Source organism: Klebsiella sp. SWET4 (genome assembly GCF_024296565.1).
In the GTDB taxonomy this organism is placed as follows: Bacteria; Pseudomonadota; Gammaproteobacteria; order Enterobacterales; family Enterobacteriaceae; genus Klebsiella; species Klebsiella variicola.
The window spans coordinates 1-57,671 of record NZ_JANCOB010000005.1; the positions used below are offsets into that span (position 1 = coordinate 1).

At 57.5% G+C, this 57,671-nt stretch carries 51 protein-coding genes (1 of these 51 running past the window's edge); 17 read left to right on the forward strand and 34 right to left on the reverse strand.

The window, feature by feature from the left end:
- Positions 1-383: 383 nt before the first annotated feature.
- On the reverse strand, positions 384-950 hold the full coding sequence (gmhB, locus tag NKJ21_RS13225) for a D-glycero-beta-D-manno-heptose 1,7-bisphosphate 7-phosphatase (RefSeq protein ID WP_032731650.1): 567 nt from the start codon (positions 948-950) through the stop codon (positions 384-386).
- 188 nt (positions 951-1,138) lie between these two features.
- Between gmhB and metN the strand changes: the two genes are divergently transcribed.
- From metN to NKJ21_RS13260, 7 genes are all read left to right on the forward strand, one after another.
- Positions 1,139-2,170: a methionine ABC transporter ATP-binding protein MetN gene (metN, locus tag NKJ21_RS13230; protein ID WP_023297090.1), complete on the forward strand. Its 1,032-nt coding sequence runs from the start codon at positions 1,139-1,141 to the stop codon at positions 2,168-2,170.
- The gene (locus NKJ21_RS13235) at positions 2,163-2,816 is read left to right on the forward strand and encodes a methionine ABC transporter permease MetI (protein WP_004204478.1); all 654 of its coding nucleotides are present in this window, start codon (positions 2,163-2,165) and stop codon (positions 2,814-2,816) included. The genes metN and NKJ21_RS13235 overlap by 8 nt, the downstream gene beginning before the upstream one ends.
- A 43-nt stretch (positions 2,817-2,859) precedes the next feature.
- On the forward strand, positions 2,860-3,675 hold the full coding sequence (metQ, locus tag NKJ21_RS13240) for a methionine ABC transporter substrate-binding lipoprotein MetQ (protein ID WP_008807336.1): 816 nt from the start codon (positions 2,860-2,862) through the stop codon (positions 3,673-3,675).
- A gap of 107 nt (positions 3,676-3,782) precedes the next feature.
- Positions 3,783-4,190, forward strand: coding sequence for an Rcs stress response system protein RcsF (rcsF, locus tag NKJ21_RS13245; RefSeq protein WP_008807337.1), 408 nt, complete (start codon positions 3,783-3,785; stop codon positions 4,188-4,190).
- On the forward strand, positions 4,187-4,894 hold the full coding sequence (gene tsaA, locus NKJ21_RS13250) for a tRNA (N6-threonylcarbamoyladenosine(37)-N6)-methyltransferase TrmO (RefSeq protein WP_064180704.1): 708 nt from the start codon (positions 4,187-4,189) through the stop codon (positions 4,892-4,894). The genes rcsF and tsaA overlap by 4 nt, the downstream gene beginning before the upstream one ends.
- A gap of 113 nt (positions 4,895-5,007) precedes the next feature.
- Positions 5,008-6,726: a proline--tRNA ligase gene (proS, locus tag NKJ21_RS13255; RefSeq protein ID WP_012542803.1), complete on the forward strand. Its 1,719-nt coding sequence runs from the start codon at positions 5,008-5,010 to the stop codon at positions 6,724-6,726.
- A 59-nt stretch (positions 6,727-6,785) separates the two neighbouring features.
- Positions 6,786-7,628: a YaeF family permuted papain-like enzyme gene (locus NKJ21_RS13260; RefSeq protein ID WP_101139707.1), complete on the forward strand. Its 843-nt coding sequence runs from the start codon at positions 6,786-6,788 to the stop codon at positions 7,626-7,628.
- A 131-nt stretch (positions 7,629-7,759) separates the two neighbouring features.
- On the opposite strand, the gene nlpE is transcribed toward NKJ21_RS13260, so the two are convergent.
- From nlpE to NKJ21_RS13275, 3 genes are read right to left on the reverse strand one after another with little or no spacing between them, the layout of a single operon-like run.
- Positions 7,760-8,458 carry an envelope stress response activation lipoprotein NlpE gene (gene nlpE, locus NKJ21_RS13265; protein ID WP_012542804.1) on the reverse strand — a complete coding sequence of 233 codons (699 nt, stop codon included), beginning with the start codon at positions 8,456-8,458 and terminating at the stop codon, positions 7,760-7,762.
- Between the two features lie 42 nt (positions 8,459-8,500).
- On the reverse strand, positions 8,501-8,914 hold the full coding sequence (gene arfB / locus NKJ21_RS13270) for an alternative ribosome rescue aminoacyl-tRNA hydrolase ArfB (protein ID WP_008807342.1): 414 nt from the start codon (positions 8,912-8,914) through the stop codon (positions 8,501-8,503).
- On the reverse strand, positions 8,911-9,456 hold the full coding sequence (locus tag NKJ21_RS13275) for a YaeQ family protein (RefSeq protein WP_012968902.1): 546 nt from the start codon (positions 9,454-9,456) through the stop codon (positions 8,911-8,913). Before NKJ21_RS13275 ends, arfB begins: the two co-directional genes overlap by 4 nt.
- 196 nt (positions 9,457-9,652) lie before the next feature.
- On the opposite strand from NKJ21_RS13275, the gene NKJ21_RS13280 reads away from it, so the two are divergent.
- On the forward strand, positions 9,653-9,853 hold the full coding sequence (locus NKJ21_RS13280; protein WP_002889429.1) for a YaeP family protein: 201 nt from the start codon (positions 9,653-9,655) through the stop codon (positions 9,851-9,853).
- Complete coding sequence (gene rof, locus NKJ21_RS13285) at positions 9,840-10,100, forward strand: Rho-binding antiterminator (RefSeq protein ID WP_002889424.1); 261 nt, start codon at positions 9,840-9,842, stop codon at positions 10,098-10,100. The genes NKJ21_RS13280 and rof overlap by 14 nt, the downstream gene beginning before the upstream one ends.
- Before the next feature lie 12 nt (positions 10,101-10,112).
- On the opposite strand, the gene tilS is transcribed toward rof, so the two are convergent.
- From tilS to rpsB, 20 genes are all read right to left on the reverse strand, one after another.
- Positions 10,113-11,426 (reverse strand): tRNA lysidine(34) synthetase TilS, encoded by a 1,314-nt coding sequence (gene tilS / locus NKJ21_RS13290; RefSeq protein WP_032740443.1) that lies wholly within the window; start codon positions 11,424-11,426, stop codon positions 10,113-10,115.
- Positions 11,427-11,479: 53 nt separating this feature from the next.
- Positions 11,480-11,869, reverse strand: a complete 390-nt coding sequence (locus tag NKJ21_RS13295) for a VOC family protein (RefSeq protein ID WP_002889387.1) — start codon at positions 11,867-11,869, stop codon at positions 11,480-11,482.
- A gap of 46 nt (positions 11,870-11,915) precedes the next feature.
- Positions 11,916-14,069, reverse strand: coding sequence for a lysine decarboxylase LdcC (locus tag NKJ21_RS13300; RefSeq protein WP_004204462.1), 2,154 nt, complete (start codon positions 14,067-14,069; stop codon positions 11,916-11,918).
- A gap of 113 nt (positions 14,070-14,182) precedes the next feature.
- Positions 14,183-15,142, reverse strand: a complete 960-nt coding sequence (accA, locus tag NKJ21_RS13305; RefSeq protein WP_008807345.1) for an acetyl-CoA carboxylase carboxyl transferase subunit alpha — start codon at positions 15,140-15,142, stop codon at positions 14,183-14,185.
- Positions 15,143-15,154: 12 nt separating this feature from the next.
- Positions 15,155-18,637 (reverse strand): DNA polymerase III subunit alpha, encoded by a 3,483-nt coding sequence (gene dnaE / locus NKJ21_RS13310; RefSeq protein WP_008807346.1) that lies wholly within the window; start codon positions 18,635-18,637, stop codon positions 15,155-15,157.
- A 17-nt stretch (positions 18,638-18,654) separates the two neighbouring features.
- Positions 18,655-19,254 (reverse strand): ribonuclease HII, encoded by a 600-nt coding sequence (gene rnhB / locus NKJ21_RS13315; protein ID WP_012542806.1) that lies wholly within the window; start codon positions 19,252-19,254, stop codon positions 18,655-18,657.
- Positions 19,251-20,402, reverse strand: a complete 1,152-nt coding sequence (lpxB, locus tag NKJ21_RS13320) for a lipid-A-disaccharide synthase (RefSeq protein ID WP_110242608.1) — start codon at positions 20,400-20,402, stop codon at positions 19,251-19,253. Before lpxB ends, rnhB begins: the two co-directional genes overlap by 4 nt.
- On the reverse strand, positions 20,402-21,190 hold the full coding sequence (gene lpxA, locus NKJ21_RS13325) for an acyl-ACP--UDP-N-acetylglucosamine O-acyltransferase (protein ID WP_008807349.1): 789 nt from the start codon (positions 21,188-21,190) through the stop codon (positions 20,402-20,404). Before lpxA ends, lpxB begins: the two co-directional genes overlap by 1 nt.
- A gap of 3 nt (positions 21,191-21,193) precedes the next feature.
- A complete protein-coding gene (gene fabZ / locus NKJ21_RS13330; RefSeq protein WP_004145858.1) occupies positions 21,194-21,649 on the reverse strand; it encodes a 3-hydroxyacyl-ACP dehydratase FabZ in 456 nt (151 codons plus the stop codon).
- 105 nt (positions 21,650-21,754) lie between these two features.
- A complete protein-coding gene (gene lpxD / locus NKJ21_RS13335) occupies positions 21,755-22,780 on the reverse strand; it encodes a UDP-3-O-(3-hydroxymyristoyl)glucosamine N-acyltransferase (RefSeq protein WP_022065546.1) in 1,026 nt (341 codons plus the stop codon).
- Between the two features lie 3 nt (positions 22,781-22,783).
- Positions 22,784-23,269 carry a molecular chaperone Skp gene (skp, locus tag NKJ21_RS13340; RefSeq protein WP_002889325.1) on the reverse strand — a complete coding sequence of 162 codons (486 nt, stop codon included), beginning with the start codon at positions 23,267-23,269 and terminating at the stop codon, positions 22,784-22,786.
- 121 nt (positions 23,270-23,390) lie between these two features.
- Positions 23,391-25,820 (reverse strand): outer membrane protein assembly factor BamA, encoded by a 2,430-nt coding sequence (gene bamA / locus NKJ21_RS13345; protein ID WP_008807351.1) that lies wholly within the window; start codon positions 25,818-25,820, stop codon positions 23,391-23,393.
- 31 nt (positions 25,821-25,851) lie between these two features.
- Positions 25,852-27,204 carry a sigma E protease regulator RseP gene (gene rseP / locus NKJ21_RS13350; RefSeq protein WP_008807352.1) on the reverse strand — a complete coding sequence of 451 codons (1,353 nt, stop codon included), beginning with the start codon at positions 27,202-27,204 and terminating at the stop codon, positions 25,852-25,854.
- 11 nt (positions 27,205-27,215) lie between these two features.
- Positions 27,216-28,073, reverse strand: coding sequence for a phosphatidate cytidylyltransferase (cdsA, locus tag NKJ21_RS13355; RefSeq protein ID WP_008807353.1), 858 nt, complete (start codon positions 28,071-28,073; stop codon positions 27,216-27,218).
- Positions 28,074-28,085: 12 nt separating this feature from the next.
- On the reverse strand, positions 28,086-28,844 hold the full coding sequence (gene ispU / locus NKJ21_RS13360) for a (2E,6E)-farnesyl-diphosphate-specific ditrans,polycis-undecaprenyl-diphosphate synthase (protein ID WP_012968905.1): 759 nt from the start codon (positions 28,842-28,844) through the stop codon (positions 28,086-28,088).
- 237 nt (positions 28,845-29,081) lie between these two features.
- Positions 29,082-30,284: a 1-deoxy-D-xylulose-5-phosphate reductoisomerase gene (gene ispC / locus NKJ21_RS13365; protein WP_016160323.1), complete on the reverse strand. Its 1,203-nt coding sequence runs from the start codon at positions 30,282-30,284 to the stop codon at positions 29,082-29,084.
- 227 nt (positions 30,285-30,511) lie between these two features.
- Positions 30,512-31,069, reverse strand: a complete 558-nt coding sequence (gene frr / locus NKJ21_RS13370; RefSeq protein WP_002889308.1) for a ribosome recycling factor — start codon at positions 31,067-31,069, stop codon at positions 30,512-30,514.
- Positions 31,070-31,219: 150 nt separating this feature from the next.
- Entirely contained in the window at positions 31,220-31,945 is a 726-nt protein-coding gene (pyrH, locus tag NKJ21_RS13375) for a UMP kinase (RefSeq protein ID WP_004098747.1), read from the reverse strand.
- A gap of 147 nt (positions 31,946-32,092) precedes the next feature.
- Positions 32,093-32,944: a translation elongation factor Ts gene (tsf, locus tag NKJ21_RS13380; protein WP_004151930.1), complete on the reverse strand. Its 852-nt coding sequence runs from the start codon at positions 32,942-32,944 to the stop codon at positions 32,093-32,095.
- A 119-nt stretch (positions 32,945-33,063) separates the two neighbouring features.
- Positions 33,064-33,789 carry a 30S ribosomal protein S2 gene (gene rpsB, locus NKJ21_RS13385; RefSeq protein WP_008807356.1) on the reverse strand — a complete coding sequence of 242 codons (726 nt, stop codon included), beginning with the start codon at positions 33,787-33,789 and terminating at the stop codon, positions 33,064-33,066.
- A gap of 323 nt (positions 33,790-34,112) precedes the next feature.
- Here rpsB and map point away from each other — a divergent pair, with 323 nt between their 5' ends.
- The 4 genes from map (at position 34,113) to NKJ21_RS13405 (ending at position 38,977) form a co-directional block, all read left to right on the forward strand.
- The gene (gene map / locus NKJ21_RS13390) at positions 34,113-34,907 is read left to right on the forward strand and encodes a type I methionyl aminopeptidase (protein ID WP_117123533.1); all 795 of its coding nucleotides are present in this window, start codon (positions 34,113-34,115) and stop codon (positions 34,905-34,907) included.
- 57 nt (positions 34,908-34,964) lie between these two features.
- On the forward strand, positions 34,965-37,628 hold the full coding sequence (gene glnD, locus NKJ21_RS13395; RefSeq protein WP_012542810.1) for a bifunctional uridylyltransferase/uridylyl-removing protein GlnD: 2,664 nt from the start codon (positions 34,965-34,967) through the stop codon (positions 37,626-37,628).
- A 30-nt stretch (positions 37,629-37,658) separates the two neighbouring features.
- Positions 37,659-38,483, forward strand: coding sequence for a 2,3,4,5-tetrahydropyridine-2,6-dicarboxylate N-succinyltransferase (gene dapD / locus NKJ21_RS13400; RefSeq protein WP_002889295.1), 825 nt, complete (start codon positions 37,659-37,661; stop codon positions 38,481-38,483).
- A 107-nt stretch (positions 38,484-38,590) separates the two neighbouring features.
- Positions 38,591-38,977: a DUF3461 family protein gene (locus tag NKJ21_RS13405; protein ID WP_002889292.1), complete on the forward strand. Its 387-nt coding sequence runs from the start codon at positions 38,591-38,593 to the stop codon at positions 38,975-38,977.
- Positions 38,978-39,093: 116 nt separating this feature from the next.
- Here the strand turns inward: NKJ21_RS13405 and cdaR are convergent, their stop codons facing one another.
- The 3 genes from cdaR to dgt form a co-directional block, all read right to left on the reverse strand.
- The gene (cdaR, locus tag NKJ21_RS13410) at positions 39,094-40,251 is read right to left on the reverse strand and encodes a DNA-binding transcriptional regulator CdaR (protein ID WP_002889289.1); all 1,158 of its coding nucleotides are present in this window, start codon (positions 40,249-40,251) and stop codon (positions 39,094-39,096) included.
- A gap of 168 nt (positions 40,252-40,419) precedes the next feature.
- Positions 40,420-41,853: a serine endoprotease DegP gene (gene degP / locus NKJ21_RS13415; protein ID WP_008807359.1), complete on the reverse strand. Its 1,434-nt coding sequence runs from the start codon at positions 41,851-41,853 to the stop codon at positions 40,420-40,422.
- 134 nt (positions 41,854-41,987) lie between these two features.
- Positions 41,988-43,502, reverse strand: a complete 1,515-nt coding sequence (gene dgt, locus NKJ21_RS13420; protein WP_008807360.1) for a dGTPase — start codon at positions 43,500-43,502, stop codon at positions 41,988-41,990.
- An 83-nt stretch (positions 43,503-43,585) separates the two neighbouring features.
- On the opposite strand from dgt, the gene mtnN reads away from it, so the two are divergent.
- From mtnN to NKJ21_RS13435, 3 genes are read left to right on the forward strand one after another with little or no spacing between them, the layout of a single operon-like run.
- Entirely contained in the window at positions 43,586-44,284 is a 699-nt protein-coding gene (mtnN, locus tag NKJ21_RS13425) for a 5'-methylthioadenosine/S-adenosylhomocysteine nucleosidase (protein WP_008807361.1), read from the forward strand.
- Positions 44,277-45,077 carry a vitamin B12 ABC transporter substrate-binding protein BtuF gene (gene btuF, locus NKJ21_RS13430; protein WP_012542811.1) on the forward strand — a complete coding sequence of 267 codons (801 nt, stop codon included), beginning with the start codon at positions 44,277-44,279 and terminating at the stop codon, positions 45,075-45,077. The genes mtnN and btuF overlap by 8 nt, the downstream gene beginning before the upstream one ends.
- A 36-nt stretch (positions 45,078-45,113) precedes the next feature.
- A complete protein-coding gene (locus NKJ21_RS13435) occupies positions 45,114-45,737 on the forward strand; it encodes a TRIC cation channel family protein (RefSeq protein WP_002889277.1) in 624 nt (207 codons plus the stop codon).
- Between the two features lie 85 nt (positions 45,738-45,822).
- Here the strand turns inward: NKJ21_RS13435 and erpA are convergent, their stop codons facing one another.
- Together erpA and clcA are read right to left on the reverse strand one after the other, a co-directional pair.
- The gene (erpA, locus tag NKJ21_RS13440; RefSeq protein ID WP_008807363.1) at positions 45,823-46,167 is read right to left on the reverse strand and encodes an iron-sulfur cluster insertion protein ErpA; all 345 of its coding nucleotides are present in this window, start codon (positions 46,165-46,167) and stop codon (positions 45,823-45,825) included.
- A gap of 81 nt (positions 46,168-46,248) precedes the next feature.
- Complete coding sequence (gene clcA, locus NKJ21_RS13445) at positions 46,249-47,667, reverse strand: H(+)/Cl(-) exchange transporter ClcA (RefSeq protein ID WP_008807364.1); 1,419 nt, start codon at positions 47,665-47,667, stop codon at positions 46,249-46,251.
- Between the two features lie 180 nt (positions 47,668-47,847).
- Here clcA and hemL point away from each other — a divergent pair, with 180 nt between their 5' ends.
- The gene (gene hemL / locus NKJ21_RS13450) at positions 47,848-49,128 is read left to right on the forward strand and encodes a glutamate-1-semialdehyde 2,1-aminomutase (RefSeq protein WP_022065539.1); all 1,281 of its coding nucleotides are present in this window, start codon (positions 47,848-47,850) and stop codon (positions 49,126-49,128) included.
- A gap of 136 nt (positions 49,129-49,264) precedes the next feature.
- On the opposite strand, the gene fhuB is transcribed toward hemL, so the two are convergent.
- From fhuB to mrcB, 5 genes are all read right to left on the reverse strand, one after another.
- A complete protein-coding gene (gene fhuB, locus NKJ21_RS13455) occupies positions 49,265-51,247 on the reverse strand; it encodes a Fe(3+)-hydroxamate ABC transporter permease FhuB (protein WP_109909963.1) in 1,983 nt (660 codons plus the stop codon).
- On the reverse strand, positions 51,244-52,137 hold the full coding sequence (gene fhuD, locus NKJ21_RS13460) for a Fe(3+)-hydroxamate ABC transporter substrate-binding protein FhuD (RefSeq protein WP_012968911.1): 894 nt from the start codon (positions 52,135-52,137) through the stop codon (positions 51,244-51,246). The genes fhuB and fhuD overlap by 4 nt, the downstream gene beginning before the upstream one ends.
- Positions 52,137-52,934 (reverse strand): Fe3+-hydroxamate ABC transporter ATP-binding protein FhuC, encoded by a 798-nt coding sequence (fhuC, locus tag NKJ21_RS13465; RefSeq protein WP_023339603.1) that lies wholly within the window; start codon positions 52,932-52,934, stop codon positions 52,137-52,139. Before fhuC ends, fhuD begins: the two co-directional genes overlap by 1 nt.
- A 45-nt stretch (positions 52,935-52,979) precedes the next feature.
- Entirely contained in the window at positions 52,980-55,187 is a 2,208-nt protein-coding gene (gene fhuA, locus NKJ21_RS13470) for a ferrichrome porin FhuA (protein ID WP_022065534.1), read from the reverse strand.
- Between the two features lie 234 nt (positions 55,188-55,421).
- Positions 55,422-57,671 carry the 3' portion of a bifunctional glycosyl transferase/transpeptidase gene (gene mrcB / locus NKJ21_RS13475; protein ID WP_254732941.1) on the reverse strand. 300 nt of this gene lie beyond the right edge of the window, so the window shows 2,250 of its 2,550 coding nt (coding positions 301-2,550); the start codon falls outside the window, past its right edge; its stop codon occupies positions 55,422-55,424.

A 57,671-nucleotide genomic window follows, 5' to 3' on the forward strand; every position in this document is an offset into this window, starting at 1 on the left:
CAAACTCTTCAATTTAAGTTTGATGCTCGTGAATTAAACTTCGTAATGAATTACGCATGTTCACTCAGAGACTTGGTATTCATTTTTCGTCCGAGGACGTTAAGAATCCATGTCACTTTGAGTGCCCACACAGATTGTCTGATAAATTGTTAAAGAGCAGTTGCGACGCGCTTTAGCGCTCTGTCGCGAGGTGGCGTATATTACGCTTTCCTCTTTCAGAGTCAACCCGTTTTTCAGGATTTTTCTCTTCAACCGAACCGGCTGTTTGTGTGAAGTGATTCACATCCGCCGTGTCGATGGAGGCGCATTATAGGGAGCTCTCCGGGAATGACAAGCGGAAAAATACAATTTTATTTCAACCGCTCATCTTTTAAACGCAACGCTTATTTTTGCTGCTTTTTAATCGCCGCAGGCAGCTCTGTCAGGCTATTTAGCACCCAGTCAGCCGCTTTTTCCGCTTCTTCAGTCAGGGGCTTACCGGTACGCACCAGCACTTTAGTACCGACATCTGCCGCCGCAGCAGCCTGCATATCTTCCAGTTTGTCCCCTACCATATAGGAAGAAGCCATATCGATATGCAGATAATCGCGGGCGGAGATCAGCATCCCCGGATGCGGTTTACGACAATCACAGGTCTGACGGTACTCCTCCACCGCACCCTGCGGGTGATGCGGGCAATAGTAGATACCGTCCAGGTCGACGCCACGATCGGCCAGAGACCAGTCCATCCATTCGGTCAGCGTTTCAAACTGGGCTTCGGTAAATTTACCGCGAGCAATACCGGACTGGTTAGTGACCAGCACCAGCGCATAGCCCATCTCTTTTAGTTCGCGCATCGCGTCAATGACGCCATCGATAAATTCAAAATTGTCGATTTCGTGGACGTAGCCATGATCGACATTAATAGTGCCGTCACGGTCGAGAAAAATTGCGGGTACTGACTTTGCCACCGGTTTGCTCCTGAAAAAGGCTAGTGCCGTTAGTATCGCATGTTTCAGCATGCAAGAAAGTGCTCATTATAAAGAGTCAGATTGATTTAGACGTCTGGATGCCTTAACATCCATTTCATTGCCAGGCATCGCCTGGATACGGCAGAAGAAAATGCCACGGCAAACGGCTAAACGATAATAAATAACTGATGATTAAACTTTCCAATATCACCAAAGTGTTCCAGCAGGGGAATCGCAGCATTCAGGCGCTGAATAACGTCAGCCTGCATGTCCCTGCCGGACAAATTTATGGCGTCATCGGTGCCTCCGGCGCCGGTAAAAGTACGCTGATTCGCTGCGTCAACCTGCTGGAGCGCCCGACCGAGGGCAGCGTACAGGTTGACGGTCAGGAATTGACTGCACTGTCGGAAAAAGAGCTAACCCGCGCGCGCCGTCAGATTGGCATGATTTTCCAGCATTTTAACCTGCTGGCTTCCCGGACCGTTTTCGGCAACGTCGCGTTGCCCCTGGAACTGGATAACACCCCGCAGGCTGAAATCAAACGCCGTGTCACCGAGTTGCTGGATCTCGTCGGCTTGGGTGATAAGCACGACAGCTACCCGGCGAATCTATCCGGTGGCCAGAAACAGCGCGTCGCTATTGCCCGCGCGCTGGCCAGCAACCCGAAGGTATTGCTGTGCGATGAAGCCACCAGCGCCCTCGACCCGGCCACCACCCGTTCCATTCTCGAACTGCTGAAAGACATTAACCGGCGTCTGGGACTGACCATTCTGCTGATCACCCACGAAATGGATGTGGTGAAACGCATCTGCGACTGCGTGGCGGTCATTAGCAACGGTCAACTGATCGAGCAGGATACGGTGAGCGAAGTCTTCTCCCATCCGAAGACGCCGCTGGCCCAGCAGTTTATTCAGTCCACGCTGCACCTCGATATTCCGGATGACTACCAGGCGCGCCTGAAATCTACTGCCACAGCGGATAGCGTGCCGATGCTGCGTATGGAATTTACCGGCCACTCCGTCGATGCGCCGCTGCTCTCTGAAACCGCGCGTCGCTTCAATGTGAATAACAACATTATCAGCGCGCAGATGGATTATGCCGGCGGGGTGAAGTTCGGCATCATGCTCACCGAAATGCACGGTACACAGGAAGACACTCAGGCGGCCATCGCCTGGCTGCAGGAACATCATGTAAAAGTAGAGGTATTGGGTTATGTCTGAGGCAATGATGTGGCTGCTGTTGCGCGGCGTTTGGGAAACGCTGGCAATGACCTTTGTCTCCGGCTTCTTCGGTTTTGTCCTTGGTCTGCCGGTGGGCGTGCTGCTGTATGTGACCCGGCCGGGGCAAATCGTCGCCAATGCCAAACTGTACCGTACTCTGTCGGCGCTGGTGAACATTTTCCGTTCCATTCCGTTCATTATCCTTCTGGTCTGGATGATCCCGTTTACCCGCGTAATCGTCGGCACCTCGATCGGCCTGCAGGCGGCAATCGTTCCGCTGACGGTGGGCGCCGCGCCGTTTATCGCCCGCATGGTGGAGAACGCCCTGCTGGAGATCCCGACCGGGCTCATCGAAGCTTCCCGCGCGATGGGCGCCACACCGCTGCAGATCGTCCGCAAGGTTCTGCTGCCTGAAGCGCTGCCGGGGCTGGTCAACGCCGCCACCATCACGCTTATTACCCTGGTAGGCTACTCCGCCATGGGCGGCGCGGTGGGCGCCGGTGGTCTGGGGCAGATTGGTTATCAGTACGGTTATATCGGCTACAACGCAACGGTGATGAATACCGTACTGGTGTTACTGGTTATTCTGGTTTATTTAATTCAATTCTCTGGCGATCGTATCGTCCGGGCTGTGACTCATAAATAACGTTATTGGCAGACAACACTCATTCTTACAGGAAGGAAATAACATGGCCTTTAATTTCAAAACCTTTGCGGCAGTTGGCGCGTTAATCGGTTCTCTGGCGCTGGTGGGTTGCGGTCAGGATGAAAAAGATCCGAATCATATTAAAGTCGGCGTTATCGTCGGGGCGGAACAGCAGGTCGCTGAAGTTGCGCAGAAAGTGGCAAAAGAGAAGTATGGTCTCGATGTTGAGCTGGTGACCTTCAACGATTACGTGCTGCCAAACGAAGCGCTAAGCAAAGGCGATATCGACGTGAACGCCTTCCAGCATAAACCGTATCTCGACCAGCAGATTAAAGACCGTGGCTATAAGCTGGTCTCCGTTGGCAACACCTTCGTCTATCCGATCGCGGGTTACTCGAAGAAAATCAAATCGCTGGACGAACTGCAGCCGGGCTCGCAGATCGCCGTCCCGAACGATCCGACTAACCTCGGCCGTTCCCTGCTGCTGCTGCAGCAGGTGGGTCTGATCAAACTGAAAGACGGCGTGGGCCTGCTGCCGACCTCGCTGGATATCGTCGAGAACCCGAAAAACCTGAAAATTGTTGAACTGGAAGCGCCACAGCTGCCGCGTTCGCTGGACGACGCACAGATTGCGCTGGCCGTCATCAACACCACTTACGCCAGCCAGATTGGCCTGACCCCGGCGAAAGACGGTATCTTTGTTGAAGGCAAAGAGTCTCCTTACGTGAACCTGATTGTGGCGCGTGAAGACAATAAAGATGCTGAGAATGTGAAGAAATTCGTTCAGGCTTACCAGAGCGATGAAGTTTACGAAGCGGCGAACAAGATCTTTAACGGCGGCGCAGTGAAAGGCTGGTAATCTTTTCTCACCGTAATATCATTCAGGACGGGCTTCACGCCCGTCTTGTCATTTATGCAAGCACCTGATTCAATAACGCCCTGTTTTTTATTCATTGAGGAAATACTATGCGTGCTTTACCGGTCTGTTTGTTAGCACTCATGTTAAGCGGTTGTTCCATGCTAAGCAGATCCCCCGTTGAACCTGTTCAAAGCACTGCAACCCCCCCGGTTAAATCTGAGCCGAGCAAACCACGCGCAACCCGTCCGGCGCCGGTACGTATTTATACCGATGCGTCAGAGCTGGTGGGAAAACCGTTCCGCGATCTGGGTGAAGTGACTGGTGAGTCATGCCAGGCCTCAAATCAGGATTCTCCGCCGAACATCCCAACCGCCCGCAAGCGTCTGCAGGTGAATGCGGCACGCATGAAAGCCAATGCCGTCCTGCTTCACCGCTGCGAAGTGACCAGCGGCACGCCAGGCTGCTACCGTCAGGCGGTTTGTCTGGGCTCGGCGCTTAACGTTTCGGCACAATGAGTGCATTCCAGTTCGCGCAGATAGGCGTTATCCGCTCGCCGTATAAAGAGAAATTTGCCGTTCCTCGCCAGCCTGGTCTGGTGAAACACGGCGGCGGAGAATTGCATCTGGTTGCGCCCTACAACCAGGCCGACGCCGTGCGAGGCCTGGAAAACTTCAGCCATCTGTGGATCCTGTTTGTGTTTCATCAGACCATGGAAGGCGGTTGGCGTCCGACGGTGCGCCCTCCCCGACTGGGAGGCAATGCGCGGATGGGCGTCTTCGCCACCCGTTCGACGTTTCGCCCCAACCCCATCGGCATGTCGCTGGTTGAGCTGAAAGGCATTCGCTGTCAGAAGGATCAGGTGATCCTGGAACTCGGTAGCCTCGATCTCGTCGACGGGACGCCGGTGGTTGATATCAAACCGTATCTTCCTTTCGCCGAAGCCCTGCCGGATGCCTGCGCCAGCTATGCGCAACAGGCGCCGCTGGCGGGTATGAACGTCAGTTTTACACCGGAAACAGAAGCACAGTTACTGACCCTGGAAAAACGCTACCCGCATATCAAAGCGTTTATCCGCGAAGTATTGGCGCAGGATCCGCGCCCGGCCTACCGTAAAGAGGAAGAAGCAGGAAAAAATTATGCCGTCTGGTTGCTGGATTTCAACGTCCGCTGGCGGGTGATTGCCTCTGGTTTTGAAGTCTTTGCCCTCGAAGCGCGCTAATTTTATTTTTCCTCTCTTTTGGCATCTTTGCCACACTGGTAAACTAAACCACTTTTTTTGTTTCAGGCTGGGCAACCAGCCTGTTCCGCTCGTTTAACTGGAACCGTTACAACATGCGTACTAGCCAATATCTGCTCTCCACTCTGAAGGAGACACCTGCCGACGCCGAGGTAATCAGCCACCAGCTGATGCTGCGCGCCGGGATGATCCGCAAGCTGGCCTCCGGGTTATACACCTGGCTGCCGACCGGCGTGCGCGTCCTGAAAAAAGTCGAAAACATCGTGCGTGAAGAAATGAATAATGCCGGTGCGATCGAGGTGTTAATGCCGGTCGTTCAGCCCTCTGAACTGTGGCAGGAGAGCGGTCGCTGGGAGCAGTATGGCCCGGAGCTGCTGCGCATTGCCGATCGTGGCGATCGCCCGTTTGTCCTCGGTCCAACCCACGAAGAGGTCATTACCGATCTGATCCGCAACGAGCTGAACTCCTATAAGCAGTTGCCGCTGAACTTCTATCAGATCCAGACCAAATTCCGCGACGAAGTGCGCCCGCGTTTCGGCGTGATGCGCTCCCGTGAATTCCTGATGAAAGATGCTTACTCTTTCCATACCTCTCAGGAATCGCTGCAGGAAACCTACGACGCGATGTATACCGCTTACAGCAAAATCTTCAGTCGTATGGGGCTGGATTTCCGTGCGGTACAGGCTGACACCGGTTCTATCGGCGGCAGCGCCTCTCATGAATTCCAGGTGCTGGCGCAGAGCGGCGAAGACGATGTGATCTTCTCCGACAGCTCCGACTACGCGGCAAACATCGAGTTTGCGGAAGCCGTTGCGCCAAAAGAGCCGCGCGCAGCCGCCACCCAGGAGATGACCCTGGTTGATACGCCGAACGCCAAAACCATCGCCGAGCTGGTTGAGCAGTTCGATCTGCCGATCGAAAAAACCGTGAAGACCCTGCTGGTGAAAGCGGTTGAAGGTAGCGCCTCCCCGCTGATTGCCCTGCTGGTGCGCGGCGATCACGAGCTGAACGAAGTGAAAGCGGAAAAACTGCCGCAGGTCGCCAGCCCGCTGACCTTCGCCACCGAAGAAGAGATCCGCGCTCTGGTGAAAGCGGGTCCGGGCTCCCTGGGTCCGGTGAACCTGCCGATCCCGGTGGTTATCGACCGTACCGTCGCGGTGATGAGCGATTTCGCCGCTGGCGCTAACATCGATGGCAAACACTACTTCGGCATCAACTGGGATCGTGACGTTGCCACGCCCGAAGTCGCCGATATTCGTAACGTCGTTGCCGGCGATCCGAGCCCGGACGGCAAAGGTACTCTGCTTATCAAGCGCGGTATCGAAGTGGGTCATATCTTCCAGCTGGGTACAAAGTACTCTCAGGCGATGAATGCCGCAGTTCAGGGCGAAGATGGCCGTAACCAGATCCTGACCATGGGCTGCTACGGTATTGGGGTGACCCGCGTGGTGGCCGCCGCTATCGAGCAGAACTTCGACGATCGCGGGATTATCTGGCCAGACGCCATCGCGCCGTTCCAGGTGGCGATTCTGCCGATGAATATGCACAAGTCCTATCGCGTGCAGGAGCTGGCCGAGAAGCTGTACGCCGAGCTGCGTGCGCACGGCATCGATGTGCTGATGGACGACCGTAAAGAGCGTCCGGGCGTGATGTTCGCCGATATGGAGCTGATCGGTATTCCGCACACCATCGTGCTGGGCGATCGGAACCTCGATAACGATGATATCGAATACAAGTATCGTCGCAATGGTGAGAAGCAGCTGATTAAAACCGGTGATATCGTGGAATATCTGGTTAAAGCGATAAAAGGCTAAGCAACCACCTCAGGGCCCTGAACGGATGTCAGGGCCTTTTTTTTACAAGGAAAGTACCCATGACTGCACCTATCCTCAGCAGCGGACTGCTTACTTCCGCCCTGCTGCTGCTTACCGCCTGCACCATAGACGTCGGCCGCAGCGCCGCTTCCGCATCCGCTACCGAGGGCCGCTCCCCGCCATGGGCTGTCACTCTCCAGCGTCAAAGCTCGATTGCCGGCAGCGGGCTCCACGAAATTGACGAAAGCGATCTCCGTTCCGGCGACCTGCTCTTCTCGTCCAGCCTGGGTATCACTTCGCTTGGGATCCGCGCCTTCAGCGCCTCTTCCGTTAGCCACGTCGCACTGTATCTTGGCGAGGGTCAGATCGCGGAAGCCACCGGCGCTGGCGTACAGGTGATTTCTGTTCAGCAGGCGCTGGCGCATAGCGATAAACTCTTTGCCCTCAGGGTGCCCGACCTGACGCCGGACCAGGCAACGGCGATGAAAAATTTTGCCTGGCAGGTCAAAGACAGCGGGTATAACTATCGCGGCATTATTCAGTTTATCCCTTATATGGTCACCAAACCGCTCTGCTCGCTCAACCCTTTCTCGCGTAACTTTCGTCAGCAGTGCGTGAGCGGCCTGGCCAAAGCGCAACTGGGCGATGCGGCAAGCGCCGACAAGAAAGCGTGGTTTTGCTCGGAGTTTGTCAGCGAGGCCTTCGTCAGAGCCGGGCATCCGCTGACCCTGGCGCAGGCTGCGTGGATCAGTCCTTCCGATCTGCTGCACATGCGGGAAGGAGACGTCGCCACGTTTAAACCCGAAACGCAGCTACAGTATGTTGGGCATCTGAAACCAGGCGTTTATCTTCAGGCCGGCAAGCTGGTGGGGCTGAATAAACCGAAGGACGATGCGGAGTAAAGAACAGATTTGCGCTTTTCCGCCAGCCAGACCCACGCTCACTCTGTATATGACAGGGCGAATAGCAGGAGCAAGTAGGGGGTACTGTGTGGGATCATCCCCTGCCCGTTTCCCGGGCAGGGGCCTGACAATCAATGGCTACAGTCTTTACCGGGAATAAATTTGCCGGCCTGGTCCGTCATCAGCGTCTTCATCATTTCGCCGGTGTCCGGGTTCGCCTCGAGGGTAAAGTGCCCCTCCACCACCAGCAGCACCGGTCGTGAATCATTGCCGCGGGCAGCGGCATAATCCCGCTCAAGCTGGGCATTGTTCGCCACCGCGACGCGTTTACCGGTCGCGCAATCGGTAAAGGTTGCCGCATCGGCCATATAGAAATACATGCCGCGCATCGCCATCGGGGTGGTCGGCAGGCTGGCCTTCACCGGCTCCAGGGTATAATTGAGAGGAGACTGAACGGGGCTCCCGTTGCGGTCAAGCATCTCCAGCTTGTCGCCCTTCGCGCGAAAATATGATTTCTCGCCTTTGCTGTCGGTCAGCACCAGTTTATCCGCTGTGCGAGCCCAGGTGCCATAAGAGGCAAAAGATGACGGTTCACGACGAGCGCCCTGGTAGTGCTCGTTCATCACCCAGGTACCGTCTTTTTCCAGGAACAGCGAGGTGTCGATACCTTCACAATCCGCGCAAGGCAGCACCCCACGCCAGCTTTGCTGCATCGGTTTGAGCTCTTCCATCGCCGCTGGCTGTACGGTGTCAGTCTCGGCGCGATGGTTACAACCAAACAGCGCGAACAGCGAGCAGGCCGCTATCACGGAGAATACGATTTTCTTCACTTTGCTTTCCTTATCATCCATTTCACCCGTTCGCCGACGTCTTCACTGGCGAACTTTCCCACGCAGCGCCTTGACTGAGGACTTCTGTGCCTTGGAAGCAAGGCGTCGCTCTTTGGATGCCCGAGTCGGTCGCGTCTCCCGGCGACTTTTTTGCACTGCGGTTAATTCTTTTATGAGGGCCACCAGCCGGGCAATCGCCGCTTCGCGGTTCATCTCCTGGCTGCGGTATTCCTGAGCCTTAATGATAACCACACCGTCAGCAGAAATTAAGTGGTGCCTGGCGGCGAGCAGGCGCTCTTTGTAAAACTCCGGCAGGCTTGAAGCTTTAATATCAAAGCGCAGATGGATTGCCGTCGACGCTTTGTTCACATGCTGGCCCCCGGCCCCCTGGGCACGAATACCTTCCAGCGTGACCTCGTTATCGGCAAGGGTCACGCTGCGGCTAATGGTAATCATGCCGGTGCTTGCCAGGACGTCAAATGAATTTCCAGATTATTCCGAGCATCGGATAACCAGATACTACCGTCCTGCAGAGTGGCCTGCAGTGTCATGGTACGGTCGGCAAAGGCGCTAAGCTGCGCCAGTTGCGCGTCATCAAGATACCAGATGGTTAACTTCGGGTACGCCGCAAGCTTGTTCTGATTCTGCTGCCACCAGATTTCAGCGGCCCGGCTATTATAGGCAAACAGCGCCACCGCCTGCGCCCGTGAGCAGGCTTTCTTAATCCGCCGCTCATCCGGCAGACCCAGTTCGATCCACAGATCGACCCCGAGATGATCGTTAAGCAGCCACAGCTCCGGCTCGTCGTCCGACGACAGGCCGCGGGTAAACTGCAGCCGTTCATCGGCATATTTGATCCACGCCAGCAGGCGCAGCATCATGCGCTCCTGGGTTTCCGAGGGGTGCTGCGCCAGCGTCAGGTTAGCATCCAGAAACTGGTTGCGATCCAGATCGGCTACATTTACCGCAGCTTTATATATTGTCGCTTTCAGCGCCATGAATAAACTCCTGAAAAGAATGGCGGACATTGTAGCGAAACTGGCGGCAAAAGGCTGTCGTCAATCGCAGCAACCTGTTTCATCCTGCTGAAATTGCTTAAATGACTATGATATAGTTCCCTTGCTAAACAGAGTTTATCTTCGTAGGCTTAAACTTGCATCCCACGGTTGAGTCAGAACGCTGACAGGAGGGCATGTGGACCACTATTGTGAGTTAATACGCAAGCGGTATGCGGAAATAGCCAGCGGAGACTTAGGGTATATCCCGGATGCGCTGGGTTGCGTGTTGAAAGTATTGAATGAGATTGCGGCGGATGAGGCCCTTTCGGAGTCAGTCAGGGAAAAGGCCGCTTATGCGGCAGCAAACTTACTGGTGAGCGATTATGTCAATGAATGATACTTATCAACCCATTAACTGCGATGATTACGACAACCTGGAACTGGCTTGCCAGCATCACCTGGTGCTGACGCTGGCGCTGAAGGATGGCGAACAGCTGCAGGCAAAGGCCAGCGATCTAATCTCGCGTAAAAATATCGAGTATCTGGTGGTCGAACTCGCCGGCAACGTCCGCGAGCTGCGCCTGGATAAAATCGCCAGCTTCAGTCACCCGGAAATCGGCACCGTGGTGGTGAGCGAATCCTGAATCAAAACGGGCTTAACCGCCCGTTTTCCTCCATGACAGCCTGACCCCTTCCCCGTCCTTCACTTCACCTTCGGTGGTCACAAACAGATCGTCCGCTGCAGCGATCGGCGTTTCGCCGTAAAACAGCAGCGGCGTAGTGTCTCGTCGCCAGGGAGGAACGCCCAGCTCCTGCCAGATCTTCTTCAGCTTACGTCCGCCGTGGCGTCCGACGATATGCAGGTGGCCGCTGGCGCGAAAGCGGACAGTGACCGGCTCATCCGCAGACGGCGGGCGCAGCCTGCCGCCGGGCTGCAGCATCAGCTCGCCGAGACCGTCTGCCAGCCGCAGCGGCTGGCGCCAGTCGGGCCAGTGCTGGACACTTTCCGTCTGGCCGGGAAGATACTTCACCCAGTACAAACGCTGTTGAAAACGGCGGACGGTAAAATCCCCGAGCCGCAGACAAGGGCTGGCATCTTCCCGCGCCAGCGCCACCTCATGCCAGAGGCGCTCTGGCACCTCCCGGGCCGGCATCGGCGCCTGCTGCCCGGCGAGCCAGCGACGCAGCAGCGCCGCGCGACGGGGTGGGCTCATCGACGTCAGCGGCGTGATAGCCAGCGAGCCATCTTCGGCCACCAGCGACGCCAGCTCCGCCGCCAGCATTTCGTCCAGCAGTTGTTCCTGCTCGGCGCACAGGCTGGCGCTGCGGGCAACGGCCTCGCTAAAATGCGGCCAGCGCTCGCGCAGGACCGGGATCACCCGCAGGCGCAGAAAGTTGCGGTCATAGGTATCGTCCTGATTACTCTCATCTTCAATCCACGACAGCTGATGGGCGAGCGCCCACTGGCGTAGCGATTCGCGGGTTTCATTGAGGAGAGGACGCAGTAGTCGACTGTCGGCAAAGGCAGAGGATGGCGCCATCGCCGACAGACCAGTAGGACCGCTGCCGCGTTTTAACGCCAGCAGCAGCGTTTCGCACTGGTCATCCTGGTGCTGGGCGGTCACTAACACCTCGCCGGCATTGAGCGTATCCTGAAAGGCCTGATAGCGCGCCGCACGGGCATGGGCCTCCACGCCGAGACCGCCCCTGGCTAACGTCACATGATGCACCACCAGCGGCACCTGCCACTGCAGGCAAATCTGCCGACAATGCGCCACCCAGTCGTCTGCATGGGCGCTCAGGCCGTGGTGAACATGCACCGCCCGCAGCGTCAGCGAGGGATCCTGTTCCCGCAGCAGCACCAGCTGGTGCAGGAGAACCGTCGAATCCAGACCGCCGCTGAAGGCCACCAGCAGCTGGCGATGGGGATGAAGCGTATGCGCAATATCAGCCGTCATATCCACGAACATACCGAGAAGTGATGGCCCGGCACGTTACCGGGCCAGGGTCGCGCTGGCAAGGTTTACTGCTGATATATTTCCAGCGGCAGGTCGTCCGGATCGCTAAAGAAGGTAAAGCGTTTGCCGGTAAAGGGATCGACGCGAATCGCTTCGCACTCGACGCCATGCGCCGTCAGATGCGCTACCGCGGCGTCGATATCATCCACGCTAAAGGCCAGATGACGCAGCCCGCAGGCTTCGGGGCGACTGGGGCGGGCCGGGGGAAACGGGAACGAGAACAGCTCAATCACGTACTCGCCATTGAGCGCCAGATCGCCCTTCCAGGAGTCGCGCTCGGCGCGATAGAACTCACTTTGCAGCGTAAACCCCAGAATATCGCAATAGAACGCTTTACTGCGGGCGTAGTCAGTCGCAATGATGGCAATATGGTGAACCCGTTTCAAACCCAGCATGGTCAAACTCCTTCTGTTAAGCCAGCCACGTTACTCGTGCGCGCCGTTAACGCGCAAGCCTTTCGTCATTTTTTAAGACTCGTACCCGATACACGCCGTCCTCATCGCGCTTCGCCCCGTGAATATCGGTCTCAAACCCCGGGTAATGACGGCCGATGGAGCAGAGCATCAGCAGGAAATCGAGCACTGCCCGGCTCTCCTCCGTGATCATCTCTCCCGGCATCAGCAGCGGTACGCCCGGCGGATAAGGGAGGATCATGTTGGCCGAAATCCGGCCGACCAGGTTCTCCAGTTCAATGGTTTCCACCTCACCCTTAATCTGGCGCTGCCAGGCGTGATGCGGCGTCATTTTCATTTCCGGCAGGACGTCAAAGGCGCTGAGCATCAGCTGCGGCAGCTGGTGCTGACGGATCAAGCGGTGGATCCCCTGCGCCAGATCCTGGATCCGCATGTTGCGGTAGAAGTCGGGATCTTCCGCGTACAGATCCGGCAACATATTTTTCACCCGCAGATTGAGATCGTAGGCGCGTTTGAACTCGGTCAGGCCGCGCAGCAGCCCCATCGCCCGGGTTTTATCAATACCGATGCTGAACAGGAACAGCAGGTTATAGGGGCCCGTTTTCTCCACCACCACGCCCCGCTCGTCGAGGAACTTCGCCACCAGCGCCGCCGGGATCCCCTCTTCATCCATATTCCCCTGCTCGTCCATGCCCGGCGTCAGAATGGTGACCTTCACCGGATCGAGATACATATGATCCGCATCGGCATCTTTGAAACCGTGCCAGTCTTCGCCAGGCGCCACCGGCCAGCACTCGGCTTTATCCACCGCTTCCGGCTGCCAGATATCAAAGAACCAGCCGTCCGACTCCTCGCGCAGTCGCTGCACCTCTTTGCGGAAATCCAGCGCCCGCTCAATGGAGCGCTGGATCAGGCGCTTACCGGAGTTACCGCGCAGCATCGCCGCCGCGGTCTCAATCGACGCGACGATGGGATAGCTCGGCGACGTCGAGGTATGCATCATAAAGGCTTCATTAAAGGTCTCTTCATCATAGTTGCCCTTAATGTGGATCAGCGAGGCCTGCGACAGCGCGGCCAGCATCTTATGCGTGGACTGCGTCTCGAAGATGACTTTTCCGGGGATCCGCTCACCGCTCATGCCGCTTTTCCCCTGATATATCGGATGGAAATGGGTATAGGGCACCCAGGCGGAATCGAAATGGATCGACGGGACGTCGAGCGTCTCCTTAAGCCAGGTGGTGTTATAGAGCAGACCATCGTAGGTGGAGTTGGTGATCACCGCATGCACGGGCCACTGCGCCCCGCCCGTGTCGCGCACTTTCTGCTGAATGCTGTCGCGGGTAAATTCGCGTCGGGGGATACCGCCGAGGATCCCCAACGCGTTGCGGGTCGGCTTCAGCCACAGGGGAACCACATCGCTCATCATCAGCAGGTGGGCCAGTGATTTGTGACAGTTACGGTCAATCAGCAGCGTGCTGCCGGCGGGCGCCGAGTACATACCGACAATTTTGTTGGACGTCGAGGTGCCATTGGTCACCATGTAGCTCTGTTCAGCGCCAAAGGCGCGGGCAATATACTCCTCCGCCTCCAGATGCGGGCCGGTATGATCCAGCAGGGAGCCCAGCTCGGTGACCGAAATCGAGACATCCGCCTTCAGCGTATTTCCGCCAAAGAAATCATAGAACAGGCAGCCCACCGGGCTTTTCTGATAGGCGCTACCGCCCATATGGCCCGGTGTACAAAAGGTATACTTCCCCTCCTGCACATAGTTAAACAGCGCGCGGGTAAACGGCGGGGTGATATTGTCCAGGTACTCGCGGGTATACTGCCCAATGCGGGTGGCGATCTCTTCGGAGAGTCCCAGCGCATATTCGAAGAACCACAGCGTCATACGCAGATCCTGACTGCTGACGTCCATCGTGGAGTGGGCATTAATAAAGGCGTACAGGGGCAGATATTCATTGAGCTGATTGATATCGCTGCACAGATCGACGCTGTATTCATCCCAGTCGAAGATCACCCCGCAGATGCGCGGGTTGTGCTCAATAAACTGCAGCAGGTCGGCGCTGTTTTGCGGCCAGATGGTCTGGAAGCCCTGGCGCTGCAGCGCCGCTTCCAGTTCTTTGATCGGCTCGTCTTTGTGGTAGACGCCGTGAGGCCCCATGATGGCGATAATATTCACGCTTTCCTCCTGGTATTCACCTAAGTCAAGCATCATAGCAATCCCCTGGGCGCATCGCACACAAAAAAAGGGCCGGAAAATCCGGCCCTTAGTGTTTTTCGCTAGCGGAAAACTTAGGCGTAACCGTAGCTCATCAGACGCTGATAGCGGCGGTTCAGCAGCTCTTCTTCGCTGAGCAGATCGAGATCGGCCAGGTCTGCCAGCAGCTGCGCTTTCAGGCTCGCTGCCATTGCTTCCGGGTTGCGGTGCGCGCCGCCCAACGGTTCCTGAACGATAGAATCAATCAGCTTCAGCTCTTTCAGACGCGGTGCGACGATACCCATCGCTTCCGCGGCCAGCGGTGCTTTATCCGCGCTTTTCCACAGAATGGACGCGCAGCCTTCCGGCGAAATCACCGAATAGGTGCTGTACTGCAGCATATTGACCTTGTCGCCCACGCCAATCGCCAGCGCGCCGCCGGAGCCGCCTTCGCCGATCACGGTGCAGATAACCGGCACGCTCAGACGCGACATCTCACGCAGGTTGCGGGCAATCGCTTCCGACTGGCCGCGCTCTTCCGCGCCGACGCCCGGGTAGGCGCCAGGGGTGTCGATGAAGGTGATGATCGGCATTTTAAACCGCTCGGCCATTTCCATCAGGCGCAGCGCTTTGCGGTAGCCTTCCGGGGCCGGCATACCAAAGTTGCGACGGATCTTCTCTTTGGTTTCGCGACCTTTCTGGTGGCCGATGATCATCACCGGACGACCATCAAGACGCGCGATACCGCCGACAATCGCTTTATCGTCAGCGTAGGCGCGGTCACCGGCCAGTTCGTCAAATTCGTCGAACGCCAGGCGGACATAATCCAGGGTATAAGGACGGCGCGGGTGGCGCGCCAGTTGCGCAACCTGCCATGCACCGAGATCGGCGAAGATTTTGCGTGTCAGCTCTACGCTTTTCTCGCGCAGACGATGCACTTCTTCGTCGATGTTAATATCCAGTTTCTCATCCTGACGGCTTACCGCAGTCAGGGAATCGATTTTCGCTTCCAGCTCTGCAATCGGCTGTTCAAAATCTAGGAAATTCAGACTCATAGTATTCCTGTATTAGTCAAACTCCAGTTCCACCTGCTCCGAGCCGATAAGGCCACGCAGATCGTTAAGTAAACGATCGCTCGGAGAGACGCGCCATGTTGCGCCGAAACGCAACCGCGCGCGTGCATCCGCCCTCTGATAGTAGAGGTGCACTGGAATGGTTCCCGAACGGTGGGGTTCCAGAGACTGACGGAGTCGGTTTAAAAGCTGGTCATCAATTTGCCTGTCCGTCAGCGAGATAGCAAGCCCGCGAGCATATTTTTCCCGGGCTTCGTCAATGTCCATGACTTCGCGGGCGGTCATTTTAAGCCCCCCGCTAAAGTCATCAAAGCTGACCTGTCCGCTGACGATAAGTATGCGGTCTTTTTCCAGCAACTGCTGATATTTATCCAGCGCGTCGGTGAACAACATCACCTCCAGACGCCCGGAACGGTCATCCAGGGTACAGATGCCGATACGATTGCCGCGCTTGGTGACCATTACCCGCGCCGCAATCACCAGCCCCGCCGCCGTGGTCACTTTACCACGATCGGTCGGATGCATGTCTTTGAGCCGCACGCCGCCGACGTAGCGCTCAATCTCTTTCAGGTACTGGTTAATCGGGTGCCCGGTCAGGTATAGCCCCAGGGTTTCCCTTTCACCATCCAGCACCACCTGCTCAGGCCATGGCTGGCAGCTGGCGTAGGACTGTTCTATTTGTTCAGGCTCTTCCGCCAGTACGCCGAACATATCGGCCTGGCCAATAGCCTCCGCTTTCGCGTGCTGGTCGGCGGCTTTCAACGCATCGCCCAGCGAGTTCATCAGCGCCGCGCGATGCGGACCGAGACGATCGAACGCCCCGGACATAATCAGTTTTTCCAGCACCCGGCGGTTGAGCTTTTTAATATCGGTCCGCGCGCAGAGGTCGAACAGCTCGCGGAAATAACCGCCATTGTTGCGCGCCTCAATGATCGCTTCGATCGGCCCTTCGCCAACGCCTTTGATGGCGCCGATGCCGTAGACAATCTCGCCGTCGTCGTTAACGTGGAAATGGTACAGGCCGGAGTTAATATCCGGGGGCAAAATTTTCAGCCCCATGCGCCAGCACTCGTCCACCAGGCCAACGACCTTCTCGGTGTTGTCCATATCGGCGGTCATTACCGCCGCCATAAACTCAGCCGGATAGTGCGCCTTAAGCCACAGCGTCTGGTAGGAGACCAGCGCGTAGGCGGCGGAGTGCGACTTGTTAAATCCGTAACCGGCGAATTTCTCCACCAGGTCGAAGATTTTCATCGCCAGTTCGCCGTCAACGCCGTTTTTCTTCGCCCCATCTTCAAAGATAGAACGCTGCTTGGCCATCTCCTCCGGTTTTTTCTTACCCATCGCACGGCGCAGCATATCCGCGCCGCCGAGGGTATAACCGGAGAGCACCTGGGCAATCTGCATGACCTGTTCCTGATACAGGATAATGCCGTAGGTCGGCTCCAGCACCGGTTTCAGGCTCTCATGCTGCCACTGCACGTCCGGGTAGGAAATCTCTTCGCGGCCGTGCTTACGGTCGATAAAGTTATCTACCATCCCCGACTGCAGCGGACCCGGGCGGAACAGGGCCACCAGCGCGATCATATCTTCGAAGCAGTCAGGCTGCAGACGCTTAATCAGATCTTTCATGCCGCGCGATTCAAGCTGGAAGACCGCGGTGGTTTCCGAGCGCTGCAGCATGTCGAAGCTTTTCTTGTCATCCAACGGGATAGCGGCGATATCCAACGGCCCTTCGCCGTTTTTCGCCCGCCGCTTGTTGATCATCTCCAGCGCCCAGTTAATGATAGTGAGCGTACGCAGACCGAGGAAGTCGAATTTTACCAGCCCGGCGTATTCCACGTCGTTTTTGTCAAACTGGGTAACCGGATGCAGCCCCTGCTCATCGCAATACAGCGGCGCAAAGTCAGTAATTTTAGTGGGAGCGATAACCACCCCACCGGCGTGTTTACCGGCGTTTCGCGTCACCCCTTCCAGCTTACGCGCCATGTCGATCAGCGCTTTAACTTCTTCGTCCGCCTCATAGATTTCCGGCAGCTGCGGTTCGGCTTCAAACGCTTTCGCCAGCGTCATACCCGGATCGGGCGGCACCAGCTTGGAGATACGGTCGACAAAGCCGTACGGGTGACCCAGCACGCGGCCCACATCGCGGATGACCGCTTTCGCCGCCATGGTACCGAAGGTGATGATCTGCGATACCGCATCGCGGCCATACATGTCCGCCACGTGCTCAATAACCTGATCGCGTTTCTCCATGCAGAAATCGACGTCGAAGTCGGGCATCGAGACACGTTCCGGGTTAAGGAAACGTTCGAACAGCAGGTCGAATTCCAGCGGATCAAGATCGGTGATCTTCAGCGCGTAGGCCACCAGCGAGCCGGCGCCGGAACCGCGGCCCGGGCCAACCGGCACGCCGTTATCCTTCGACCACTGGATAAACTCCATAACGATCAGGAAGTAGCCCGGGAACCCCATCTGGTTGATCACCTGGAGTTCAATATCCAGACGCTGGTCATACTCCGGGCGCTTTTCAGCACGGACGGCAGGATCCGGGAAGAGAAATTCCAGCCGCTCTTCCAGACCCTCTTTCGATTTCATGACCAGGAAATCCTCCGTGGTCATATCGCCGGTCGGGAACTGCGGCAGGAAATATTCGCCAAGCCGCACGGTGACGTTGCAGCGTTTGGCGATCTCGACGCTGTTCTCCAGCGCTTCCGGGATATCGGCGAACAGCTCGCACATCTCCTCCTCACTGCGCATATATTGCTGCGGCGAGTAGTTGCGCGGCCGTTTCGGGTCGTCGAGCGTAAAGCCGTCGTGGATCGCGACGCGGATTTCATGGGCGTCGAAATCGCTGGTGTCGAGGAAGCGGACATCGTTGGTCGCCACCACCGGCAGGCCGCGTGCTTCCGCCAGCGCCACGGCGGCGTGGAGATAGGCCTCTTCATCCTGACGACCGGTGCGGATCAGCTCAAGAAAATAACGGTCCGGGAAATGCTCTTCATAGAACGCGACGCACTGTTCCACTAACGGCATATTGCCGCGGATCAGGCTAACGCCGACGTCGCCTTTACGGCCGCCGGAAAGCAGAATCAGCCCTTCCTGGTGTTCCACCAGCCAGTCGCGGTCAATCCACGGCCCCAGCGCGCCGTAGCCGCGCTGATAGGCGCGGGAAATGAGCAGCGTCAGGTTCTGGTAACCGGTGTTGTTCGCCGCCAGCACGGTCAGCTCGGTAAACTCATCGCCGAGCAGGTCGCACTGCACGTGAAAATCGGCGCCGACAATCGGCTTAATACCCGCGCCGTGTCCCGTCCCGTAGAACTTCACCAGCCCGCACAGGTTGGTGAAATCGGTGATCGCCAGCGCCGGCATGCCAAGCGAGGCCGCCTTCTTGACCAGCGGCCCGGTCTTTGCCAGCCCATCGATCATGGAATAGTCGCTGTGCACCCGCAGGTGTACGAAACGTGGTTCAGCCATCTTTAGATCCCGGTGACTTAGTTGGACGCCAGGCCCAGGGCACGCTTCACCGGGCCAAAACTGCGCCGGTGATGCTCTGTTGCGCCGTGTTCCTGCAGCTTCTGCAGGTGAACAGCGGTGGGATAGCCTTTATGCTGGGCAAATCCGTAGTGGGGAAATGCGAGGTCCAGCGTGGCCATTTCGGCGTCACGAGTGACTTTTGCCAGAATAGACGCTGCGCTGATTTCTGCCACCCGGCTGTCGCCTTTCACCACCGCCAGAGAGGGCATCGGCAGCGACGGACAGCGGTTGCCATCGATCAGGACAAACTCAGGAACAATGCTCAGGCCGGCGACGGCGCGCTGCATCGCCAGCATAGTGGCATGCAGAATATTCAGCTCGTCGATTTCGTGCGGCTCGGCACGCCCCAGGCTCCAGCACAGCGCTTTCTCTTTAATCTCATCGCACAGCGCCAGGCGACGCTTTTCGCTGAGTTTTTTGGAATCATTCAAACCCACAATCGGCTTCGCCGGATCGAGGATCACCGCCGCGGTCACGACCGCGCCAACTAGCGGCCCGCGGCCAACTTCATCAACGCCGGCAACCAGATGGGTATGCGGATAGACGAACTCCATCATTGTTTTGCTAACTCCAGTACGGCGTCCGCGGCCTGCTCATCGGCGTTGCAGCGGATCTGCTGATGCAGCGCGCGGAACGTCTCATGCATCTCGTGGCTGGTTTTGCCATCGGCCAGCAGCGGCTGCAGGGCGGCGGCCAGCGCCTGCGGCTCGCACTCATCCTGCAGTAGCTCTTTGACCAGCTCGCGACCGGCCAGCAGATTCGGCAAGGAGACGTAGTCGGTTTTCACCAGACGCTTTGCCAGCCAGAAGGTGAACGGCTTCATGCGGTAGCCAACCACCATCGGGCACTTCGCCAGCATGCACTCCAGCGCCGCCGTCCCGGAGGCCAGCAGCGCGGCGTCGCTGGCGATCATCGCATCGCGCGCCTGACCGTCCAGCATATGCACGATCATATCCGGCGCCGTCTCAGCTTTGATTCGCTCAAACTGCTCCCGCCGTTTGGCATTGACCAGCGGCACTACCACCTGCAAATCGGGATAGGTGACGCGTAACAACTGCGCGGTTTTCAGAAAGTCCGCGCTGAGCATTTCGACTTCCGCGCCGCGGCTGCCGGGCAGCAGCGCCAGACAGCGCACATTGTGCGGGATCCCTAACCGGTCGCGCGCAGCGCCTTTGTCAGGATCCAGCGGCATCGCATCCGCCATGGTATGGCCGATAAAGCGGCAGGGGACGTTAAATTTGTCATAAAACGCTTTTTCGAAAGGCAGAAAAGCCAGCACCAGGTCGGTCGCTCTGCCGATTTTGAAAACGCGTTTTTGTCGCCAGGCCCAGACCGACGGGCTGACGTAGTGAATCGTTTTGATGCCCTGCTTTTTCAGATTCTCTTCGAGGGTAATATTGAAGTCAGGGGCGTCGATGCCGACGAAGACATCGGGGCGCAGCTCGCCAAAGCGGCGGGTAAGATCGGCGCGAATATGCAGGAGACGGCGTAAGCGACCGAGCACCTCAACAATGCCCATCACCGCCAGCTCTTCCATTTCGTACCAGGCTTCGCACCCTTCCGCCTGCATCAGCGGCCCCGCCACGCCGACAAAGCGCGCGTCAGGGATGCGCGCTTTGAGAGCCCGGATGAGGCCTGCACCAAGAATATCGCCGGAGGTTTCTCCGGCGACCAGGGCAATCGTCAGGGGACGCGGTTCAGCCATTAACGAATCAAGCCGCGAGTGGAACGGGCAAAGAAATCAACAAACGGCTGAACTTCAGGATGCTGAGTCGCCAGTTCGGCGATTTCCGGTTTGGCTTCGTCCAGCGTTTTGCCGCTGCGGTACAGCAGTTTATACGCGTTACGAATCGCGGTAATCGCCTCACGGCTAAAGCCGCGGCGTTTCAGCCCTTCGATGTTGACGCCAAACGGCGTCGCGTGGTTACCCTGGGCAATCACGAACGGCGGAACATCCTGCGCCACGCCGGAGCATCCGCCTACCATGACGTGTGCGCCGATGATGCAGAACTGGTGTACTGCGGTCATGCCGCCGATGATGACGAAATCATCCAGAGATACGTGACCGGCCAAGGTTGCGTTATTGGCCAGAATGCAGCGATCGCCAAGCGTACAATCGTGCGCCACATGGGCGTTGATCATCAGCAGGTTATCGTTGCCCACCTTTGTTAATCCACCGCCCTGTACTGTGCCGCGATGAATGGTGACGCTTTCGCGGATGCGGTTGCGATCGCCAATTTCCACCCGGGTCGGTTCGCCAGCATATTTCAGATCCTGGTTAACTTCGCCGATGGAAGCGAACTGATAGATCTCATTGTCACGGCCGATTTTGGTATGGCCGTTAACGACGACATGAGACTTCAGTACGGTGCCTTCGCCAATTTCGACGTTAGCGCCAACAATACAAAACGGACCAATGTGAACGTTAGCACCAATGACGGCGCCTTCTTCTACAATGGCGGTAGGATGAACAAAAGCGGTTTTATCAATCACGTATCAGGCCTCCCGGCTACGCGCACACATCATCGTCGCTTCGCATACCACTTTACCGTCAACCAGCGCGACGCCTTTGAAACGGGTCAGGCCGCGGCGGGTTTTCTCGAAAGTGACTTCCATAATCATCTGATCGCCTGGTACTACCGGACGTTTGAAGCGCGCTTCGTCGATGCCTGCGAAATAATACAGCTCGCCTGGCTCCAGTTTTCCGACGCTTTTAAATGCCAGAATCCCGGTGGCCTGCGCCATCGCTTCCAGAATCAGCACGCCAGGCAAAATCGGCTTACCAGGGAAGTGCCCCTGGAAAAACGGCTCGTTTACAGAAACATTTTTTACTGCGCGCAGAAAACGACCTTCTTCAAAATCCAGCACGCGGTCTACCAGCAGGAACGGGTAACGGTGAGGCAGAAGTTCCAGAATCTCTTCAATGTGCAGAGTATGAGTGTCAGTAGTCAAAATACTCTTCCTGTCTAAATGTACTAAAAGGCAATAATAACACGGCCTGCGGCAATCTTTTAGCGAATGCAACAGGCCGGAAATGTCATGTGACCAAATGATGAATTAGTCTTGTTGATTAACCTTGCGCTCAATCGCTTTCAGGCGCTTGCTCATCTCGTCAATATTCATCACCAGCGCCGCAGTTTTACGCCACGCCTTGTTCGGCTGCAGCGGAATACCGGAGGAGTATACGCCAGGTTCAGAGATAGGACGCATCACCATCCCCATCCCCGTGACGGTGACTTTATCGCAGATTTCCATATGGCCGTTAATCACGCTGGCGCCGCCAATCATGCAGTAGCGGCCAATTTTCAGGCTGCCCGCCATGATAACGCCGCCGGCAACCGCGGTATTGTCGCCAATCACCACGTTATGCGCAATCTGACACTGGTTATCAATGATAACGCCGTTACCGATAAGGGTATCGTCCAGCGCGCCGCGATCGATGGTGGTGCAGGCGCCAATCTCCACGCGATCGCCAATAATGACGCGACCCAGTTGCGGGATCTTGACCCAGTTACCGCGATCGTTAGCATAACCGAAGCCATCCGCGCCGATCACCGTGCTGGACTGGATCAGGCAATTCTCGCCGATCTCAATCTCATGGTAAATGGTCACATTGGCCCACAAACGCGAGCCGGCACCGATTTTCGTATTTTTCCCAACGAAGCAGCCTGCGCCGATCGCCACGTTATCGCCCAGTACAACACCGGATTCGATAACCGCGTTAGCGCCGATCGCCACGTTGTTACCCAGCTTCGCCGACGGATCGATGACCGCGCTCGGCGCGATATCCTGTGCCGGCTGCGGCGTGGTATCAAGAATTTGAGCCATGCGCGCGTAGGTCAGGTAGGGATTACGCACTACCAGCGCGGCGCTATGGGCAAAAGGCAAATCATCCTGCGTCATGACAACGGCAGAAGCCTGACAAGCGGCCAGGTGTTCACGGTACTTAGGGTTGACCATGAAAGTGATTTGGCCCGTTTTCGCGCTCTGCATGGACGCAACGCCGGTGATGACGATATCGCCATCACCGTGTAATTCTGCATCCAACTGCTGCGCGAGATCAGCCAGTCGAATTGAAGGCATTACTTATTTAACCTGTTTCAGCACATCAGCGGTGATGTCTTTTACATCGCTGCTGTTGTATGCAACGGCATTTGCGTCAACCACCAGATCGATGCTCTGATCTTTCGCTACGCTCTGTACAGCAGTCTGGATGCGGGTAACCAGTTTGCCACGCTCTTCGTTGGAACGACGTGCGCGATCCTGTTCAAACGCCTGCGCTTTCTGGGAGAAGGTCTGGCGCTGAGCCATCACGTCTTTTTCCAGTTTGGTACGATCGGCGCCCGGCTTCATGGACTGCAGACGCTGCATTTTAGACTGCAGGTCGCCTTCCATACGCTGCAGTTCGCTAGCGCGGCCTTTGAACTCGTTTTCCAGCGTGTTGGAAACGCCAGTTTTCTGGGCAACCTGTTGGAACAGGCTGTTCATGTTCACCAGGGCAATTTTATCTGCCGCCTGAGCGGAAGTTACCATTGCCAAACCCAGACCTGCAGCTAATAACCACTTTTTCACAATAAACTCCTTACCATCCCATGAGTACCCAGGGGTACCGTTATTTGCGTGGCGAGGCGATAACCGCGTTATCGCCTACAGTCAGCGCTATACTGCACTTGCATTCCGTTGCCGCCAACAATTACCAGGTTTTACCAATGTTAAACTGGAACTGTTCGGCTTTGTCTCCATCGTACTTTTTGAACGGTTGGGCGTAGGAGAAGACCAACGGCCCCAACGGCGACATCCACTGCACGGCAATACCCGCAGACATACGGATGTTGCTCGGATCACTGTAATCCGGGTAACCGCCATAGGCGTTCGAATCCCAGTGAGTATCCCATACGGTACCCATATCCCAGAAGACGGAAGTACGGACCGAGTTCGCATATTTGTCACTAATAAACGGCGTCGGGGTAATCAGCTCCAGGCTGGCCACCGCCATCGCGTTACCACCCACCGCATCATCGGATTTACACGGCGCGGATTCGGTGCTCTTACAGTCATTGGTATAACCGCTATCGCCATCATGACGGCTGCTCGACGGGAAGTACACCGCCTTCGGACCAATGGTGTTCGACTGGAAGCCACGCACGGTGCTGGAACCACCGGCATAGAAGTTCTCATAGAACGGCATCTCTTTGCCGCCGATACCATCGCCATAGCCAAAGCGGGTACGACCCAGCACTACCCACTGGTGATCGTTGTCGATCGGCACATAGGTGGCGGTATCCAGCGTCGCTTTGTAGTATTCGTTGTCTGAGCCCGGAATGGTCACTTTACCGTTCAGGTTGACGCGCGAACCTTCCGTTGGGAAGAAGCCGCGGTCAAGCTTGTTATAGGTCCAACCGTAGTTGAAGGTGAAGTCATTCGCACTGAACGAGTTCCGGTCGTTGGTGTTGTCCGGATACTGGCCCATCGAGTTCAGGTAACGCCACATCGCCACCTGCGGCTGCATATTGGACAGGGAGTTATGAACATAACCGACCCCGGCGCGCAGCGTGTTGTATTCGTTGACCGGGAAGCCCAGCGTGACGTCTGTACCATAGCTTTTGTTGGTATAGTCAGACAGATCCGCATCGTTCGCATCAAAGTCATTATAGAAGATACGGCCGCCGAGGCTCACACCGTCAACGGTGAAGTACGGGTTGGTCACCGACAGTTCGGTATAGGTCTGGTAATCGTTTTTGGTGCCGTTGATCCCGACCGCATAACCGGTACCTAACCAGTTATCCTGCTGGACGCCCGCCTGGAAGCTGACGCCGCTTTCGGTACCGTAGCCGATACCGAAGTTGAAGCTACCGGTGTTACGCTCTTTCACCTTGTAGACAACGTCGACCTGGTCCGGGCTGCCCGGCACGCGTTGGGTATCGGTATCCACCGTTTCGAAGAAGCCTAAACGGTTGAGGCGGTCTTTACCCTGATCGACGAGATCGCTCCCCAGCCATGCGCCTTCCATCTGGCGCATTTCGCGGCGCAGGACGGCATCTTTGGAGGTGTCGTTACCTTCGAAGCGAATTTTACGCACGTAATAGCGGTTACCCGCATCGACGTTGACGTGCAGTTTGACGGTCTTATCGCTGTCGTTGATTTCCGGCTGCGACTGAACGCGCGGGTAGGCGTAACCATAACGACCCAACAGTTTCTTGATGTCGTTTTCCATCTTGGTTACTTTCGCGCCGTTGTACAGTTCGCCCGGCTCGACTTTGGTCAGCGCTTCGATTTCGGCCGAATGGCCCGCGAGATCGCCCGTTACCTGCACCCCGGAAAGCTTGTACTGATCGCCTTCGGTGATGTTGACGGTAATGTAGATCCCTTTCTTGTCCGGCGTCAGGCTAACCTGAGTAGAATCGATATTGAAACGGGCATAACCGCGATCCAGATAGTAGCTGCGCAGGGTTTCAAGGTCGCCCGCCAGCTTCTGCTTCTGGTATTTACGGTCGCCGACCACGTTCCACCACGGTACCTCATCGCGCAGCTGGAAGTGGGAGATCAGTTCATCGGTCGAAAACGCATGGTTGCCGACGATATTGATCTGCTGAATTTTTGCGGAGACGCCTTCCTGGAAGACCAGCTTCAGATCGACACGGTTACGCGGCAGCGGCGTCACAACCGCTTTGACGCTGGCGCTGTATTTACCAACGCTGTAGTAGAAATCCTCCAGACCCTTCTCGATATCCGCGATCGTCGTGCGGTCAAGCGACTCGCCCACCCGAACACCAGAGGCCTCGAGGTTCTGCTTGAGCATGTCATCTTTCACCGACTTATTGCCGGAGAAGGTGATGCTGGCGATCGTCGGACGCTCTTTCACCTGCACCAGCAGGGTATCACCATCGCGCAGGACGCGGACGTCCTCAAAGTTGCCAGTGGCAAACAGCGCGCGAATAGTGTTACTGATATCATCGTCGGTCACCGTATCGCCAGGACGCACTGGCATACTGAGGAGGGCGGCACCAACAGCGACACGCTGCAAGCCTTCGAAATGAATGTCCTTCACCACGAACCCTTCAGCACCGTATACAGTCGCGCTGCTAAACAGCAGCGACGCTATGAGCAACTTTTTCATCGCCATCGTTATTATGCGTTCTTCCTAACAAACTCTCTTATAACCGAGAGAAATCATTGAAAAGTGCAAGCCCCATTAACAGCACCAGCAGTATTGAGCCAATGCGATAACTAAAGTCTTGAACTCGCTCGGATACCGGCCCGCCCTTCAGCTTTTCGATCGCTAAAAACAGCAGATGTCCCCCATCCAGTACGGGCAGTGGGAACAGGTTGATGATTCCGAGGTTCACGCTAATCAGCGCAAGGAACATCAGATAATAAATCAACCCAAACTCCGCTGACATTCCAGCCCCCTGAGCGATAGAGATCGGCCCACTGAGGTTGTTCAGTTTGACATCACCGGTTATCAATTTACCCAGCATCCTGACCGTCAGTGACATCAGCTGCCAGGTTTTATCCGTGGCTTCAGCGATGGCGGCAAACGGTCCGTACTGACGTACTGTCTTGTATTCCTCAGGTAGCGGGATGACCTTTGGCACCACCCCTGCGAACCCTTCTGCCTTACCTTTTACCGTTTTCGCATCCGGCGTCAGGGTTAACGGCAGCGCACTCCCCTGCCGTTCAATCTCCAGCGCCAGCGCTTTGCCCGGATTATCGCGCACCAGATTAACAAACGTCATCCACTGCGTTAACGGTTGACCATCGACTTTAACGATCCGATCGCCCGCTTGCAAACCCGCTTTCTGAGCTGCCGAGCCCGTCTGGACCTCCGCCAGCACCGTATCAATCTGCGCGCTGCGCGGCTGGATCCCCAGCGAGGTCACGGGATCTTGCTTGTCTGGCTCAAACGCCCAGTGCCGCAGATCGACGATTTTATCCTGGCGCTGATTGGTCCCGAAAGGGGCGACGGTAAGTATTGTTTGCGGGTTGCCGATTTTGGCGACCAGCTGCATACGCACCGCATCCCAATCAGGCGTTTCGATACCATCTATCGCTTTAAGTTCCGTTCCTTTTGCAATTTGTGCTTGCGCGGCAACCGAATTGGGCGTTATTTCACCCACCACCGGTCGCACGCCAGGAACGCCGATAATAAAGACCAGCCAGTAAGCAAAGATAGCGAAAATGAAGTTAGCGATGGGGCCGGCGGCAATCACCGCCGCACGCTGGCCGACGGTTTTATTGTTGAAGGCGTAGTGGCGCATCTCCGGCGCCACCGCCTCGACGCGCTCGTCCAGCATCTTGACGTAGCCGCCCAGCGGGATCAGGGCAATCACGAACTCCGTGCCCTGCTTATCCATCCGCCGCCACAGCGCTTTGCCAAAGCCGATAGAAAAACGCTCAACCCGGATGCCGCAGCGGCGCGCCACCCAAAAATGGCCAAACTCATGCACCGTAATCAGTACGCCAAGCGCAATGATAAAAGCTGCCAGATTCCAGAGCACGCTCAGCATATAACCTTCCGTCAAATCGTCCTGAAGACCAACAGTAGCAGACAGGCGAAGACCGGTACCGCCGCCGTCAGGCTGTCGATACGATCGAGAATACCGCCGTGTCCGGGAATCAAGTGCCCGCTATCCTTAATGCCGGCCTCGCGCTTAAACATACTTTCCGTCAGATCGCCCAGCACGGAAGCCAGGGCCGCCACCACGGAACAGACCAGCAGCACCGTCGGCGTGACGTCAAGATGCGCCCACACCCCGTAAGCCCAGGAGATCACGGCCGCCGTCAGCAAACCGCCAAAAAAACCCTGCCAGGTTTTTCCCGGTGAAACCTTCGGCGCCAGCTTATGCTTGCCGAACATTTTGCCAAACATGTAGGCGCCAGAGTCGGCTCCCCAGACCAGGATCATGACGTACAGCAGCCACACCGCACCGCTGTAGTGATTATCGGTATAGTGCCAGGCGCGCAGCGCCAGCATGCCCCAGAAAAACGGAACAATGGTCAATATGCCGAAGATAAGGCGCAGCACTTTGGAATGGCGCCAGAATGCCGCCGACGCCGGGTACGATAACACCAGCAACAGCGCGACGATCCACCAGGCGAATGAGGCCCATAGTGAACCTTCCACCATCGGTTGATGAACGTCATAATGGTATTCAGGCAGCAGAAAAAGCATGGCAGCCAGCAGAAGGCCGCACAGCACCGCCAGCCAGACCCGCTGCGACGTTGAGGTGAAACCGCTCAGTTGCCCCCACTCCCACGCGGCGAGCATGCAGACCACGAGGGTCACGATAGCAAATCCCATCGGCGGCAATAAGAACAGCGCCGCAATGACGACGGGAATTAAGACGAAAGCAGATATCAGGCGATACTTCAGCAAAAGTGACCCCCATCAGGCATGACTGCCACCCGGCTCAGTGCCGCCGAAACGACGCTCTCGATTAACAAAGGCATGGAGTGCACCTTCAAAGTCCTGTTCAGCAAAATCGGGCCAAAGAACATCCGTAAAGTAAAGTTCGGCATAGGCAATTTGCCAAATCAAAAAGTTACTTATTCGGTGCTCTCCCCCGGTCCTAATAACTAAATCAACGGGAGCCAGTTCATGCATGCAGACCTGCTGACTCAGCATCTCTTCCGTGATCTCTTCAGGCAGCAGCGTCCCGTCCTGTACTTGTTTCGCCAGCAGACGAACGCCCTGGGTAATATCCCAGCGACCGCCGTAATTTGCCGCAATGTTCAGCGTTAAGCCGGTATTGTTTGCGGTCAACGCTTCCGCTTTGCGGATGCGTTCCTGCAGGCGCGCATTGAAGCGCGTGGTGTCGCCAATGACCCGCAAACGCACATTGTGTCGGTGCAGACTTTTGACTTCGCTATCCAGCGCCCAGACGAACAGTTCCATCAGCGCGCTGACTTCCTGGGCTGGACGGTTCCAGTTTTCGCTGCTGAACGCGTATAACGTTAACGCCTCAATTCCATTATTCGCCGCGAAGGAGACCGCGCGACGCACGGATTTCGCACCGGCCTTGTGCCCGAAAGCGCGAATTTTACCTTGCCGTTTCGCCCAACGGCCGTTGCCATCCATAATAATGGCGACATGACGGCAGCCATGTGTTGGCGATATTTCGCTGACAGTTTGATTAGCAGACAACATCACGCGTTTTAAGTCCATAATAAGGATTAACTAGCCACCAAACAGAGGCCACCGGGCCGCGCTGGATACGCATTTTTATCCGATGCCGGGGCTGCAGCCAATCGCAGAGAACAACCAAAAGCTTTACGCAAAAAAGCCGTGTTTTGCCACGGCCACCGTAATCTTTAACAACAAAATGCAACGATCGGGTGGCGCAGACTATATCACCGAAGCCTTTCGCCCACAAATACCACCGCGTTACGCCTGCGCGCCCAAACGATTAAGCTGCTGGTGAGCTACCGCACGAGCGTCAGCGTCGATAACCAGAACATCATCAATGCTTTGCGGCTCCTGCAGGTTCATCTTATCCAGCACCGCCAGATTCACCGCCGCAATATCGGTAAAGCGGATATCGCCATGCAGAAACGCGGCAACCGACTCTTCATTGGCCGCATTCAGCGCCGTGGTGGCCGCCTGGCCGACGTCAAACGCGTCCATCGCCAGCTTCAGGCAGGGATAGCGGGCGTAGTCCGGCGCGGAGAAGCTCAGGTTGCTCAGCTGGCAGAAGTCCAGTGGTTTGACCCCGGAGCTCAGGCGCTGTGGCCAGCCCATGGTATGAGCAATCGGCGTGCGCATATCCGGCTCCCCAAGCTGGGCCAGCACGCTGCCGTCCTGATAGCGAACCATCGAGTGGATCACCGACTGCGGGTGGATCAGCACTTCCATCTGCTGCGCCGAAGCATTGAACAGCCAGCGCGCTTCAATATATTCCAGACCTTTGTTCATCATCGTGGCTGAATCGACGGAGATCTTACGTCCCATCGACCAGTTGGGATGGCGGCAGGCCTGATCCGGGGTCATCGCCGATAGTTCAGCCACGTCCGTCTCGCGGAAAGGCCCCCCGGAACCGGTTAACAGAATGGACGAGACGCCATTCCGGGTGAGGTCAGCGTATCCCAGATGCTGTTGAATTGTCTCCGGCATACTCTGAAAAATCGCGTTATGTTCGCTATCGACCGGCAGCAATCGCGCCCCCGACCGCTGAACGGCCTCCATGAACAAGCGACCGCAGGTCACCAGCGATTCTTTATTCGCCAACAACACGGTTTTCCCGGCGCGGATCGCCGCCAGCGTCGGTACCAGCCCCGCCGCGCCGACGATTGCCGCCATCACCTGATCGACCTCATCCAGCGCCGCGACCTCAGCCGCCGCCTGCTGGCCGCTCAGCACCTCGGTACGGCAGCCATGCTCATGCAGACGGATGCGCAACCGCTCAGCGCTTTGCGCATCATCCATCACGGCGTAACGCGGAGTAAATTCCAGGCATTGTTCAACCATGCGGTCAACGTTTTTCCCCGCGACCAGCGCGGCGACGGAAAAGCAACCAGGGTTATGGCGTACCACGTCCAGCGTGCTACAGCCAATGGAGCCGGTCGAACCGAGAACGGTTAATTGCTTCATGAGACGTCCAGAAGAAAGGAAACAGAATAAAAAGCAAAACGCCGCCAGCAAGCCCCTACGCAACAACTATCGGGGATAAGGCGGCGGCATCAGGCCTTCAACTTAGCGCTAAAGGCTACAAGGCCAGCCGGCTCAACGCAATCCCGAGAATTGAGCGTACAGTCTTCTGTACGGCGTTTCAGATTTTACTCAGGCCAGGAAGTATCGGCCCGAGCAACAGCAGAGCATCAGAACTGCATCAGTTCCGCTTCTTTATCTGCCAGCGCCGCGTCAACTTTCTTGATGGCGGCGTCAGTCATTTTCTGCACGTCGTCCTGAGAACGGCGATCGTCATCTTCGCTGATCTCTTTCTCTTTCAGCAGCGCTTTAACTTTGTCGTTCGCGTCACGGCGAACGTTACGCACGGCGACACGCGCCTGCTCAGCTTCGCCACGGACGATCTTGGTCAGATCTTTACGACGCTCTTCGGTCAGCGGCGGCAGCGGAACACGAATATCGCTGCCGGCGGAGCTTGGGTTCAGACCGAGGTCAGACGCCATGATCGCTTTTTCGACAGCCGCAGACATAGAACGGTCAAAGACGTTGATTTTCAGGGTACGGGAGTCTTCGACGGTGACGCTGGCCAGCTGGCGCAGCGGAGTCGGCGTACCGTAGTATTCAACAACAATCCCGTCCAGCAGGCTCGGAGAAGCACGACCCGTGCGAATTTTGCTGATTTGGTTTTTGAATGCTTCGACGCATTTTTCCATGCGGATTTCAGCATCTTTTCTGATATCGCTAATCACGTTACGAATCCTTGAAAGCTTGTCTCAGTCAGACCAGACGGGACACCCGTCGGAAAATGAGCTAAGTATAGTCAGATTTAATGAAAATCTCCGGGCAATATCCCCGCGAAAGTAAAGCGGAATATTACCCGGATTTGGCGCTGACGGGAATTATTCCGTGATCAATGTGCCTTCTTTTTCGCCCATGACCACGCGACGCAGGGCGCCGGGTTTGTTCATATTGAAGACGCGAATCGGCAATTTGTGGTCACGCGCCAGGGTGAAGGCCGCCAGATCCATCACTTTCAGCTCTTTATCCAGCACTTCGCTGTAGGTCAGCTGATCGTACATGGTGGCAGAAGGATCTTTTGCCGGATCCGCGGTAAACACACCGTCAACCTTGGTCGCTTTCAGCACCACGTCGGCTTCAATTTCAATACCACGCAGGCAGGCTGCGGAATCGGTGGTAAAGAACGGGTTGCCGGTGCCTGCGGAGAGGATCACCACGCGGTTGTTGCGCAGCAGGCTGATCGCCTCTGCCCAGCTGTAGTTGTCGCACACGCCGTTCAGCGGGATGGCGGACATCAGACGAGCGTTCACATAGGCGCGGTGGAGCGCATCACGCATTGCCAGGCCGTTCATGACCGTTGCCAGCATGCCCATGTGGTCGCCCACAACGCGGTTCATACCCGCTTTCGCCAGACCAGCACCACGGAACAGGTTACCACCACCAATTACTACGCCAACCTGAATACCCAGCTCGACCAGCTCTTTGATCTCCTGAGCCATGCGGTCAAGTATGCTTGCATCAATACCGAAGCCTTCTGAGCCCTGCAGCGCTTCGCCACTTAATTTCAGCAGAATACGTTTGTAGACGGGTTTTGCATTGGTAGCCATGTTTCTTTCCTGAGACTGTCAACGAATGAGATATGAGAATTCTGGCGACATTGTATGTCGCATTTCAGCGCGGTCACTATACGCAGTTGGCTGAATTTACAAAATGGGCGCAAAAAGAAGCCGCCCTCAGGCGGCTCCTTGTAAAAATTAAGACTGCTTGGACATCGCAGCAACTTCTGCTGCAAAGTCAGTCTCAACTTTCTCGATGCCTTCGCCCACTTCAAAGCGGATGAAGCCAGTCACGTCAGCGTTGTGCTCTTTCAGCAGCTGACCAACAGATTTGCTCGGCTCCATTACGAAAGGCTGACCCGTCAGAGAAACTTCGCCGGTGAATTTCTTCATGCGGCCTTCAACCATTTTCTCTGCGATTTCTTTCGGCTTACCGGACTGCATCGCGATGTCCAGCTGAACCTGGTACTCTTTCTCTACCACTTCAGCAGACACGTCTTCCGGCTTAACGAATTCCGGCTTGCTTGCTGCAACGTGCATTGCCAGCTGCTTAACCAGCTCTTCGTCAGCGCCTTTAGCGGCAACCAGAACACCGATGCGCGCACCGTGCTGGTAGCTACCCAGTACGTCGCCTTCCAGAACAGCGATACGACGGATGTTGATGTTCTCACCGATTTTAGCAACCAGCGCAACGCGTTCTTCTTCGAACTGCGCTTTCAGAACTTCAACGTCGGAGATTTTACCCGCAACAGCAGCGTCCAGTACTTTGTCAGCAAATGCCTGGAAACCACCATCTTTAGCAACGAAGTCAGTCTGGCAGTTAACTTCCAGAATGTAACCGTAGTTGCCTTCGATTTTGGTTTTGATCACGCCGTCAGCAGCCACGTTGCCTGCTTTCTTCGCCGCTTTGATCGCGCCGGATTTACGCATGTTTTCGATTGCCAGCTCGATGTCGCCATTCGCTTCAGTCAGCGCTTTTTTGCAATCCATCATGCCTGCGCCAGTACGTTCGCGCAGTTCTTTTACCAGGGAAGCGGTAATTTCAGCCATTCTAAAATCCTCGGGAGATGTGGATACTGCCCGGCCTACGGCCAAACAGCGTAAATTGAAAAAAGGGGCCTGTAATGGGCCCCTATTCATACACGGTACTAATAAGGGCTTAAACCTTATTATTCAGCTTCTACGAAGCTTTCTTCCGCCTGAGAAGCCAGGTCCTGAGAGCGACCTTCACGAACGGTAGCAGCAACAGCGCCCAGGTACAGGCTTACTGCGCGGATTGCATCGTCGTTACCCGGGATAACGAAGTCTACGCCGTCCGGATCAGAGTTGGTATCAACGATAGCAAATACCGGGATACCCAGGTTGTTTGCTTCTTTGATAGCGATGTGCTCGTGGTCAGCGTCGATAACGAACAGTGCGTCCGGCAGGCCGCCCATGTCTTTGATACCGCCCAGGCTGTTTTCCAGCTTGTCCAGCTCACGAGTGCGCATCAGCGCTTCTTTCTTGGTCAGCTTGTCGAAAGTACCGTCCTGGGACTGAGTTTCCAGGTCTTTCAGACGTTTGATGGACTGACGAACGGTTTTCCAGTTAGTCAGCATACCGCCCAGCCAGCGATGGTTCACGAAGAACTGGTCGCAGCTGTTAGCAGCTTCTTTTACCGCTTCGCTTGCAGCGCGCTTAGTACCCACGAACAGGATCTTGCCTTTACGGGCAGAGATTTTGTTCAGCTCAGCCAGAGCTTCGTTGAACATCGGTACCGTTTTCTCAAGGTTGATGATGTGAACTTTGTTACGCGCGCCGAAGATGAAAGGCTTCATTTTCGGGTTCCAGTAACGGGTCTGGTGACCAAAGTGAACACCAGCCTTGAGCATGTCGCGCATGGAAACAGTTGCCATGTTTAAAACCTCTATAGATTAAATTGGGGTTATGCCTCCACGTATCCCATATTACCGACCCCAAAGGGCACCCCGGAATATGTGTCGATACGTGTGTGTTATTTACACAATATGAGTATGTCGCTTACGTCCCATCCTTGTGTATCTGAGATGGAACGGAAGTCCGGCGCGCTTTATACCACAAAATCCGCCCAGACACCAACTCTTGTTGACGCCACGTGCTGTTAATGATTCTCAATTTGGCACCAGCCTGCCCGGACTGTTACCATTGGCAGGACTTACTCTATTATTGTCGAAAATATCGACACTGCTGGACATACTCCATGGCTATCTCTATCAAGACATCTGAAGACATTGAAAAAATGCGCGTTGCCGGCCGCCTGGCCGCTGAAGTGCTGGAAATGATCGAACCCTGGGTTAAACCTGGCGTCAGCACCGGCGAACTGGACCGCATCTGTAACGACTATATCGTTAACGAGCAGAAGGCCATTTCCGCCTGCCTCGGCTATCACGGCTATCCGAAGTCCGTCTGCATTTCGGTCAACGAAGTGGTTTGCCACGGTATCCCTGACGACGGCAAACTGCTGAAAGATGGCGATATCGTTAACATCGACGTGACGGTCATTAAAGATGATTTCCATGGCGACACCTCCAAAATGTTTATCGTCGGTAAACCGACGATTCTCGGCGAGCGCCTGTGCCGCATCACTCAGGAAAGCCTGTATCTGGCGCTGAAAATGGTGAAGCCGGGGATCAACCTGCGCACTATCGGCGGGGCGATCCAGAAATACGTTGAAGCCGAAGGTTTTTCCGTGGTGCGCGAATACTGTGGCCACGGTATCGGCCGCGGCTTCCATGAAGAGCCGCAGGTGCTGCACTACGACTCACCAGAAACCAACGTTGTGCTCAAACCCGGCATGACCTTCACCATCGAGCCGATGGTCAACGCGGGTAAAAAAGAGATCCGCAGCATGAAAGACGGCTGGACGGTGAAAACTAAAGACCGGAGCTTGTCTGCGCAGTACGAGCATACTATTGTGGTGACAGACAACGGCTGCGAAATTCTGACGCTACGCAAGGATGACACCATCCCGGCGATAATCTCGCACGATGAATGATGAAAAGCCGGCGCCCGCCGGCTTTTTTATTAGATAGTTTTTTCTTATGGTGACGCGATGAGCAACTCATTACCTGACACAGCCTCCCCTCTTCTGCCCGTCCCGCCGGAACATCCGGTGAGCTGGCCGCAGGGCGATCTGAACTGTGCTGCAATTAAGGCGCACATCGATACCTTCCAGCACTGGCTGGGCGAGGCGTTTGACTCCGGCATCGCCGCGGAGCAGCTCATTGCGGCGCGCACCGAATTTATCGACCAGCTGCTGCAGCGGTTGTGGATCGCCTACGGTTTTGAATCCGTCTGCGATCTGGCGCTGGTGGCCGTCGGCGGCTATGGCCGCGGCGAGCTGCACCCGCTCTCTGACGTCGACCTGCTGATCCTCAGCCGCAAAAAGCTGCCGGACGACCAGGCGCAAAAGGTCGGCGAACTGCTGACGCTGCTGTGGGACGTCAAGCTGGAGGTGGGCCACAGCGTGCGCACCCTCGAAGAGTGTCTGCTCGAAGGACTTTCGGATCTCACCGTCGCCACTAACTTGATTGAATCGCGCCTGCTGATCGGCGACGTCGCGCTGTTCCTTGAACTGCAAAAACATATTTTTAGCGACGGCTTCTGGCCATCGGAAAAGTTCTTCGCCGCCAAGGTGGAAGAGCAGAACGTCCGTCATCAACGCTATCACGGCACCAGCTATAACCTGGAGCCGGACGTGAAAAGCAGCCCCGGCGGCCTGCGGGATATCCATACGCTACAGTGGGTGGCTCGCCGTCATTTTGGCGCCACCTCGATGGATGAGATGGTCGGCTTCGGCTTTCTGACCGAAGCCGAGCGCAATGAGCTCAACGAGTGTCTGCATCAGCTGTGGCGCATCCGTTTCGCGCTGCATCTCGAGCTCACTCGCTATGACAACCGTCTGCTTTTCGACCGCCAGCTCAGCGTCGCCCGCCGGCTTGGCTATGAAGGCGACGGCAACCAGCCGATTGAGCATATGATGAAGGACTTCTTCCGCGTCACCCGCCGGGTGAGCGAGCTGAACCAGATGCTGCTTCAGCTGTTTGAAGAGGCTATTCTCGCCCTGACCGAGGATGAAAAACCGCGCCCGATAGACGATGACTTCCAGCTGCGCGGCACCCTTATCGATCTGCGTGACGACACGCTGTTTATTCGCGAACCGCAGGCCATTCTGCGCATGTTTTATATGATGGTACGCAACAGCACCATCACCGGCATCTACTCCACGACGTTGCGCCATCTGCGCCATGCCCGGCGCCATCTGACCCAGCCGCTGTGCTATATCCCGGAGGCGCGCACGCTCTTTCTCAGCATGCTGCGCCATCAGGGGGCGGTCAGCCGCGGACTGCTGCCGATGCATCGCCACAGCGTGCTGTGGGCCTATATGCCGCAGTGGTCACATATCGTCGGCCAGATGCAGTTCGATCTGTTTCACGCCTACACCGTCGATGAACACACCATCCGCGTGATGCTGAAGCTGGAGAGCTTTGCCAAAGAAGAAACCCGCAGCCGCCACCCGCTGTGCGTGGAGCTATGGCCGCGCTTAACGCACCCGGAGCTGATTTTAATCGCCGCCCTGTTCCACGACATTGCGAAAGGGCGTGGCGGCGACCACTCGATCCTCGGCGCGCAGGATGTGCTGAAGTTTGCCGAGCTGCACGGACTGAACTCTCGCGAAACGCAGCTGGTCGCCTGGCTGGTGCGTCACCATCTGCTGATGTCGGTCACCGCCCAGCGGCGCGACATTCAGGATCCGGAGGTGATTAAGCAGTTCGCCGAGGAAGTGCAAACGGAAAATCGCCTGCGCTATCTGGTGTGCCTGACCGTCGCCGACATCTGCGCCACCAACGAAACGCTGTGGAACAGCTGGAAGCAGAGTCTGCTGCGCGAACTCTATTTCGCCACCGAGAAACAGCTGCGTCGGGGCATGCAAAGCACCCCGGATATGCGCGAACGGGTGCGTCATCATCAGCTGCAGGCGCTGGCCCTGCTGCGGATGGACAATATTAATGAAGAGGCGCTGCATCAGATCTGGAACCGCTGCCGCGCCAACTATTTCGTGCGGCATACGCCGACGCAGCTCGCCTGGCACGCCCGCAACCTGCTGCGTCACGATCTGAATAAGCCGATGATCCTGCTGAGTTCGCAGGCCACCCGCGGCGGTACGGAGATTTTTATCTGGAGCCCGGATCGCCCTTATCTGTTTGCCGCGGTGTGCGGCGAACTGGACCGCCGCAACCTTAGCGTCCACGACGCGCAGATCTTCACCACCCGCGACGGCATGGCGATGGATACCTTTATTGTCCTCGAACCCGACGGCAGCCCGCTTTCCGCTGACCGCCACGACGCGATTCGCCACGGTCTTGAACAGACGATAACTCAGCGCAGCTGGGAACCCCCGGCCCCGCGTCGTCAGGCGGCAAAACTGCGTCACTTCTCTGTGCCGACAGAGGTGAATTTCCTGCCGACCCATACCGATCGAAAATCGTTTCTCGAGCTGATTGCGCTCGATCAGCCAGGGCTGCTCGCCCGCGTCGGCCAGGTGTTCGCCGACCTCGGTATTTCGCTTCACGGGGCGCGAATTACGACAATTGGTGAGCGAGTAGAAGATTTATTTATAATCGCCACCGCCGACCGGCGTGGCCTTAATAATGAGCTACAACAAGAAGTGCAACAACGGTTGACAGAGGCCCTCAATCCAAACGATAAAGGGTGACGTATTTTTTTTAGTGAATGGAAAGAAACAATGCAGCAGTTACAGAACGTTATTGAGTCCGCCTTCGAGCGTCGCGCCGACATCACGCCGGCCAATGTGGATACCGTGACCCGCGAAGCGGTAAACCAGGTTATCGCCCTTCTGGATTCCGGCGCGCTGCGCGTCGCTGAGAAGATCGATGGTCAGTGGGTGACGCATCAATGGCTGAAGAAAGCGGTACTGCTCTCTTTCCGTATTAACGATAACCAGGTTATCGATGGTGCGGAAAGCCGCTACTTCGATAAAGTACCGATGAAATTCGCTGACTATGACGAAGCGCGTTTCCAGAAAGAAGGTTTCCGCGTGGTGCCGCCGGCAGCGGTACGTCAGGGCGCATTCATCGCCCGCAACACCGTGCTGATGCCGTCCTACGTTAACATCGGCGCCTACGTTGACGAAGGCACCATGGTTGATACCTGGGCTACCGTCGGCTCCTGCGCGCAGATCGGTAAAAACGTTCACCTGTCCGGCGGCGTCGGCATCGGTGGCGTACTGGAGCCGCTGCAGGCGAACCCGACCATCATCGAAGACAACTGCTTCATCGGCGCGCGCTCTGAAGTGGTTGAAGGGGTGATTGTCGAAGAAGGCTCCGTCATCTCCATGGGCGTTTACCTGGGTCAGAGCACCAAAATCTACGATCGCGAAACCGGTGAAGTCTTCTACGGCCGCGTACCGGCTGGCTCGGTAGTCGTGTCAGGCAACCTGCCGTCGAAGGATGGTAAATACAGCCTGTACTGCGCGGTGATCGTTAAGAAAGTCGATGCCAAAACCCGCGGCAAAGTCGGCATTAACGAACTGCTGCGCACCATCGACTAAAGCAAATAAAAAGCGGGAGATATCCCGCTTTTTTTATATTTGATGCTGGCGAAAATGGATTTTTTCGTTAATTATTCAATGGTTATGATGCTATCAAAGGTACCGTTATGTACGATAATCTGAAAAGTCTTGGCATTACCAACCCTGATGAGATCGATCGCTATAGCCTGCGGCAGGAAGCTAACAACGACATCCTGAAAATCTATTTTCAGAAAGACAAAGGCGAATTCTTCGCCAAGAGCGTGAAGTTTAAATACCCGCGTCAGCGCAAAACCGTTGTCGCCGACGGCGTCGGCCAGGGCTACAAAGAAGTCCAGGAGATCAGCCCCAATCTGCGCTACGTCATCGACGAACTGGATCAGATCTGCCAGCGCGATCGCACTGAAATCGATCTCAAGCGTAAAATCCTCGACGATTTACGCCATCTGGAAAGCGTGGTCACCAATAAGATCAGCGAAATCGAAGCCGATCTGGAAAAACTTACCCGTAAGTGACAGCGTTCCCGGCGGCGCACCGCCTGACCGGGCAACCAATATAATCTGCCGCTTACGCCATGCATCCTCCAGGCCGGGTAAGGCGAACCGCCTCCCGGCATTTTTATCTCGACTCCCTATCGTTGCTCATCCAGCTGCAGGGCTATATAGAGCAGCAGCCGATCGTCAAAGCTGCCGAGATCCAGACCGGTCAGCTCCGAGATACGGTTCAACCGATACTCCAGGGTATTGCGATGAATAAACAGCGCCTTTGATGTCGCCAGCGGCTGCACGTTATGGCGAAACCACGCCTGCAGCGTACGCCGCAGCAAACCGTTGTTATCCATAGCCTTCAGACGCGCCAGCGGACGGGCCAGTTCATTGGCCTGCCAGCCGCCGCGCAGGCTGTCGAGCAGCACCGGCAGCATCAGATCCTGATAGAAATAGCTGCGGCTCTCCGGCATTCGTTGCTTACCCACCATCATGGTCGTCCGTGCGGTACGGTAAGAGCGGGCGATACTCCCGGGACCGGTGAAGAAGTTGCCCAGCGCCACGCGAAAGCGGAGCTGACCATTCTCTTTCATCCTGGCGATAAGCTGCTCGACGCGGCGGACGTGATCGTCGGCGTCCCAGCGGCCAAAGCTGTTCAGCGCCGGTTTCAGCACCACCATTTCCGTGAGTGACACAATGGCCACCAGATTATTGCGATCGGGGGTGGTCAGCGCGTTCTGCAACTGCTGCAGTTCCGCCATCGCGCTGTCCACGCCGAGCTGGCCGCTGTCCACCTCAATCATCGCCACCACCCGCGGCTGATTGAGATCGATACCTAACCGCTGAGCCCATTCGTTCAGCGCCGGGGTATGCTCTTCCGCCTGAATCAGGTTCATCACCAGCTCTTCGCGCAGGCGGCTGTCCTGCGCCAGGAGATGCATCAGCCGCGACTGCTCCAGCATCATCTCTGCCGTCATGCACACCAGCTCGCCATATTTCCGCAGCGACTCCGGCTCGCCGGTCAGGCCGATCACCCCGACGATTTCACCTTCGAGGCGTAGCGGCAGGTTGATCCCCTGACGCACGCCGTGCAGATGGCGAGCGACCGCATCGTCGATATCCACCACCCGCCCCTGGGAAAGCACCAGCAGCGCGCCTTCGTGCAATTCACCAATTCTTTCCCGATCGCCGCTGCCGATAATCCGCCCGCGGGCATCCATCACGTTGATGTTGGTATCGATGATGCGCATCGTGCGCGCCACAATATCCTGTGCCATTTTGGTATCAAGATGCCAGCCAGCCATGTAATCCTCCCCTATGCAGGGCACCAGCATAAAAGAGTCTCCGTCCTGCTGCATTGTGCATATGCCCGAAGGCGGGGCGAGATATGTGGAGTTGTGGAAGTGGTCACAGAACGAAAAAAAAGCCCCTGCCCTCGGCGAGGGAAGGGGCTGTGGCGCTTGCGCTGACGATTACTGCAACAGCAGGTAGATAGAGGCGTCGCCGCGCTGAATGTTCAGCGCCAGCACGGACGGTTTGGCGTCGAAGATTTTCCGCAGATCGGCGATGTTTTTCACCGGCTGCTGATTCGCCCCGACAATGATATCGCCTTTCTTGAGGCCAATCTGCGCCGCCGGGGTGCCGGCTTTCACATTGTTGACCACCACGCCCTTATCCTGACCCTTGTTACTCATTTCCGCCCCTTCAATCCCGTTGAAGATGGTGCTTGAATCCACCTGGGTCTGGTTGCTCTGCTGCAGTTCGACGGTAACGGTGACCGGTTTGCCGTCGCGGAGCAGGCCAAGCTCAACTTTGCTGCCGATAGGCATGGTGCCGACCTGAGCACGTAGCGCGGCGAAGCTGCTGATCGCCTTGCCATTGAGGGTGGTGATCACGTCGCCGGCTTTAATGCCCGCTTTGGCGGCTGCCGAACCTGGCATCACCTGGCTGACAAAGGCGCCGCGCTGGGCGTCGACTTTCATCGCTTTCGCCAGTTCAGAGTTCAGTTCGGTACCCATGATGCCGAGCTCACCGCGTTTCACCTGGCCATATTTCACCATCTGCTCGGTCAGGTTTTTTACCATGTTGCTCGGGATAGCAAAACCGATACCGATGTTGCCGCCGTCCGGCGCCAGGATGGCGGTGTTAATGCCGATCAGCTCGCCGTTGAGGTTCACCAGCGCGCCGCCGGAGTTCCCGCGGTTAATCGCCGCATCGGTCTGGATAAAGTTTTCGTAGTTTTCCACGTTCAGGCCGCTACGGCCCAGCGCGGAGACAATCCCGGAGGTCACGGTTTCGCCCAGACCAAACGGGTTACCGATAGCCACGGTGTAGTCGCCGACGCGCAGCGCGTCAGAATCAGCCAGCTTAATCGCCGTCAGGTTTTTCGGATCCTGAATCTGAATCAGCGCGATATCGGAGCGCGGATCTTTGCCCACGACTTTGGCATCAAACTTACGGCCATCGCTCAGTTGAACCTTAATCGTGGTGGCGTTGTCCACAACGTGGTTGTTGGTCACCACATACCCTTTGGCCGCATCAATGATGACGCCGGAGCCCAGCGCCATGAATTTCTGCTGCTGGCCGCCGTCAGGCTGACCGCCCTGTCCACCGCCCTGGCAAAACGGTGAACTCTGGAAAGGAGAACCATCCTGGCAGAACGGCGAATTATCGCCAAAGAACTGCTGGAAGTTACGCGGCATCCGTGGGGTATTAACAGTGGTGCTACCTTCAACGTTAATGCTCACCACCGATGGCATCACCTTCTCCAGCATCGGGGCCAGGCTTGGCATCTGCTGTGCATTAGTGGCCGAAGATGCCGTTTCTGCCGCGCTCGCAGAGAGCGGGGACAACGCCAGACCTAAACTCAGAGCCAGTGCACTCATTGCTAACGTGGTTTTTTTCATCAGTTTCAATCTCAATATCAGATAACGAAAGTTGCTGTGTACGTGACTATCAGAGTCATTTTATAGCGCTAAGTTCCGGAATTAAGTTTCTGGAAAAAGTAAAAATTTATTGTCCATCTTTACAAAACTCCAGCCTATTCCACCGCCATCAGTCGCCGATATTCATCCCACGCATACAAATCCGTCATTCCGCTGATATAATCCTGGATCAGACGGCAGCGATAATAGTATTCCATCAGCGCAAATTCAGGCGCCGTGCGCACCAGCTTATTTACTGCTTCAACATAGGCCAGCCGGTGACGGGTTGAAAGTTTCTGATACAGCCGGGAGGCAATGGGTAACCGCCGTACCCGCTCCTGCGCCACTAATTCGCTGAAATCCTCCAGAGATAATTTCAGCAGCGGCTGATAGATATCCAGCAGGCCGCTAATCACCCGGTAGCCCTGCAATTCCAGCTGCTCGACATCCGGATGGCTAAAGACCTGTTTCATCGCTACATTTTTATAGAGTTCCAGCAGCTGGCTGCAATCGCTATCGTCCTCAAGCAGCGCATGATTAAAGTCGCCAGTGAAGATGGCCGGCAGGTTATCAATAAATCGGCGCGCCGCGTAGGGCACCAGCTTATTCAGCGTGTTTACCCGCAAATACATAAAAAACTGATCTTCCGCGCTCTGTCGCAGGTAATTAGCTCGCGATTTTTCCCAGGCATTTTCCACTACCTGAGAGAATAACGATCCTTTTTCATGGTTGCCCCAGGCGTCGTAAAGATGCTGATAAAGCTGCTCGGCGCTGAAAATACGTTTTTCAACCGCGTCCTCGAGATCCGCGACGCAATATGAGATGTCATCCGCGGCCTCCATAATCCAGGTTAATGGGAATCGATTGTAAGGTGCCAGATCCAGTTCTTTACGCAGGCGCGCGACATACTCTTCTTCGGCTAAATAATAGCCAGGCTTCTTCATTAAATAACTGTGACTGGCTGGCGTCGCCTCGAACCACCACGCCGGTCGGGTATATTTCAGGATGCAGCCCACCTGCGCCCAGGTCAGATTCATCCGCATCAGCGTGTGGACCAGACGAATCCCCTGCGCGTTGCCCTCAAAGCTGCAGAGATCCTGGCGCACTTTACGCCGCAGCGCATTCAGCGCCGTTTCCCCTTCGTGCAGGCGTAACGCCTGCACCTCGCAGCGATCGTCGGTCAACGGCTGGCCGAGCGCATCGCCGGGGGCCAGGCGCTGGCGAAACCAGTCGTTAATCGCCGCCTCGCCAAAGTGGCCAAACGGCGGGTTGCCAATGTCGTGCATCAGGCAGGCCATTTCAACCACGCTCTCGAATGGCCCGGTCAGCTCTTCCAGGCCATACTCTTCCAGTAGCTTCTGCTCTTTCAGCCTGCTCAGCACTTCTTTGGCGATATAGCGCCCCACCTGCTGCACCTCCAGCGAGTGGGTCAGGCGAGTACGGACCGCCGCGTTGCGCTCCAGCGGGAAGACCTGGGTTTTTTGCTGTAGGCGGCGGATGGCCGGCGAGTTGACGATCCGCCCGCGATCGCTTTCGAAGATCCGCAGGATGTCGCGCTCCGTCTCCACCCGCGGCGGCGAACGGAAGCGTCGACGCCAGTTTATCTTGTTGCGAAAATCAATCTTTGCCATAGCCTCTCCCGCGCGAGCAATACGCTTCCCCTTAAGCGCATGATAGACTATGCAACTAAACCTGACACATCGCGAGTAAATCTATGAAAATTGGCATTATTGGCGCTATGGAAGAGGAAGTTACCCTCCTGCGCGACAAAATCGAAAACCGCCAGACTATCACTATTGGCGGGAGCGAAATCTATACCGGCCAACTTCACGGCGTTGACGTCGCTCTGCTGAAGTCTGGTATCGGGAAAGTGGCGGCGGCGACGGGCGCGACCCTGCTGCTGGAGCGCTGCCAGCCTGACGTGATCATTAATACCGGTTCTGCCGGCGGCCTCGCGCCGACGCTGAAGGTCGGCGATATCGTCGTCTCCGATGAAGCGCGCTACCACGATGCCGACGTCACCGCCTTCGGTTATGAGTATGGCCAGCTGCCTGGCTGCCCGGCGGGCTTTAAAGCGGACGATAAGCTGGTGGCCGCCGCCGAAGACTGCATTAAAGCGTTAGATCTCAATGCCGTTCGCGGCCTGATCGTCAGCGGCGATGCCTTCATTAACGGCTCCGTCGCGCTGGCGAAGATCCGCCATAATTTCCCGCAGGCAATCGCCGTGGAAATGGAAGCGACCGCCATCGCTCACGTCTGCCATAACTTCAAGGTTCCCTTCGTGGTGGTTCGCGCCATCTCCGACGTGGCCGATCAGCAGTCCCACCTCAGTTTTGAGGAGTTCCTTGCGGTCGCCGCCAGACAGTCCACCCTGATGGTGGAGAATCTGGTACAGAACCTGGCACGTGGCTAAGTCGCTATCCTTCGCGCTTGCCGCGCTGCTGTTACTCGCCCCGGCGTGGCTACTGGCCGCGCCGCGGGTGGTCACCCTCTCCCCCGCCAATACCGAACTGGCCTTTGCCGCCGGGATCACGCCGGTCGGCGTCAGCAGCTATTCCGATTATCCGCCGCAGGCCAAAACCATAGAACAGGTTGCCAGCTGGCAGGGGATGAACCTGGAGCGCATCGTGGCGCTAAAGCCAGACGTGGTGCTGGCCTGGCGCGGGGGCAATGCCGAACGCCAGGTTAACCAGCTGCAGTCGCTGGGTATTCATGTCCTCTGGGTGCAGACCTCGACGATAGAAGAGATCATCGCCACCTTGCGTCAGCTGGCGCAGTGGAGCCCGCAGCCGGAAAAAGCGCAGCAGGCGGCGCAGGCGATGCAGCAGGAATACGATACGCTGAAAGCGCGCTATGCCAATGCGCCGAAGAAACGCGTCTTCCTGCAGTTCGGATCCGCGCCGCTATTCACCAGTGGTCCCGGTTCGATTCAGGATCAGGTGCTGGGGCTGTGCGGCGGCGAGAATATCTTTGCCACCAGCCGTGTTCCCTGGCCGCAGGTGAGCCGCGAACAGGTGCTGGCCCGCCAGCCGCAGGCGATCGTGGTGACCGGCGACGCCAGCCGCATTGCCGAAGCGCAGCGCTTTTGGCAACATCAGCTCACCATTTCGTTGATTGCGTTACACAGCGACTGGTTTGAACGCGCAAGCCCACGTATTATCCTCGCCGCCAAACAACTTTGTGCGGCGCTTGACCAGGTAAAATAATCATCCGGCACACCGGATGTTCAGTGGGAATCAACGATGCTTGTCTATTGGCTGGATATTATTGGCACGGCTGTCTTCGCGATCTCCGGCGTTCTGCTGGCGGGAAAATTACGCATGGACCCATTCGGCGTGCTGGTGTTAGGCGTGGTGACGGCGGTGGGCGGCGGAACCATCCGCGACATGGCGCTGGCGAATGGCCCGGTATTCTGGGTCAAAGATCCCACCGATCTGGTGGTGGCGATGGTCACCAGCATGCTGACCATCCTGCTGGTCCGCCAGCCGCGTCGGCTGCCGAAATGGATACTGCCCGTTCTTGATGCCGTCGGTCTGGCGGTGTTTGTCGGCATCGGCGTCAATAAAGCCTTTCTCGCCGGCAGTGGTCCGCTGGTGGCGGTCTGCATGGGGGTGGTCACCGGCGTCGGCGGCGGGATTATCCGTGACGTGCTGGCGCGCGAAATTCCCATGATTCTGCGCACCGAGATCTACGCCACCGCCTGTATTGTCGGCGGCATTGTCCACGCTACAGCGCACGACACCTTTCATCTCCCGCTGGAGAATTCGGCGATGATGGGCATGGTGGTGACACTGGTGATCCGTCTGGCGGCGATCCGCTGGCACCTGAAGCTGCCGACGTTTGCCCTGGACGATAACGGGCGGTAGTAAAAGCAAAACGGTAACCTTAAGGTTACCGTTTTTCGCGTTGGCTCCCTCTCGCTGGAGGAGAAGGCGCCCGGTCGCACTCGCTTTAAACGCTGAATGAGGAACCGCAGCCGCAGGTGCTTTTCGCGTTCGGGTTGGTCACGATGAAACGCGAACCTTCCAGACCCTCGGTATAGTCGACGGCGCCGCCGACCAGATACTGCAGGCTCATTGGGTCAACCACCAGGCCGACGCCCTGTTTCTCGATGGTCATATCGCCTTCGTTCACCTGATCGTCAAAGGTGAAGCCATACTGGAAACCGCTGCAACCGCCGCCGGTGATATACACGCGCAGTTTCAGGTTCGGATTATCTTCATCCGCAATCAGGTGTTTTACTTTGTTGGCTGCGGCTTCGGTAAACTCCAGCGGCAACGCTACGTCATCACTCATTTTTTGCTCCCATTGATACTTCCGGCCGGTTAAAGAATAACCGGACCTTTTGAGCCATTATCTAATACCCTGGTAAATCGTTCAAGTATTCTCCCGCGGTGCCTGCTGCGCTTTTGCCGCCTGCTCGGCCTCCTGCTTCGCCAGCGTACGTTGCAGAATGGTCGAATACAAAGGCTTACCGCCGAGGAATTGCGCCAGTAGTGTTGCGCCAAGGCAGGTAATAATCATTGGCAAAATGAGCTGATAGTTATCCGTCATCTCCAGCACCAGCACAATCCCGGTGAGCGGCGCGCGCACCGAGGCGGCCAGCAGCGCCCCCATCCCGGCGATGGCGAAGGTGCCGGCATCGAGATGGTAGGCCGGAAACAGCGGAATAGCCGCCATGCCGAACGCCGTGCCCAGCAAGGTGCCCAGCGCCAGCATCGGCGCGAAGATCCCCCCCGGCGCGCCGGAAGAGAAGCAGATCAGCGTGGTCACCACGCGGGCAATAAAGATAAACAGCAGCAAACCGACGGAGAAATTACCGGCGGCGGCGATGGGGATCAGGTTAAAGCCACCGCCCACCGCGGAGGGCTGCATCAGCCCCAGCAGGCCGCAGATCCCGCCGATGACCCCGCCCATCAATACCCATTTTTTGATATTGCCACCGTGGATGCGCTGGAAGATATCCTGGGTGCGCAGCACCAGGAAGTTAAACAGCGGACCAAAGCAACCAAAGAGCATGCCCAGCACCAGATACAGCCACAGGGTATTCACCGGGGCGTTGCTCAGCTTGCCTACCTCAATGATCGCCGCTTCGCCATTGAAAATACGAAACACAATGCTCGACATGATCACGCCGGTAAATACCGCTTTAATGGAGATCAGGTTGTAGCGAAACTGCGGGCGCATCTCTTCGATGATAAACAGAATACCGGCCAGCGGCGCATTAAAGGCCGCCGAGAGCCCCGACGCCGCACCGGTCGCCAGCAGCGTGTGCCGCGCCTCCGGACTGCGCATGCGGAAGATATCCAGCACCATGCGTCCAATGTTGCCGCCAAGCTGCACCATCGGCCCTTCGCGTCCCAGCACCATTCCGGCGCCCAGGGTCCCCATGCCGCCGATGAATTTCACCGGCAGCACGCGCCACCAGCGCACCGGCCGCAGCTCCTCCAGCGCCCCTTCGATTTCCGGGATCCCGGAGCCGCCCGCCTCCGGCGCAAAGCGGCGCACGAGAAAATAACCGACCATTGCCAGCAGCGCCGACAAGATAAACGCCAGCGGCCAGACCAGATACCAATGATCGGCCACCTGCGCCAGCGCGCCGATCCGCTGGTTCTGCACCCAGTTCACGCTCTTTTCAAACGCCACGCCCACCAGACCGGCCAGCGTGCCAACCACCGCCGCCATCAACAGGACCGCCAGCGGCGTTTTATCGCGCTGAATCAAACGGCGCACCGCATCGCCGCGACGTACCCGCACGAACTGATGTGCTTCAAAAGAGGGAGTTTCTGCTTTCATGCCATTATCAATTATTGGTAATAAAAATGAAGAGAGAGGCATTTTAGCCGTCCCGGCGCGCTGCGTCGTCAAAAAAATGCCCTTGCGGCACATTGTTTCAATTGGGCAAAACTTTCATAACCATCCTGGAATAACTTAGAATAGCCGATAAAACATTTTTCACGAACCAGGACCCTGGCCATGAGCAAATCTGAAAATCTATACCATGCTGCGCGCGAACTGATCCCCGGCGGCGTTAACTCGCCGGTGCGCGCCTTCACCGGCGTCGGCGGCACGCCGCTGTTTATCGAACGCGCGGATGGCGCCTATCTTTATGACGTGGACGGGAAGGCCTATATCGATTATGTCGGCTCCTGGGGTCCGATGGTGCTGGGCCACAACCACCCGGCTATCCGCAATGCGGTGATCGAAGCGGCGTCCCGCGGCCTGAGCTTTGGCGCGCCGACCGAAATGGAAGTGAAAATGGCGGAGCTGGTGACCGAGCTGGTCCCGACCATGGATATGGTGCGGATGGTGAACTCCGGCACCGAAGCGACCATGAGCGCCATTCGCCTGGCCCGCGGCTTCACCGGCCGCGATAAGATCATTAAGTTCGAAGGCTGCTATCACGGCCATGCCGACTGTCTGCTGGTGAAAGCCGGTTCCGGCGCGCTGACCCTCGGCCAGCCAAATTCGCCGGGCGTGCCAGCCGATTTCGCGAAACATACCCTGACCTGCACCTATAACGACCTCGCCTCGGTACGCGCGGCGTTCGAGCAATATCCACAGGATATCGCCTGCATCATCGTCGAGCCGGTCGCCGGGAATATGAACTGCATTCCGCCGCAGCCGGAGTTCCTGCCGGGCCTGCGCGCGTTGTGCGACGAATTTGGCGCCCTGCTGATCATCGACGAAGTGATGACCGGCTTCCGCGTGGCGCTGGCGGGCGCCCAGGCTTATTACGGCGTGGAGCCGGATCTGACCTGTCTCGGGAAAATCATCGGCGGCGGGATGCCGGTGGGCGCCTTCGGCGGCCGCCGCGAAGTGATGGACGCGCTGGCGCCGACCGGCCCGGTGTACCAGGCTGGTACGCTCTCCGGTAACCCGATCGCCATGGCCGCTGGCTTCGCCTGCTTAAGTGAAGTGGCGCAGCCGGGTGTGCATGAAACCCTGACCGATCTGACCAACCAGCTGGCGGATGGCCTGCTGAACGCGGCGCGCGAAACCGGGATCCCGCTGGTGGTCAATAACGTCGGCGGCATGTTCGGCATCTTCTTTACCGATGCCGAAACCGTCACCTGCTATCAGGACGTGGTGAAGTGCGATGTCGAACGCTTCAAGCGCTTCTTCCACCTGATGCTGGAGGAAGGTGTGTACCTGGCGCCGTCGGCATTTGAAGCCGGCTTTATGTCCATCGCTCACAGCGAAGAGGACATTAACAACACCATCGACGCCGCCCGTCGGGTGTTTGCCAAACTGTAAGGTACTTGAAGGCCTGGTGGCGCAGGGATTTTCCCGGAGGCGGCGCGCTGCGCCTTGTCCGGGCTACCAAATCGCACAGCGCTGTAGCCCCGGTAAGCGCTAGCGCCACCGGGGATATTGAGGCCATCCAGGATCGTTAGCGGCTCTGCTTTCTCAGCAAATAGATAAAGTACGGCGCGCCGATAAAGGTCGACAACAGCCCCGCCGGGATCTGGTAGGGGAACATGATCATCCGCCCGCACCAGTCGGCGAACACCAGCAGCATCCCGCCCGTCAGCCCGGAAATCACCATATGCGGCATCGTCCGGCGGAATCCCAGCATCCTCGCAATATGCGGCGCCATCAGGCCAACGAAACTTAACGGCCCAATGGTGAGCGTCGCCGTCGCCGTCAGGCTCGCCGCCAGCAGCAGCAACCCGATACGCGATGGCGTCAGCGCCATCCCCACCGCCCGCGCCGCCTCGCCGCCCAGCGGCAAAATGGTCAGCCAGCGGCGGCAGAGCGGCGCCAGCGCCAGCAGCGCCAGCATCACCACGCCACTACGCAGCACCATCTCCGGCGTCGCGCTATAGGTCGAACCGGACATCCACGTCAGGATCTGCGCCATGCGCGGATCGCCGCTGGCCTGCAGCATCATCAACAGCATGGTGAAGGCGGTACTCAGCGCCATCCCCGCCAGCAGCATCCGGTGCGGCGAGAAACCGCCGCGCCCGGCGGCGATCAGAATAACCAGCAGCGTTGCCGCCGCGCCAAGGCTGCCGGCAGGCAGCAGCCAGACAAAGGCGTTGCCCGGCACGAAGAACAGCATCAATACCACACCGAACGCCGCGCCAGAGCTGATGCCCAGTACTTCCGGGCTGGCCATCGGGTTGCCGGTCAGGCGTTGAATGATGCAGCCCGCGACCGCCAGCATCACCCCGGCGAACAGCGCCGAGAGCACACGTGGCCAGCGCCAGGGCATCAGTTGCGCCAGCAGATCGCCGCTGGCCCACTGCCAGCCATGGGCATCGCGACCAAAGGTCAGCGCGGCGGTTATCGCCAACAGCAGCAGCGCTAAGCCGCCCAGCGCGAACCACGGCACGTGGCGGCGCTCGATCAACGCTTTATCGCCGCCATTCATCACCGGGGCGCTGATGCTGCGCAGCCGCGGCAGCAGCCACAGCAATAAAGGCGCGCCAATCAGCGCGGTGACTGACCCGGTCGAGACTTCCCGCCAGACCCGGCTGAGCCAGAGAATAATTTGATCGGAAAGCCACAGGATCAACGCGCCAATTAGCGCCGCCAGCAGCAATCGCGGCAGCAGGCGGCGGGCGCCGAGCATTTTCGCCAGCAGCGGCGCGAACAGACCGATAAAGCCGATAATGCCGACCGCGTTAACCAGCAGCGCGCTGATGACAATCGCCAGCGTCAGCACGCCAAGCCGCGCCAGAGACAGCGCCAGCCCAAGGTTGCGCGCCACGCCATCATCGAGTCCCATCAGGGTTAACGGGCGTAGCAATAACAGCGTCAACATCGCGCCGCCGAGCAGCTGCGGCCACAGGCGTTGCACCACGCTCCAGTCGGTCTGCGTCAGGGTGCCAGTACTCCACAGGAACATGCTTTGCAGCTGATCGTGATGGAAAATCACCATCAGCTGATTGACCGCGCCGCAATAGAGACTCACTACCAGGCCGGCCAGGATCAGCGTCACCGGCGACAGACGTTTGCCCCACGAGACGCCAAACACCAGCGCCCCCACCAGACAAGCCCCAGCCAGCGCCGCAAACTGCGAGGCCAGCACGCCAGGGATGGCCCATAGCGTCGTCACCGTCATTCCCAGCTGTGCGCCGGTGGCGACGCCGAGCGTGGTTGGCTCCGCCAGCGGGTTACGCAGCACCTGCTGGAACAGCACGCCGACCAGCCCCAGCCCGGCGCCGACCAGCAGCGATATCGCCAGCCTCGGCAGCAGGCTGTAATGGAACAGCATCTGGGCGATATTATCGATATCCGGCTGCCACAGCGCCTGACGCCATTGCGCGTAAGGTAAAGCGACATTGAGGTTGACGATGCTCAGCGCGAAAGCGGCAACCAGCAGCCCGGTCAGCAGGAAAATGGCTAACGGCGAGAGACGCGCGTTCATACCGCCGCCCTCCCCTGCGCATCGGCCAGCACGCGGGCGAAATGCATCGCCGACAGCGTCGCGCCATAGAACCACACCGCCGGAACCCGCTGGAAACGCCCCGCGCGCACGAACGGCATCGCCTGCCACAGCGGGGTCGCCAACAGCTGGGCCATCTCCCGATCGTTGCCATGATCGAAACAGATCACATCGGCCTCGTTAAATGCCGCCAGCCGGTCAATACCGACGGTGACGCTGCCCCAGAATGCCGCTTCGCCGCGCCAGGCGTTTTGAATGCCAAAGCGGTCAAGCACCTCCTGGAACAGGCAGTTCTCACCAAATACCAGCACGTGGCGGGCATCGAGCAGCGAAATCATCAGCAGTGGGCGATCGCCACGCCGGGCAAATCGCGGACGCAGGTTCTCCATCAGCGCGTCGAACTCCGCCAGATGGCGCTTCGCCTGCTGTTGTTTACCCAGCAGGTCGGCCATTTCCAGTAGCGAACGCTGGGCCATCGCCAGCGGCCGTTTGCCGTCGCTGAAGGTGAAACCACGGCCAGGCGCGATACGCGCCAGCTTTTCTGGCGACGGGCCATAGCCTGCCGACCAGACGATAAACGACGGTTTCATCTGCGTCAGCAGCTCAAGATTGGGTTCGGTGCGCAGGCCGACATCGATTACCGACGCGGGCAGCGCGGGTTCGTTCACCCACAGGCGATAGTTGGGAATGTCGGCCACGCCGTAGGGCGTGACGCCAAGCGCCAGCAGCAGTTCGGCCGGCAGCCACTCCAGCGCGACGACGCGCTGCGGGTCAATGTTCGCCGCCTGCGCGCCGCGCATCTGCCACAGCAGCGGCGAGAGCGCCATCGCGGTCAGCAGGCGGCGTCGGGTTATCAGAGTTGGGTTCATCATCAATAGACAAAACTTACCGGCGCCGCGCCCGCCGGGTGCGGCAGGATCCCCATCGGGATGCCGTAGATTTGTTCCAGCGTGTCGCTGCGCATCAGTACTGCTGGCGTCCCCTGGGCGATCATTTCCCCACCGCGCAGCGCGACCAGATAATCGCAGTAGCGGGCAGCCATATTGATATCATGCAGGACCGCGATCACCGTCAGGCCACGCTGCTGGCTGAGACGATGCACCAGCGCCAGGACATCGACCTGATGGGCGATATCCAGCGCCGAGGTCGGTTCATCAAGCAGCAGACAGCGGCTATCCTGCGCCACCAGCATGGCGATCCACGCCCGCTGACGCTCGCCGCCGGAGAGACTGTCCACCAGCCGCTGCGCCAAAGGCTTCAGCCCCACCAGCGCGATCGCCTCTTCCACCTTTTCGCGATCCGCCGCGCCGAAGCGCCCCAGCGCGCCATGCCACGGGTAGCGACCTATCGCCACCAGCTCGCGAACTGTCATCCCTTCCGCCGCCGGCAGCTGCTGCGGCAGATAGGCCACTTTGCGGGCAAACGCCTTGCTACTCCAGCTCTCCAGCGGCTGGCCGTCCAGCAGCACCTCGCCCGCGGAAGGCGGCTGATGGCGGCCGAGCATTTTCAGTAATGTGGATTTGCCGGAACCGTTATGGCCTATCAGGCCAGTCACTTTTCCTGCCGGGAAGGTTAACGAAAGGGGGTGAAGCAGCGTGCGACCCGGTACGCGAAAGGTCACGCCATTTAACGCAAAGGTGGTCTCAGAGTGCGGAGTCTGTTCCTGCATAGCAACAACCTGATGTTGGGCGCGGCGAACCGCGCCCGTGAGTAGTTAGAAGCGGAAGGTTGCGGTCGCGACAACCTGACGTCCCGCACCCCAGTAGCAGGCGTATTCGCTATAGCAGCTGGAGACATATTCGCGGTCAAACAGGTTGTTGACGTTGACGCCGACCGAAGAGCCCGGCAGGCCAAAGCGCGCCAGATCGTATTTGACCGTCGCATCCATCAGCGCATAACCGGCCACATTGAAGGCATCATTTTTGTTACCGGTGCTGGTGTCAGTTTTGTAATAGCTGACCGTAGAACCGATATAGCGCGCCCCGGCGCCGACCGTCAGACCGCTGAGCGCGGTTTCGTGGAAGGTGTAATCCGCCCACAGCGACGCCATGTTACGCGGCACTTCCGCCGGACGCTTGCCGTTGAACACCGTATCGTGAGTGTATTCCGCATCGGTATAGCTGTAGGCCGCGGTGACGTTGATATTGGCGTTCACCGCCGCTTTCGCCTCCAGCTCAAGGCCGCGGGAGCGGATCTCGCCGGTCTGGATGCTGAACGCCTGGTTAGCCGGATCCGCCGTCAGGTTCTTATCTTTGGTCAGCTGATAGACCGCGGCGGTGACCACCACTGGCATATCTTTCGGCACATATTTCACGCCAGCTTCATACTGCTTGCCACGCGACGGATCGAACGGCTGGCCGTTAAGCCCGGAGCCCGATACCGGCTCGAAGGATTCGCTGTAGCTGAAGTACGGAGAGATGCCGTTATCAAACAGGTAATTGATACCGCCGCGCCAGGTGAACTGCTGGTCGTGATTCTCCGCCAGGCTGTTGCTGGAGCGAGTTAACGTTGAGGTGGTGGCGTAATCGTAACGGCCGCCCAGGGTCATGACCCACTTATCCCACTCCATCTGATCCTGCGCGTACAGGCCCGTCTGCTCCATTCGGTTGAGGACCGCGTACGGGAAAGTGACCTGAATATTCGGGTTGCCGTATTGCGGGTTGCTCATGCTGATAGGATCCGCCGTCCCGTAGTCGGCATCCACATCGTTGCGCATTCGTGAGTAATCCACGCCGGTCAGCAGCGTATGGCTGACCGCGCCGGTGGCGAAAGCAGACTGCAGCTGGGTATCGACGGTAAAGGTGTTCAGGTGCTCATCAGAACGCACATAGGCGCGATTCATGTAGCCCGGGGCGACATAGCCATTCCCGTACACCGAGCGATACAAGGTATCGACTTCGGCATAGCGCAGGTTCTGCCGCACGGTAAAGGTGTCATCAAACTGATGGGAGAAGCTATAACCCACCATCTTCTGGCGGCGCGAGATCTTATTATCCGCCTCGCCTTCGTTGAAATCGGTCGGCAGCTTGTGCGCCTTCCCGTTGGCATCGTAATACGGCACCACGGTGCCTTCGCGCGGCAGCCAGCCGTAGTAGCCCGCATCCGGGTCATTCTGGAAGTTGCTCAGGAAGGTGAAGTCGGTTTTATCGTCCGGGCGCCAGCTAAAGGACGGCGCCACCGCATAGCGTGTAGACTTCGCCATCTGCTGCTGGGTATCCTGGCTGCGGCCCAGGCCGGTCAGGCGATAGGACCAGACGCCGGCATCATCAATGGCGTCGCTGAAGTCAAACCCGGTCTGCCACAGGTTGTCGGTGCCCATCTTGAACTGCACTTCTTTCAGCGGCTCAGTGGTCGGGCGTTTGCTGACCATGCTGACGATACCGCCAGGGTTGCTGTTGCCGTACAGCACCGAGGTTGGCCCGCGCATCACTTCCACGCGCTCGAGGAAATACGGGTCCATGGAGACTTCAGAGTAGTTATTTCCCTGCAGCTTCATGCCGTCCAGATACTGGTTGGTATTGACGGTCGTCGAGGTAGTGAAACCGCGGATGGTGACCACATCATAGGTGGTCGAGCTACCGCGGGTGGAGAAGACGCTCGGCGTATAGGAGAGCGCCTCTTTTACCGTGGTCGGCTGGCGCATCTCCATCTCCTGGCGCGTGACCACCGAGACAGACTGCGGCGTTTTTTCGATCGGGGTATCGGTTTTCGTCGCCGTGGCAGAGCGTTTTGCCGCGATGGTCGGCGCCGGTCCCCAGGCACTTTCCTGGGCGGCCGGTGCCGCAACGACGGTGATAGTCTCTTCTTGTTTCGGTTGTTCCGCAGCCTGTGCATAGACAGACATGCCGCTAACCGCCGTGGCTACTACGACTGCGATTTTACGCAGCGAGTGATTTGGCTGAGCAGTTTTTGGACGCGCCATGGGTATATCTCTGATGAAAGTGAATGATAACGTAAACGATAATTATTATTATGACGGGCGATATAATAGGCGAAACGCCGAAGGCAAGGCAAGCGATATGCCAGCCTGGCGAGACCGAAGGCCGAATTAATAACCAGATAGTTATTATGGAGTTAAAGAGGCGTTAACTTTTTTACAGGTATAAAAAAACCCCTTAATACTTTCGTATTAAGGGGTCGGGTTGTGCGGCCAAAATCAGTTACTGCCGAACATATCCTTGATCCAGCCCGCGACGCCGTCGCTCTTTTCCTGCTGCTTCGGCTGTTGCTGTTGCTGTTGCTGCTGCGGCTGCTGTTGCCCGGACTGATTAAACGGGTTGTTCGCTTCCTGCTGCTGCAACTGCTGCTGCTGCATCATCTCGCCCTGGCGGCACAGCGCATCCGGCTGCGTCGTCCAGACCGGCAGCGAACGGACGCCACCGCTGCAGACGAGGTTGCCGTTGCTGTCCACGCCCATGTCGACCACGTCTTCCGGCGCCGTCAACGCCAGCGGCGTCGGCGTCTGGTTCGCCAGATAGCGCTGGTAAATCGACATCGCGCCGCTGGCGCCGTACAGTTTGGTCGGCTGGTTGTTGTCGCGGCCCACCCAGGTGATGGTCACCTGGCTACCGTCGATGCCGGCGAACCAGGTATCGACGTTATTGTTGGTGGTCCCGGTTTTTCCCGCCAGATGCAGGCCCGGATACTTCGCGCCCAGCTGACGCCCCGTGCCGCGCTGCACCACCTGCTGCATGGTCCACAGCGTCATGTAGGCCGCCTGGGCAGGCACGGCGCGTTCCGCCTGCGGGTAGCTCTGGTAAAGCACCGTGCCATCTTCCGCAATCACTGACCGCAGGGCGGACAGCGGCGCACGGTTGCCGCCGCTGGAAATCGTCTGGAAGGCCTGCGCCACTTCAATCGGCGTCAGGTTCAGCGCACCCAGCAGCATCGCCGGCACCGCGTTGAGCTGATTCTTCGGCGCCCCCAGTTTAGTCCAGGTATCGACGACCGCCGGCAAGCCCAGCGCCATCCCGAGGTTAACCGTCGGGACGTTCATCGAGCGGGTCAAGGCATCCACCAGCATCACCTGGCCGCTGAAGCGACGATCGTCGTTCTGCGGGGACCACGTCTGGCCGTTGGACAGGCGAATGGTCACCGGCGCATCGGCGATCCAGGTGTTCAGGCGATACTGATTGGGCTGGCTCAGCGCGGTCAGATAGGTCGCCGGCTTGGCCAGAGAACCAATCGACCGGCGGGCCTGCATCGCGCGGTTGTAGCCGGCGAACTGCGGCTCCGCGCCGCCGACCATCGCCCGCACTTCGCCGGTGAAGCGGTCCACCACCACCATGGCGGTTTCCAGGTCTGCCAGCTTGCGCTGTTTCTTCAGTACCGGGATCCCTTCAGTAGCCGCTTTTTCCGCCGCATCCTGCGCCACCGAGTCGAAGGTGGTGAAGATCTTCACGCCGGAGAGATCTTTCACTTTATCGCCCAGCTTCGCCTGCAGCTCCTGACGAACCATCTGCATAAAGGCCGGCTGCGGTGAAATCACCCCGCCGCGCGGCTGCACGCCCAGCGGACGCGCGCTCAGCATATCGTACAGCTCCTGGTCGATAACCTGCTGCTGCTGCAGCAGACGCAGCACCAGATTGCGTCGCTCAAGGGCCAGTTTCGGGTTGCGCCACGGGTTATACACCGACGCCCCTTTCACCATCCCCACCAGCAGCGCCTGCTGATCGAGGCTCAGCTCTTCCACCGGACGGCCAAAGTAGTACAGGCTGGCCAGCGGGAAGCCGCGAATTTCATTATCGCCGCTCTGGCCGAGGTACACCTCGTTCATATACAGCTCAAGGATGCGATCCTTGCTGTAACGGGCATCGACGATCAGCGCCATATACGCTTCGTTGGCTTTACGCCAGTAGGAGCGCTCGCTGGAGAGGAACAGGTTTTTCACCAGCTGCTGGGTCAGGGTACTCGCCCCCTGCACCGTACGACCTGCCGTCAGGTTCGCCAGCACCGCGCGGCCGATGGAATACAGGCTGATACCATCGTGCTCGTAGAAGTGGCGGTCTTCGGTCGCCAGCAGCGTATCCACCAGCAGATCCGGGAAGCCACTGCGCTTCACGAACAGGCGCTGCTCACCGTTCGGCGACTGCAGCATGGTAATAAGACGCGGATCGAGACGGAAGAAACCGAACTGGCGGTTATTATCCATATTCTCGATGGTCTCCAGATGGTCGCCATCGAAGGTCAGACGCGCGCGCACCTGCCCTTCTTTACTGTCCGGGAAATCGAACGGACGACGGATCATCTCGATGCTGTTGGCCTGCACGGTGTATTCGCCCGGGCGCGTCATCGCGCTGACCTGACGATACTGGGTGGCGTTCAGCAGACGCACCATCTCGTTTTTGCTGATCTGCATATCCGGCTCAAGATTCACCATCCGGCCATAAACCGCGGCCGGCAGCTC

Coding starts and splice junctions, on each gene's coding strand:
- metN (WP_023297090.1), top strand. CDS start 1,139: ATGATTAAACTTTCCAATATCACCAAAGTGTTCCAGCAGGGGAATCGC.
- NKJ21_RS13235 (WP_004204478.1), top strand. CDS start 2,163: ATGTCTGAGGCAATGATGTGGCTGCTGTTGCGCGGCGTTTGGGAAACG.
- metQ (WP_008807336.1), top strand. CDS start 2,860: ATGGCCTTTAATTTCAAAACCTTTGCGGCAGTTGGCGCGTTAATCGGT.
- rcsF (WP_008807337.1), top strand. CDS start 3,783: ATGCGTGCTTTACCGGTCTGTTTGTTAGCACTCATGTTAAGCGGTTGT.
- tsaA (WP_064180704.1), top strand. CDS start 4,187: ATGAGTGCATTCCAGTTCGCGCAGATAGGCGTTATCCGCTCGCCGTAT.
- proS (WP_012542803.1), top strand. CDS start 5,008: ATGCGTACTAGCCAATATCTGCTCTCCACTCTGAAGGAGACACCTGCC.
- NKJ21_RS13260 (WP_101139707.1), top strand. CDS start 6,786: ATGACTGCACCTATCCTCAGCAGCGGACTGCTTACTTCCGCCCTGCTG.
- arfB (WP_008807342.1), bottom strand. CDS start 8,914: ATGATTACCATTAGCCGCAGCGTGACCCTTGCCGATAACGAGGTCACG.
- NKJ21_RS13275 (WP_012968902.1), bottom strand. CDS start 9,456: ATGGCGCTGAAAGCGACAATATATAAAGCTGCGGTAAATGTAGCCGAT.
- rof (WP_002889424.1), top strand. CDS start 9,840: ATGTCAATGAATGATACTTATCAACCCATTAACTGCGATGATTACGAC.
- tilS (WP_032740443.1), bottom strand. CDS start 11,426: ATGTTCGTGGATATGACGGCTGATATTGCGCATACGCTTCATCCCCAT.
- NKJ21_RS13295 (WP_002889387.1), bottom strand. CDS start 11,869: ATGCTGGGTTTGAAACGGGTTCACCATATTGCCATCATTGCGACTGAC.
- accA (WP_008807345.1), bottom strand. CDS start 15,142: ATGAGTCTGAATTTCCTAGATTTTGAACAGCCGATTGCAGAGCTGGAA.
- dnaE (WP_008807346.1), bottom strand. CDS start 18,637: ATGGCTGAACCACGTTTCGTACACCTGCGGGTGCACAGCGACTATTCC.
- rnhB (WP_012542806.1), bottom strand. CDS start 19,254: ATGATGGAGTTCGTCTATCCGCATACCCATCTGGTTGCCGGCGTTGAT.
- lpxB (WP_110242608.1), bottom strand. CDS start 20,402: ATGGCTGAACCGCGTCCCCTGACGATTGCCCTGGTCGCCGGAGAAACC.
- lpxD (WP_022065546.1), bottom strand. CDS start 22,780: ATGCCTTCAATTCGACTGGCTGATCTCGCGCAGCAGTTGGATGCAGAA.
- bamA (WP_008807351.1), bottom strand. CDS start 25,820: ATGGCGATGAAAAAGTTGCTCATAGCGTCGCTGCTGTTTAGCAGCGCG.
- rseP (WP_008807352.1), bottom strand. CDS start 27,204: ATGCTGAGCGTGCTCTGGAATCTGGCAGCTTTTATCATTGCGCTTGGC.
- ispU (WP_012968905.1), bottom strand. CDS start 28,844: ATGTTGTCTGCTAATCAAACTGTCAGCGAAATATCGCCAACACATGGC.
- ispC (WP_016160323.1), bottom strand. CDS start 30,284: ATGAAGCAATTAACCGTTCTCGGTTCGACCGGCTCCATTGGCTGTAGC.
- pyrH (WP_004098747.1), bottom strand. CDS start 31,945: ATGGCTACCAATGCAAAACCCGTCTACAAACGTATTCTGCTGAAATTA.
- tsf (WP_004151930.1), bottom strand. CDS start 32,944: ATGGCTGAAATTACCGCTTCCCTGGTAAAAGAACTGCGCGAACGTACT.
- rpsB (WP_008807356.1), bottom strand. CDS start 33,789: ATGGCAACTGTTTCCATGCGCGACATGCTCAAGGCTGGTGTTCACTTT.
- map (WP_117123533.1), top strand. CDS start 34,113: ATGGCTATCTCTATCAAGACATCTGAAGACATTGAAAAAATGCGCGTT.
- glnD (WP_012542810.1), top strand. CDS start 34,965: ATGAGCAACTCATTACCTGACACAGCCTCCCCTCTTCTGCCCGTCCCG.
- dapD (WP_002889295.1), top strand. CDS start 37,659: ATGCAGCAGTTACAGAACGTTATTGAGTCCGCCTTCGAGCGTCGCGCC.
- NKJ21_RS13405 (WP_002889292.1), top strand. CDS start 38,591: ATGTACGATAATCTGAAAAGTCTTGGCATTACCAACCCTGATGAGATC.
- cdaR (WP_002889289.1), bottom strand. CDS start 40,251: ATGGCTGGCTGGCATCTTGATACCAAAATGGCACAGGATATTGTGGCG.
- degP (WP_008807359.1), bottom strand. CDS start 41,853: ATGAAAAAAACCACGTTAGCAATGAGTGCACTGGCTCTGAGTTTAGGT.
- dgt (WP_008807360.1), bottom strand. CDS start 43,502: ATGGCAAAGATTGATTTTCGCAACAAGATAAACTGGCGTCGACGCTTC.
- mtnN (WP_008807361.1), top strand. CDS start 43,586: ATGAAAATTGGCATTATTGGCGCTATGGAAGAGGAAGTTACCCTCCTG.
- NKJ21_RS13435 (WP_002889277.1), top strand. CDS start 45,114: ATGCTTGTCTATTGGCTGGATATTATTGGCACGGCTGTCTTCGCGATC.
- erpA (WP_008807363.1), bottom strand. CDS start 46,167: ATGAGTGATGACGTAGCGTTGCCGCTGGAGTTTACCGAAGCCGCAGCC.
- clcA (WP_008807364.1), bottom strand. CDS start 47,667: ATGAAAGCAGAAACTCCCTCTTTTGAAGCACATCAGTTCGTGCGGGTA.
- hemL (WP_022065539.1), top strand. CDS start 47,848: ATGAGCAAATCTGAAAATCTATACCATGCTGCGCGCGAACTGATCCCC.
- fhuB (WP_109909963.1), bottom strand. CDS start 51,247: ATGAACGCGCGTCTCTCGCCGTTAGCCATTTTCCTGCTGACCGGGCTG.
- fhuD (WP_012968911.1), bottom strand. CDS start 52,137: ATGATGAACCCAACTCTGATAACCCGACGCCGCCTGCTGACCGCGATG.
- fhuC (WP_023339603.1), bottom strand. CDS start 52,934: ATGCAGGAACAGACTCCGCACTCTGAGACCACCTTTGCGTTAAATGGC.
- fhuA (WP_022065534.1), bottom strand. CDS start 55,187: ATGGCGCGTCCAAAAACTGCTCAGCCAAATCACTCGCTGCGTAAAATC.